This is a genomic window from Saccharothrix luteola (assembly GCF_020859565.1).
Classification (GTDB): domain Bacteria; phylum Actinomycetota; class Actinomycetes; order Mycobacteriales; family Pseudonocardiaceae; genus Actinosynnema; species Actinosynnema luteola.
This window is the reverse complement of record NZ_JAJHUO010000023.1, coordinates 56,325-113,163: the sequence shown is the minus strand read 5'-3', so window position 1 is coordinate 113,163 and position 56,839 is coordinate 56,325. Positions and strand designations below refer to the sequence as shown.

The 56,839-nt window shown below is 71.8% G+C and carries 57 protein-coding genes (2 of these 57 only partly in view); 41 read left to right on the top strand and 16 right to left on the bottom strand.

Going from position 1 to position 56,839, the window contains the following annotated elements:
* The 4 genes from LNK82_RS30180 to fxsT all read left to right on the top strand — a co-directional run.
* Positions 1-783, top strand: partial view of a winged helix-turn-helix domain-containing protein gene (locus LNK82_RS30180; RefSeq protein WP_230570268.1) — the 3' portion only. Its footprint begins 429 nt before the window's first position; 783 of the gene's 1,212 nt are visible here — the last part of the coding sequence; its start codon lies off the left edge, out of view; the stop codon is at positions 781-783.
* A 63-nt stretch (positions 784-846) separates the two neighbouring features.
* On the top strand, positions 847-1,860 hold the full coding sequence (locus LNK82_RS30175) for an aldo/keto reductase (RefSeq protein WP_230570267.1): 1,014 nt from the start codon (positions 847-849) through the stop codon (positions 1,858-1,860).
* A 70-nt stretch (positions 1,861-1,930) separates the two neighbouring features.
* Positions 1,931-2,518: a TetR/AcrR family transcriptional regulator gene (locus LNK82_RS30170; RefSeq protein WP_230570266.1), complete on the top strand. Its 588-nt coding sequence runs from the start codon at positions 1,931-1,933 to the stop codon at positions 2,516-2,518.
* On the top strand, positions 2,515-3,795 hold the full coding sequence (fxsT, locus tag LNK82_RS30165; protein WP_230570265.1) for an FxSxx-COOH system tetratricopeptide repeat protein: 1,281 nt from the start codon (positions 2,515-2,517) through the stop codon (positions 3,793-3,795). The genes LNK82_RS30170 and fxsT overlap by 4 nt, the downstream gene beginning before the upstream one ends.
* 58 nt (positions 3,796-3,853) lie before the next feature.
* Here fxsT and LNK82_RS30160 read toward each other — a convergent pair whose 3' ends face one another.
* On the bottom strand, positions 3,854-4,747 hold the full coding sequence (locus LNK82_RS30160) for a DUF4097 family beta strand repeat-containing protein (protein WP_230570264.1): 894 nt from the start codon (positions 4,745-4,747) through the stop codon (positions 3,854-3,856).
* 9 nt (positions 4,748-4,756) lie between these two features.
* Positions 4,757-5,275 (bottom strand): toxin-antitoxin system HicB family antitoxin, encoded by a 519-nt coding sequence (locus LNK82_RS30155; protein WP_230570263.1) that lies wholly within the window; start codon positions 5,273-5,275, stop codon positions 4,757-4,759.
* Positions 5,276-5,440: 165 nt separating this feature from the next.
* On the opposite strand from LNK82_RS30155, the gene thyX reads away from it, so the two are divergent.
* The 7 genes from thyX to LNK82_RS30120 all read left to right on the top strand — a co-directional run bounded on the left by thyX (position 5,441) and on the right by LNK82_RS30120 (position 11,945).
* Complete coding sequence (thyX, locus tag LNK82_RS30150) at positions 5,441-6,190, top strand: FAD-dependent thymidylate synthase (protein ID WP_230570262.1); 750 nt, start codon at positions 5,441-5,443, stop codon at positions 6,188-6,190.
* 6 nt (positions 6,191-6,196) lie between these two features.
* The gene (locus tag LNK82_RS30145; RefSeq protein WP_230570261.1) at positions 6,197-6,586 is read left to right on the top strand and encodes an ACT domain-containing protein; all 390 of its coding nucleotides are present in this window, start codon (positions 6,197-6,199) and stop codon (positions 6,584-6,586) included.
* A gap of 88 nt (positions 6,587-6,674) precedes the next feature.
* Positions 6,675-8,105, top strand: a complete 1,431-nt coding sequence (locus tag LNK82_RS30140; RefSeq protein WP_230570260.1) for a serine/threonine-protein kinase — start codon at positions 6,675-6,677, stop codon at positions 8,103-8,105.
* 9 nt (positions 8,106-8,114) lie between these two features.
* Positions 8,115-8,735 carry a TIGR03085 family metal-binding protein gene (locus LNK82_RS30135; RefSeq protein ID WP_230570259.1) on the top strand — a complete coding sequence of 207 codons (621 nt, stop codon included), beginning with the start codon at positions 8,115-8,117 and terminating at the stop codon, positions 8,733-8,735.
* A gap of 38 nt (positions 8,736-8,773) precedes the next feature.
* On the top strand, positions 8,774-9,670 hold the full coding sequence (gene dapA, locus LNK82_RS30130) for a 4-hydroxy-tetrahydrodipicolinate synthase (RefSeq protein WP_230570258.1): 897 nt from the start codon (positions 8,774-8,776) through the stop codon (positions 9,668-9,670).
* Complete coding sequence (locus LNK82_RS30125) at positions 9,667-11,349, top strand: ribonuclease J (protein WP_308257319.1); 1,683 nt, start codon at positions 9,667-9,669, stop codon at positions 11,347-11,349. Before dapA ends, LNK82_RS30125 begins: the two co-directional genes overlap by 4 nt.
* Positions 11,350-11,375: 26 nt before the next feature.
* Complete coding sequence (locus tag LNK82_RS30120; RefSeq protein ID WP_230570257.1) at positions 11,376-11,945, top strand: dienelactone hydrolase family protein; 570 nt, start codon at positions 11,376-11,378, stop codon at positions 11,943-11,945.
* A 43-nt stretch (positions 11,946-11,988) separates the two neighbouring features.
* Here the strand turns inward: LNK82_RS30120 and LNK82_RS30115 are convergent, their stop codons facing one another.
* A complete protein-coding gene (locus LNK82_RS30115; RefSeq protein ID WP_230570256.1) occupies positions 11,989-12,426 on the bottom strand; it encodes a hypothetical protein in 438 nt (145 codons plus the stop codon).
* A gap of 9 nt (positions 12,427-12,435) precedes the next feature.
* Here LNK82_RS30115 and LNK82_RS30110 point away from each other — a divergent pair, with 9 nt between their 5' ends.
* Complete coding sequence (locus LNK82_RS30110) at positions 12,436-12,744, top strand: MFS transporter (protein WP_230570255.1); 309 nt, start codon at positions 12,436-12,438, stop codon at positions 12,742-12,744.
* A gap of 19 nt (positions 12,745-12,763) precedes the next feature.
* On the opposite strand, the gene LNK82_RS30105 is transcribed toward LNK82_RS30110, so the two are convergent.
* Positions 12,764-13,543: a lysophospholipid acyltransferase family protein gene (locus LNK82_RS30105; RefSeq protein ID WP_230570254.1), complete on the bottom strand. Its 780-nt coding sequence runs from the start codon at positions 13,541-13,543 to the stop codon at positions 12,764-12,766.
* Positions 13,544-13,735: 192 nt separating this feature from the next.
* Between LNK82_RS30105 and LNK82_RS30100 the strand changes: the two genes are divergently transcribed.
* On the top strand, positions 13,736-16,195 hold the full coding sequence (locus tag LNK82_RS30100; protein WP_230570253.1) for an FtsK/SpoIIIE family DNA translocase: 2,460 nt from the start codon (positions 13,736-13,738) through the stop codon (positions 16,193-16,195).
* 256 nt (positions 16,196-16,451) lie between these two features.
* The gene (locus LNK82_RS30095) at positions 16,452-17,138 is read left to right on the top strand and encodes a glycoside hydrolase family 12 protein (protein ID WP_230570252.1); all 687 of its coding nucleotides are present in this window, start codon (positions 16,452-16,454) and stop codon (positions 17,136-17,138) included.
* 367 nt (positions 17,139-17,505) lie between these two features.
* On the opposite strand, the gene LNK82_RS30090 is transcribed toward LNK82_RS30095, so the two are convergent.
* From LNK82_RS30090 to LNK82_RS30075, 4 genes are all read right to left on the bottom strand, one after another.
* Positions 17,506-17,943, bottom strand: coding sequence for a phospholipase (locus LNK82_RS30090; RefSeq protein WP_372470686.1), 438 nt, complete (start codon positions 17,941-17,943; stop codon positions 17,506-17,508).
* Between the two features lie 250 nt (positions 17,944-18,193).
* The gene (locus LNK82_RS30085; RefSeq protein WP_230570251.1) at positions 18,194-18,451 is read right to left on the bottom strand and encodes a hypothetical protein; all 258 of its coding nucleotides are present in this window, start codon (positions 18,449-18,451) and stop codon (positions 18,194-18,196) included.
* 337 nt (positions 18,452-18,788) lie between these two features.
* Positions 18,789-19,667 (bottom strand): MerR family transcriptional regulator, encoded by an 879-nt coding sequence (locus tag LNK82_RS30080; RefSeq protein WP_230570250.1) that lies wholly within the window; start codon positions 19,665-19,667, stop codon positions 18,789-18,791.
* Between the two features lie 38 nt (positions 19,668-19,705).
* Positions 19,706-20,206, bottom strand: coding sequence for an amino-acid N-acetyltransferase (locus tag LNK82_RS30075; protein WP_308257318.1), 501 nt, complete (start codon positions 20,204-20,206; stop codon positions 19,706-19,708).
* A 159-nt stretch (positions 20,207-20,365) separates the two neighbouring features.
* Between LNK82_RS30075 and LNK82_RS30070 the strand changes: the two genes are divergently transcribed.
* From LNK82_RS30070 to LNK82_RS30030, 9 genes are all read left to right on the top strand, one after another.
* Positions 20,366-21,679 carry an AAA family ATPase gene (locus tag LNK82_RS30070; protein WP_230570249.1) on the top strand — a complete coding sequence of 438 codons (1,314 nt, stop codon included), beginning with the start codon at positions 20,366-20,368 and terminating at the stop codon, positions 21,677-21,679.
* A complete protein-coding gene (locus tag LNK82_RS30065; RefSeq protein WP_230570248.1) occupies positions 21,666-22,094 on the top strand; it encodes an RloB family protein in 429 nt (142 codons plus the stop codon). Before LNK82_RS30070 ends, LNK82_RS30065 begins: the two co-directional genes overlap by 14 nt.
* 217 nt (positions 22,095-22,311) lie before the next feature.
* On the top strand, positions 22,312-23,688 hold the full coding sequence (gene rimO, locus LNK82_RS30060) for a 30S ribosomal protein S12 methylthiotransferase RimO (RefSeq protein WP_230570353.1): 1,377 nt from the start codon (positions 22,312-22,314) through the stop codon (positions 23,686-23,688).
* A gap of 47 nt (positions 23,689-23,735) precedes the next feature.
* Positions 23,736-24,269 carry a CDP-diacylglycerol--glycerol-3-phosphate 3-phosphatidyltransferase gene (gene pgsA / locus LNK82_RS30055; RefSeq protein ID WP_230570352.1) on the top strand — a complete coding sequence of 178 codons (534 nt, stop codon included), beginning with the start codon at positions 23,736-23,738 and terminating at the stop codon, positions 24,267-24,269.
* Positions 24,266-24,739, top strand: a complete 474-nt coding sequence (locus tag LNK82_RS30050) for a CinA family protein (protein ID WP_230570247.1) — start codon at positions 24,266-24,268, stop codon at positions 24,737-24,739. Before pgsA ends, LNK82_RS30050 begins: the two co-directional genes overlap by 4 nt.
* Before the next feature lie 156 nt (positions 24,740-24,895).
* Positions 24,896-25,321: a helix-turn-helix domain-containing protein gene (locus LNK82_RS30045; RefSeq protein WP_230570246.1), complete on the top strand. Its 426-nt coding sequence runs from the start codon at positions 24,896-24,898 to the stop codon at positions 25,319-25,321.
* Positions 25,322-25,605: 284 nt separating this feature from the next.
* Positions 25,606-26,469 (top strand): PspA/IM30 family protein, encoded by an 864-nt coding sequence (locus LNK82_RS30040; protein ID WP_230570245.1) that lies wholly within the window; start codon positions 25,606-25,608, stop codon positions 26,467-26,469.
* 16 nt (positions 26,470-26,485) lie between these two features.
* Positions 26,486-27,265, top strand: coding sequence for a phage shock envelope stress response protein PspM (pspM, locus tag LNK82_RS30035; protein WP_230570244.1), 780 nt, complete (start codon positions 26,486-26,488; stop codon positions 27,263-27,265).
* Between the two features lie 219 nt (positions 27,266-27,484).
* Positions 27,485-28,729: a uracil-xanthine permease family protein gene (locus tag LNK82_RS30030; protein WP_230570243.1), complete on the top strand. Its 1,245-nt coding sequence runs from the start codon at positions 27,485-27,487 to the stop codon at positions 28,727-28,729.
* Between the two features lies 1 nt (position 28,730).
* On the opposite strand, the gene LNK82_RS30025 is transcribed toward LNK82_RS30030, so the two are convergent.
* From LNK82_RS30025 to LNK82_RS30010, 4 genes are read right to left on the bottom strand one after another with little or no spacing between them, the layout of a single operon-like run.
* Positions 28,731-29,753 (bottom strand): quinone-dependent dihydroorotate dehydrogenase, encoded by a 1,023-nt coding sequence (locus LNK82_RS30025; RefSeq protein ID WP_230570242.1) that lies wholly within the window; start codon positions 29,751-29,753, stop codon positions 28,731-28,733.
* Positions 29,754-29,763: 10 nt separating this feature from the next.
* A complete protein-coding gene (locus LNK82_RS30020; protein WP_230570241.1) occupies positions 29,764-30,558 on the bottom strand; it encodes a DNA-formamidopyrimidine glycosylase family protein in 795 nt (264 codons plus the stop codon).
* The gene (locus LNK82_RS30015) at positions 30,545-31,180 is read right to left on the bottom strand and encodes a LysE family translocator (protein WP_230570240.1); all 636 of its coding nucleotides are present in this window, start codon (positions 31,178-31,180) and stop codon (positions 30,545-30,547) included. The genes LNK82_RS30020 and LNK82_RS30015 overlap by 14 nt, the downstream gene beginning before the upstream one ends.
* A complete protein-coding gene (locus LNK82_RS30010; protein WP_230570239.1) occupies positions 31,177-32,013 on the bottom strand; it encodes a ParA family protein in 837 nt (278 codons plus the stop codon). Before LNK82_RS30010 ends, LNK82_RS30015 begins: the two co-directional genes overlap by 4 nt.
* 34 nt (positions 32,014-32,047) lie before the next feature.
* Here LNK82_RS30010 and LNK82_RS30005 point away from each other — a divergent pair, with 34 nt between their 5' ends.
* From LNK82_RS30005 to LNK82_RS29995, 3 genes are all read left to right on the top strand, one after another.
* Complete coding sequence (locus LNK82_RS30005) at positions 32,048-32,770, top strand: class I SAM-dependent methyltransferase (RefSeq protein WP_230570238.1); 723 nt, start codon at positions 32,048-32,050, stop codon at positions 32,768-32,770.
* Between the two features lie 78 nt (positions 32,771-32,848).
* Positions 32,849-33,439, top strand: coding sequence for a sigma-70 family RNA polymerase sigma factor (locus tag LNK82_RS30000; protein ID WP_230570237.1), 591 nt, complete (start codon positions 32,849-32,851; stop codon positions 33,437-33,439).
* Between the two features lie 195 nt (positions 33,440-33,634).
* The gene (locus LNK82_RS29995; protein ID WP_230570236.1) at positions 33,635-34,246 is read left to right on the top strand and encodes a sigma-70 family RNA polymerase sigma factor; all 612 of its coding nucleotides are present in this window, start codon (positions 33,635-33,637) and stop codon (positions 34,244-34,246) included.
* A 6-nt stretch (positions 34,247-34,252) separates the two neighbouring features.
* On the opposite strand, the gene LNK82_RS29990 is transcribed toward LNK82_RS29995, so the two are convergent.
* A complete protein-coding gene (locus LNK82_RS29990; protein WP_308257314.1) occupies positions 34,253-35,584 on the bottom strand; it encodes a glutamine synthetase family protein in 1,332 nt (443 codons plus the stop codon).
* Between the two features lie 36 nt (positions 35,585-35,620).
* On the opposite strand from LNK82_RS29990, the gene LNK82_RS29985 reads away from it, so the two are divergent.
* The 6 genes from LNK82_RS29985 (at position 35,621) to LNK82_RS29960 (ending at position 41,888) form a co-directional block, all read left to right on the top strand.
* The gene (locus LNK82_RS29985) at positions 35,621-36,721 is read left to right on the top strand and encodes an amidohydrolase family protein (RefSeq protein ID WP_230570235.1); all 1,101 of its coding nucleotides are present in this window, start codon (positions 35,621-35,623) and stop codon (positions 36,719-36,721) included.
* A gap of 38 nt (positions 36,722-36,759) precedes the next feature.
* Positions 36,760-38,043 (top strand): DNA polymerase IV, encoded by a 1,284-nt coding sequence (locus LNK82_RS29980; RefSeq protein WP_230570234.1) that lies wholly within the window; start codon positions 36,760-36,762, stop codon positions 38,041-38,043.
* A 97-nt stretch (positions 38,044-38,140) separates the two neighbouring features.
* The gene (locus LNK82_RS29975; RefSeq protein ID WP_230570233.1) at positions 38,141-38,782 is read left to right on the top strand and encodes a Crp/Fnr family transcriptional regulator; all 642 of its coding nucleotides are present in this window, start codon (positions 38,141-38,143) and stop codon (positions 38,780-38,782) included.
* A gap of 84 nt (positions 38,783-38,866) precedes the next feature.
* Positions 38,867-39,124, top strand: coding sequence for a hypothetical protein (locus tag LNK82_RS29970; RefSeq protein WP_230570232.1), 258 nt, complete (start codon positions 38,867-38,869; stop codon positions 39,122-39,124).
* Between the two features lie 180 nt (positions 39,125-39,304).
* Positions 39,305-40,234 (top strand): hypothetical protein, encoded by a 930-nt coding sequence (locus LNK82_RS29965; RefSeq protein ID WP_230570231.1) that lies wholly within the window; start codon positions 39,305-39,307, stop codon positions 40,232-40,234.
* A gap of 1,270 nt (positions 40,235-41,504) precedes the next feature.
* Positions 41,505-41,888, top strand: coding sequence for an SCO2097 family morphological protein (locus LNK82_RS29960; RefSeq protein WP_033437744.1), 384 nt, complete (start codon positions 41,505-41,507; stop codon positions 41,886-41,888).
* A gap of 203 nt (positions 41,889-42,091) precedes the next feature.
* On the opposite strand, the gene LNK82_RS29955 is transcribed toward LNK82_RS29960, so the two are convergent.
* Genes LNK82_RS29955 through LNK82_RS29945 form a run of 3 tightly spaced genes read right to left on the bottom strand, consistent with a single transcriptional unit; the run spans position 42,092 to position 46,961 of the window.
* Positions 42,092-44,554 carry a transglutaminase TgpA family protein gene (locus LNK82_RS29955; RefSeq protein ID WP_230570230.1) on the bottom strand — a complete coding sequence of 821 codons (2,463 nt, stop codon included), beginning with the start codon at positions 44,552-44,554 and terminating at the stop codon, positions 42,092-42,094.
* Positions 44,555-45,820: a DUF58 domain-containing protein gene (locus tag LNK82_RS29950; protein ID WP_230570229.1), complete on the bottom strand. Its 1,266-nt coding sequence runs from the start codon at positions 45,818-45,820 to the stop codon at positions 44,555-44,557.
* Between the two features lies 1 nt (position 45,821).
* Positions 45,822-46,961, bottom strand: coding sequence for an AAA family ATPase (locus tag LNK82_RS29945; protein WP_230570228.1), 1,140 nt, complete (start codon positions 46,959-46,961; stop codon positions 45,822-45,824).
* Positions 46,962-47,421: 460 nt separating this feature from the next.
* On the opposite strand from LNK82_RS29945, the gene mraZ reads away from it, so the two are divergent.
* From mraZ to murD, 9 genes are all read left to right on the top strand, one after another.
* Positions 47,422-47,853 (top strand): division/cell wall cluster transcriptional repressor MraZ, encoded by a 432-nt coding sequence (gene mraZ, locus LNK82_RS29940; RefSeq protein WP_053715381.1) that lies wholly within the window; start codon positions 47,422-47,424, stop codon positions 47,851-47,853.
* Positions 47,854-48,022: 169 nt separating this feature from the next.
* Positions 48,023-48,970 carry a 16S rRNA (cytosine(1402)-N(4))-methyltransferase RsmH gene (gene rsmH / locus LNK82_RS29935; protein WP_230570227.1) on the top strand — a complete coding sequence of 316 codons (948 nt, stop codon included), beginning with the start codon at positions 48,023-48,025 and terminating at the stop codon, positions 48,968-48,970.
* Positions 48,967-49,605, top strand: coding sequence for a cell division protein FtsL (gene ftsL, locus LNK82_RS29930; protein WP_230570226.1), 639 nt, complete (start codon positions 48,967-48,969; stop codon positions 49,603-49,605). The genes rsmH and ftsL overlap by 4 nt, the downstream gene beginning before the upstream one ends.
* A gap of 63 nt (positions 49,606-49,668) precedes the next feature.
* Positions 49,669-51,579, top strand: a complete 1,911-nt coding sequence (locus LNK82_RS29925) for a peptidoglycan D,D-transpeptidase FtsI family protein (RefSeq protein WP_268997261.1) — start codon at positions 49,669-49,671, stop codon at positions 51,577-51,579.
* Between the two features lie 57 nt (positions 51,580-51,636).
* Positions 51,637-52,134, top strand: a complete 498-nt coding sequence (locus LNK82_RS29920) for a hypothetical protein (protein WP_230570224.1) — start codon at positions 51,637-51,639, stop codon at positions 52,132-52,134.
* A gap of 147 nt (positions 52,135-52,281) precedes the next feature.
* On the top strand, positions 52,282-53,811 hold the full coding sequence (locus LNK82_RS29915; RefSeq protein ID WP_230570223.1) for a UDP-N-acetylmuramoyl-L-alanyl-D-glutamate--2,6-diaminopimelate ligase: 1,530 nt from the start codon (positions 52,282-52,284) through the stop codon (positions 53,809-53,811).
* Positions 53,808-55,268: a UDP-N-acetylmuramoyl-tripeptide--D-alanyl-D-alanine ligase gene (locus LNK82_RS29910; protein WP_230570222.1), complete on the top strand. Its 1,461-nt coding sequence runs from the start codon at positions 53,808-53,810 to the stop codon at positions 55,266-55,268. Before LNK82_RS29915 ends, LNK82_RS29910 begins: the two co-directional genes overlap by 4 nt.
* The gene (gene mraY, locus LNK82_RS29905) at positions 55,265-56,353 is read left to right on the top strand and encodes a phospho-N-acetylmuramoyl-pentapeptide-transferase (protein WP_230570221.1); all 1,089 of its coding nucleotides are present in this window, start codon (positions 55,265-55,267) and stop codon (positions 56,351-56,353) included. The genes LNK82_RS29910 and mraY overlap by 4 nt, the downstream gene beginning before the upstream one ends.
* A gap of 2 nt (positions 56,354-56,355) precedes the next feature.
* Positions 56,356-56,839, top strand: the 5' end (the start) of a protein-coding gene (gene murD / locus LNK82_RS29900; RefSeq protein ID WP_230570220.1) for a UDP-N-acetylmuramoyl-L-alanine--D-glutamate ligase. 896 nt of this gene lie beyond the right edge of the window; only the first 484 of its 1,380 coding nucleotides appear in the window; its start codon is at positions 56,356-56,358; the stop codon falls past the right edge of the window.

Here is a 56,839-nt window from a genome sequence, read left to right as displayed (position 1 = left end):
ATCGAGAAGGCGTTGGCCGGTGGCGGGCCGCGGGCCAAGGACCACTGGGGCTGGAACTGGTCCGAGGTCAAGAAGGTGTGCGAGTACCTGTTCGGCGAGGGCGTGCTGACGACCGGGACGCGGCGCGGTTTCGAGCGGCTGTACGACCTGAGCGAACGCGTGCTGCCGCCGGAGGTGCTGGCGCGGCGGCTGTCGGTATCGGCGGAGGAGGGCGCGCGGGAGCTGGTGACGCGTGCGGCGACGGCGATGGGCGTGGCGACGGAGCCCGACCTGCGTGACTACTACCGGTTGCAGCCCGCGCGCAGTCGCCAGGCCGTGGCGGAGCTGGTGGAGGTGGGGGTGCTGGAGCCCGTCGAGGTGCGGGGGTGGGGCGTGCCCGCGTACCGGCACGTCGAGGCGCGCGTGCCGCGGCGGATCACCGGGCGGGCGTTGCTGTGCCCGTTCGACCCGCTGATCTGGGAGCGGGCCCGGACCGAGCGCATCTTCGACTTCTTCTACCGGATCGAGATCTACGTGCCCGCGCCGAAGCGGGTGCACGGCTACTACGTGTTCCCGTTCCTGCTGGACGGCGAGCTGGTGGGGCGGGTCGACCTGAAGGCGGACCGGGCGGCGGGCGTGCTGCGGGTGCAGGCGGCGTACGCCGAGCCGGGCGCGGACGTGGGCCGGGTCGCGGTCGAGCTGGCCGCCGAGCTGCGGCACATGGCGGACTGGCTGGAGTTGGACGACGTCGAGGTGGTCCTCAAGGGCGACCTCGCACCCGTCCTCAGAGCGGTGGCGCGGTGAGGCCCGCCACTCGATGGACTGACAGAAGTTGAAATCTGTCAGTCCAAGTCGCATAGTGGAGCCATGACGAACTCCACCCACCGCGTGACCCGGCGTCGGGTCCTGGGCACGACCGGTCCCGAGGTGTCCGCGCTCGGCCTCGGCTGCATGGGCATGTCGGACCTGTACGGCCCGGCCGACGAGGCGGAGAGCGTGGCCACCATCCACGCCGCCGTCGACGCGGGCGTGACGCTGCTCGACACGGGCGACTTCTACGGCATGGGCCACAACGAGCTGCTGATCCGCCAGGCCCTGCGCGACCGCAACCGCGACGACGTGGCGATCAGCGTCAAGTTCGGCGCGCTGCGCGACGCGGACGGCGGCTGGCACGGCAACGACGGCAGGCCCGAGGCCGTGCGCAACTTCCTCGCCTACACGTTGCGCCGGCTCGGCACGGACCACGTCGACGTCTACCGCCCGGCCCGCCTCGACCCGGCCGTCCCGATCGAGGAGACCGTGGGCGCGATCAAGGAGGAGGTCGAGAAGGGCCACGTCCGCCACATCGGCCTGTCCGAGGTCGGCGCGGACACGCTGCGCCGGGCCGACGCCGTCCACCCGATCGTCGACCTCCAGATCGAGTACTCGCTGATCTCGCGGGGCATCGAGGCGGAGATCCTGCCCACCGCCCGCGAGCTGGGCATCGGCGTCACGGCGTACGGAGTGCTGTCGCGCGGCCTGATCTCGGGCCACTGGACGGCGTCCCGGCAGGCCGAGGACTTCCGCGCGGTCTCGCCGCGGTTCCAGGGCGACAACCTCGACCACAACCTGTCGCTGGTGGAGGCCCTGCGCGCGGTGGCCGCCGAGAAGGGCACGACGGTCGCGCAGCTGGCCATCGCCTGGGTCCTGGCCCAGAGCGAGGACATCGTCCCGCTGGTGGGCGCGCGCCGCCGCGACCGGCTGACCGAGGCGCTCGGCGCGCTGGACGTCACGCTCACCGAGTCGGACCTGACCCGGATCGAGGCGGCGGTCCCGGCCGACGCCGCGGCGGGCGAGCGCTACGCGCCTGCCCTCATGGCGCACCTGGACAGCGAGCGCTGACCGCGGCCGGGGCGGTCGGCCGGTGCGCGCACAATTGACCGGACCAGCCGGCGACACCAGGGAGCACCACGTGGCGGAAGGCGCACTGACCGCGGAGGACATCCTCAGCACCACGGAGGACGTCCTCCGCCGCTTCGGCCCGGCCAAGGCGACCGTGGTGGACGTGGCCCGCGCCCTCGGCGTGAGCCACGGCAGCGTCTACCGGCACTTCCCGACCAAGACGGCGCTGCGGGAGGCCGTCACCCAGCGCTGGCTCGACCGCGCGCACGCGGGCCTGGCGGAGCTGGCCGCCGCCGACACCCCCGCGTCGCAGCGCCTGCGCGACTGGCTGGCGGCGCTCTTCGAGTCCAAGCGCAAGAAGGCCCTCGGCGACCCGGAGCTGTTCGCCACGTACTCGGTGCTGGTGAACGAGAACAGCTCCGTCGTCGCCTCGCACATCGCGGCGATGGTCGAGGACCTGACCAGGATCGTCGCCGACGGCGTGGCCTCCGGCGACTTCACCACGGCGGACCCGGCCGTCAGCGCCAAAGCCGTCTTCGACGCCACCGCGCGCTTCCACGACCCGGCCCACGCCGGCGACTGGTCCGCCCCGGACGTCGACGCGGCGTTCGACGCGGTGGTTTCCCTTCTGGTGGCGGGACTACAGTCCGGACGGTGACCGAAGGGCAGCGGGCCGAGGCGAGCGACGGCAGCCGGGTCTACCAAGCCGGTCGCGACGTCATCGTCAACCAGCCCGCCCCCGCGCCGCCCGCTCCGCCCGTCTGGAACCTCCCGCCGCGCAACCCGAACTTCACCGGCCGTGAGGACGTGCTGGCCCGCATCCACGAGGGCTTGTCGACCAGCGTCGTCTCCGTGCACTCGCTGCACGGCTTGGGCGGGGTGGGCAAGTCCCAGACCGCGATCGAGTACGCCTACCGCCACCGGGCCGAGTACCAGTGGGCGTACTGGATCCCCGCCGAGCAGCCGGAGCTCATCCCGGACCACTTCGAGCGGCTCAAGGCGGCGCTCGGCCTGCCCGCGACGGCCGACCTGCGCTCGGTGCTGAGCGCCGAACCGGGGTGGTTGCTCATCTTCGACAACGCCGAGCGCCCTGGTGACGTCCACGAGCACCTCCCGGTCGGCGGCCATGTGCTGGTCACCACCCGCAACACCGGTTTCGGCGGCCTCGGCCGCACGGTCGAGCTCGACGCGTTGTCCCGCCCGGAGTCCGTGGACTTCCTGCGCGGACGAGTGCCCGCGACGACCGCTGAGCAGGCTGACCGGTTGGCGGACGTGCTGGGCGACCTCCCGCTCGGGCTGGCCCAAGCCGCCGCGTACCTGGAGGAGACGGCGCTGCCGGTCGAGGAGTACCTGACCCTGCTCGACACCCACGAGTCCGCCTTGCTGGCGGAGGGCGATGTGCCCGGCTATCCCCACACCGTCGCCACGGTGTGGGGGCTGTCGCTCCAGCGGGTGGCGCGACAGGAGCCCGTCGCCGTGGCGGGGGCCTTGATCAGCGCTTACCTCGCCCCGGACGACATACCGCTCGAACCGTTGAGGCAGGCCATCCGCCAGGACGACCCGCGGTTCGCCGACGCGACGGCCGATCCGGTCCGGTGGATGCGCGCCATCGGCCTGTTGGTCAAGTACGGACTGGTCCGGCGGACCGGTGACACGATCTCGATGCACCGCCTCCTGCAAGCCGCGCTCCGCAGCCTGCCCGAACGGATGGGCCGAGACCGACACGCGTTCGCCAAGTCGGCTCTGCTCGTGTCGTTCTACAACCTGACCGACACCACGTTGCCACCGATGTCGCACCTGCTGGCGGCGCTCTCGTACACCAGGTTTGCCGGTGGCCAAGCCGTCGAGGTGTACCGCAAGAGCGCGGAACACGCCGCCAAGCTGTACGGGCCCGACCACGCCCTCACGAGGCGGCTCCGGCGGTTGACCGAGTGAAGCCGCGGCGCGCGCATCGGGGGTGCGCACGCCGCGGCGTCGGCTCGGTGACCGGTGGTCAGGCCGTAGTCGCCGTGGTCACCAGGGCGGTGCCGCTGCCGGTCCGGCCGGTGATGAACAGGGACGGCTCGTCGGCCGGCGGCGTGTCGGAGACGTCCAGGTCGCTGCGCGCCGAGCCCGAGGTGGACGCCAGGTCGACCTGCGCGGCCACGCCGGGCCGCACGCCGACGCGGACGTCGCCCGAGCCGGTGCCCAGCTGGACCTTGCCGGACGCGGCGTCGGCGATGGTGACGTCACCGCCGCCCGTCCGCACCTGCACGTCGCTCTGCACGGCGCCCAGCCAGACGTCGCCGGTGCCCGTGTAGATCACGGTGTTCCCGCCGATCGACGACACCTCGACGTCGCCGCTGCCGGTCTTCGCCCGCAGCCCGCCGAGCATCGGCCCGAGCCTCAGCTTGCCCGAACCCGAGTTGACCTGCGACGACGCGTCCGCGCGATCCGCGGTCACGTCACCGGTGCCGGTCTGGACCTCCAGCCGACCCGCCGCGCCGGTCACGGTCACCTCCGCCGAACCGGCCTTGGTGATCACGTGGGAGCCGGCCGGCGCGCGCACCGTCACGCTCAGCGGCACGGCGCGCAGCGGCAGCGCCTTGGACGAGTGCACCGTCACCCGCCCGCCGGACAGCTCGAGCCGGGCGTCGCGCACCGCCTCCGCCGGTCCCGCCGGCTGCCCGCCGCGGCCGTTGCCGAACTGGTCGTTCACCCAGCTCAGCAGCCCGGACAGGCCCGCGGCCCACGACTCGCCCGGCGACGGGTCGTGCTTGACCTCGACGTGCACGCCCGGCTCGTCGACCAGGTGCACCCGCACCCGGCCGGCGAGCAGCGCCACGTCGACCTCCACGGCCCCGTCGACCTCGAAGCTCTGCTGCCGAACGACGACATCCGATTCCATGATCCCCCCTCAGCCCTGCACCCAGCCGCGCACGCGGGAGGACGACGACGATTCGCCGCCCGACTGGTCCTTCGGCGGCCCCCAGTGCTTGTGGCCACCACGCCGCCCGCCGACCGCGCCCTGCACGGCCTGCGCGACGAACGTGTTCAGCGACATCCCCTGGGCCGCGGCGGCTTGCTCGGCCTTCGACTTCAGCTCGTCCAGCAGCCGCAGGGTGACGCGCGTGGCGTCACCGGCGGAGGGCCGGGGAACTTCCTGCGGCTCGGGTTCGTGTTCCTCCCGAGCGGCCGTGCCGGTGACGACCACCTGCACGTCCCGTCCGTCCAACCGCACGTCGACGACAGGGCCGTCGAGGGCCGCGGTGACCTCCGCGGCCAGGTCGGACAGCGCGTTCATGAGCGCGAGCCGCGCGGCGGGCTCCAAAGCTGCGGACAGCAGGGCCGCGGTGCGCCGGGTGTTGTCGTCCCCGGCGGACGCGGCCGTCGCGAGGTCCTCGCGCAGTGCTGCGATGTACGGCGACAGATCCATGACACCACCATGACGTCAAACCTGACATCAGTCAAGGAAGTCGGTGATGTCGTTCATGACGTCACGGTGCGCGTCGCGAACGGACGCCGCGCCGTGGGCCGAACGGCGGCGGCCGAGCACCGGTGTCGGGCAACGGCGCGGACGGCTTCGGTTAGGGTTCGAGCCATGGAGACGGTGGCGCCGAAGGTGCAGTTGATCGCGAAGACGGAGTTCTTCCCCCCGGACGGCGTCCCGTGGTCCACCGACGCCGACGGCGGCGAGGCGCTGGCGGAGTTCGCCGGCCGCGCCTGCTACCAGTCGTGGACCAAGCCGAACCCGGCCACCGCCACGAACGCCGGCTACATCAAGCACATCATCGAGGTCGGCCACCTGTCCGTGCTGGAGCACGGCTCGGTCAGCTTCTACCTGACCGGCATCTCCCGCTCGCTCACGCACGAGCTGATCCGGCACCGCCACTTCTCGTACTCGCAGCTGTCCCAGCGGTACGTCCCCGAGCGCAACGCCGCCATGGTCGAGCCGGACGTCATCGCGAACGACCCGGAGCTGCACGAGAAGTTCCTCGCCGCCGCGCAGGCGAGCGTCGACGCCTACAACGAGCTGCTCAAGGGCTTGGAGGAGAAGTTCTCCGACGTGCCCAGCGCCACCTTGCGCCGCAAGCAGGCGCGCCAGGCCGCCAGGGCGATCCTGCCCAACGCCACCGAGACCCGCATCGTGGTGACCGGGAACTACCGCGCGTGGCGGCACTTCATCGCCATGCGCGCCACCGAGCACGCCGACGTGGAGATCCGCGCCCTGGCCGTGGAGTGCCTGCGCGAGCTGCAGAAGGCGGCGGCCAACGTGTTCGCCGACTTCACCATCTCCACCCTGGCCGACGGCACCGAGGTCGCCTCCAGCCCGCTGGTCACCGAAGGCTGACGGCCGGTGAAGCGGCTGATCGTCGACGTCCAGCCGGGCGAGTACACCGTCGCGCGGCTGCCCGCCGACGCGCCCGTCCCGGCCGGGCTGCTCGACGCGACCGGCCTGGTCTCGGTGACCAGGACACCAGACGAGCTGTCGATTGTGTGCCCGGCCGAGCACGCGCCGGAGGCTGGCACCGCGCAGCCCGGCTGGCGGTTGCTGACCGTGCGCGGTCCGCTGGAGTTCACCCTCACCGGCATCATGGCCGCCCTGTCGGGTGAACTGGCCGCGGCGGGCGTGAGCCTGTTCGCGCTGTCCACCTACGACACCGACCACCTGCTGGTGAAGTCGGGCGACCTGGCCCGCGCCGTGCAGGCGCTGCGGTCGTCCGGGCACGAAGTCACGAAACCGTGAAACCGGATCGGGTGAAGCGCGGTCTGAAGTAGCGTTCCGCCCGGTCCGCGGGTTTCGAGGAGTGACGGTGACTGGTCCGACGCAAGGTGTGAGCGCTCGACCCCGCGTGATCGCGGGCAGGTACACCCTGCTCGCCGAGCTGGGGCGCGGCGGCATGGGCGTCGTCTGGCGCGCCCAGGACAACGTGATCGGCCGCCAGGTCGCCATCAAGGAGCTGCACCTGCCCGACGGCATCGCGCTGGAAGAGCGCCGGGTGCTGGAGGAGCGGGTGATGCGCGAGGCGCGCACCGCGGGCCGGCTGAACGACCCCGGCGTGGTCACCGTGTACGACGTGGTCGCCGAGCACGGCATGAACTACATCGTGATGGAGCTGGTCGAGGCCGCCACGCTGTCCACTTTGATCAGCGCGCACGGCCCGATGCCGCAGGAGCGGGTCATCTCGATGGCCATCCAGGCGCTGTCCGCCCTGGACTCCGCGCACCAGGCCGGGATCGTGCACCGCGACGTCAAGCCCGGCAACCTCATGGTCACGCCCAACGGGCGGGTGAAGCTCACCGACTTCGGCATCGCCCAGGCCGTGGACGACCCGCGGCTGACCACCAGCGGCAGCCTCATCGGCTCGCCCGCCTACATGTCGCCGGAACGCATCCACGGCAACGAGGCCTCGCCCGCCTCCGACCTGTGGGCGCTCGGCGCGACGCTCTGCTACGCCGTCGAGGGCGCAAACCCCTACGACCGGCCGACCACCGCGTCCACCCTGCACGCGATCATGAACGAGATGCCCCGCCTGACCAGGGCGCACGGCGTGCTCGGCGCGGTGATCACCGGCCTGATGATGCCCGACCCGAACGCCCGGCTGACCGGCCCGCAGGCGCGCGCCATGCTGGAACGCGCGGCGGCCCAGCCGACGCCGCCGACCGGGTTCGGCGCGCCGAACCCGACCATGCACTACACCCCGCCCACCGCCGTGCGGAAGCCGTGGCTCAAGGGCCTGCTGATCACCGGCACGGCGTTGGCGGCGGTGGCGCTGCTGGTCGGCGGCGTGTTCCTCGGCCGGTGGCTGTTCACCGAGCAGCCGCCCGCCGCGATGGCCGAGACGGTCACCTACGGGCCGGGCGGCACGATCGAGCCCGCCCAGTTCAAGGCGGGCGCCGGGCAGTGCGGCGACAACCTGGTCGACCCCAACACCACGGTCAACTACACCGACTGCGACGAGCCGCACCGGGTCGAGGTGTACGCGGCGGCGGAGCCGTTCGGGTCGGACAAGATGCCCTACCCGGGCGACGAGTGGCTGCGCGGGTACGCGGAGAACTACTGCACGCTGCACTTCATGTCCGAGCGGGTGCCCGTGGAGGACAAGGAGTCCAAGCTCCGCTACGTCGCCGTCGTGCCCACCTCGGGCGTGTGGGCGGAGGACCCGTCCAACTCCTCGTCCTCGGACAAACGCTACCGCGACGTGGCCTGCGTGCTGTGGAACAAGGACGGCACCGCGCTGAAGGACCAGCTGTACGCCAAGTAACGTGGGTCCATGGGCGTCGCGCAGGACGAACGCAGGCTGCTGACCGAGCTGTTCGCCGAGGTGGGGCCGGACGCGCCCACGTTGTGCGACCCGTGGCGCACCCGGGACCTCGCCGCGCACCTCGTGCTGCGGGAACGCCGACCGGACGCGGCGGCGGGCATCCTGGTCAAGCCGCTGGCCGCGCACACGCAGCGCGTCCAGGACGCGTACGCGGCCAGGCCGTGGGACGAGCTGGTCGAGCTGGTCCGCGTCGGACCGCCCGCCTTCTCGCCCTACGCGCTCGTCGACGAGCTGGTGAACTCCGTCGAGTACTTCGTGCACCACGAGGACGTGCGCCGGGCGCGGGACGACTGGGAACCGCGTTCACCCGATCCGGTACGAGACGCGGTGCTGTGGCAGCGGCTCGCGCCGGCCGCCCGGCTGATGTACCGCAAGAGCCCGGTCGGGGTGGTGCTGCGCCGCCCGGACGGCGAGGCGGTCGTGGCCAAGCGCGGGGCGAACCCCGTGGTGCTGACCGGGCAGGTCTCGGAACTGCTGGTGCACGTGTTCGGCCGGGCCGCCGCACGCGTCGAGTACGACGGCGCGGACGACGCCGTGCGGCTGGTGCGCGCCCTCGACCGGAGCATGTAGTCGCAGCTTGCCGAGGGTGACGCGGTAGATTTCCGCATATGACCGGATGTCCTACCGCCTCGCCCGGCCGCCCGTTCGGCCGCGTGCTCACCGCCATGGTCACCCCGTTCGACGCGGAGGGGGCGGTGGACCTGGACCGGGCGCAGCGGCTCGCCGAGCACCTGGTCGAGCTGGGCAACGACGGTCTCGTGGTCAACGGCACCACCGGTGAGAGCCCGACCACCACCGACGCGGAGAAGGCGGACCTGGTCCGCGCCGTGGTCGAGGCGGTCGGCGACCGCGCCACCGTGGTCGCCGGCGCGGGCACGTACGACACCGCGCACAGCGTGCACCTCGCCAAGCAGGCGGAGGCGGCGGGCGCGCACGGCCTGCTGCTGGTCACCCCGTACTACTCGCGGCCCACCCAGGAGGGTGTGTTCGCGCACTTCACCACCGTGGCCGACCAGGTCGGCGTGCCCGTGATGCTGTACGACATCCCGCCGCGCACCGTGATCCCCATCGAGGTGCCGACCCTGCTGCGGCTAGCCGAGCACCCGCGGATCGTCGCGGTGAAGGATGCCAAGGGCGACCTGCACGCGGGCAGCAAGGTCATCGCGGCCACCGACCTGGCCTACTACTCCGGTGACGACCCGCTGAACCTGCCGTGGCTGTCGGTCGGCGCGGTCGGCTACGTCAGCGTGATCGCGCACTTCGCCGCGGACCGGCTGCGCGACCTGCTCGACGCGTTCGAGTCCGGTGACGTCGCCGGCGCGACCGCGATCCACCAGTCGCTGCTGCCGCTGCTGCGTCCCTTCGGCAAGATGCCCGGCGTCACCTACGCCAAGACCGCCCTGCGCCTGCGCGGCCTCGACGTCGGCGACCCGAGGCTGCCGCTGGTACCCGCTTCAACCGAGGACATCGAGGCCGTCGAGGCCGAATTGGGAGTCAACGCGTGATCAACCCGAACTCACCCCCGCCCGCACTGCCCGACGGAGGTCTGCGCGTCGTCGCACTGGGTGGAATTGGCGAGATCGGCCGCAACATGACGGTGTTCGAGCACGCCGGCCGGCTGCTCGTCGTGGACTGCGGCGTGCTCTTCCCCGAGGACGACCAGCCTGGCGTCGACCTGATCCTCCCGGACTTCCGGGCCATCGAGGACCGGTTGGACGACATCGACGCGCTGGTGCTCACCCACGGGCACGAGGACCACATCGGCGCGGTGCCGTTCCTGCTGAAGCTGCGCCCCGACCTGCCGGTGGTCGGCTCGCGGTTCACCCTGGCGCTGCTCGCGGCCAAGTGCAAGGAGCACCGCCAGACGCCGAGGCTGATCGAGATCACCGACGGCGACCGACGCGCGTTCGGGCCGTACGAGCTGGAGTTCTTCGCGGTCAACCACTCCATCCCGGACGCGGTCGCGGTCGCCGTCCGCACGTCCGCCGGGCTGGTGCTGCACACCGGTGACATCAAGCTCGACCAGCTGCCGCTCGACGGCAGGCTCACCGACCTGGCCGGGTTCTCCCGGCTCGGCGACGAGGGCGTCGACCTGTTCCTGGTCGACTCGACCAACGCGGAGGTGCCGGGGTTCGTCGCGCCGGAGCGCGAGATCGGGCCGGTGCTGGAGAACGTGGTCCGCAAGGCCAACCAGCGGGTGATCGTGGCGTGCTTCGCCTCCCACGTGCACCGGGTGCAGCAGGTGCTGGACGTGGCCGTGCAGTACGAGCGGCGGGTCGCGCTGGTCGGCCGGTCGATGGTGCGCAACATGGGCATCGCGGCCGAGCTCGGCTACCTCAACGTGCCGGACGGGTTGTTCGTCGACCTCAACGAGGCGATGGAGCTGCCCGAGGACGAGGTGATGTTCGTGTCGACCGGCTCGCAGGGCGAGCCGCTGTCGGCGTTGTCGCGGATGGCGCGCGGCGAGCACCGGCAGATCTCGATCCGGGCGGGTGACACGATCGTGCTGGCGTCGTCGTTGATCCCGGGCAACGAGAACGCGGTGTTCGGCGTGGTCAACGGCCTGGCGCGGCTCGGCGCGACGGTCGTGCACCAGGGCAACGCCAAGGTGCACGTGTCCGGGCACTCGCCGGCGGGGGAGCTGCTGTTCCTCTACAACGCCGTGCGGCCGTCGAACGTCATGCCGGTGCACGGCGAGTGGCGGCACCTGCGGGCGAACGCGGCGCTGGCCGTGGCGACGGGGGTGGACGCGGAGCGGGTCGTCATCGCCGAGGACGGCGTGGTGGTCGACCTGGTCGACGGCAAGGCGGCGATCAGCGGCAAGGTCGAGGTGGGCCACGTCTACGTGGACGGCCTGTCGGTCGGCGACGTCGGCGAGTCGACCCTGTCCGACCGGCTCGTGCTCGGCGAGGGCGGGTTCATCGCGATCACCGTGGCCGTGGACTCCAGCACCGGTCGCGCGGTCGCGCCGCCGACCGTGTCCGGCCGGGGTTTCTCCGACGACCCGAAGGCGTTGGACCAGGCGGTGTCCCTGGTGGAGATGGAACTGTCCCGCACGGAGGCCGAGGGCATCACCGACTCGCACCGCATCGCGCAGGCCGTGCGCCGCGTGGTGGGCCGCTGGGTCGCCGAGACCTACCGCCGTCGACCGATGATCGTGCCGACCATCATCCCGGTGAACTGACCGCCTGCGCGCGGGGAGGACTTGTCGTGGCTGAAGTGCTGCTGTTCCACCACGCGCACGGGTTGACGCCCGGTGTCGCGGCCTTCGCCGAGCAGTTGGCGGAGGCCGGGCACACCGTCCACTTGCCGGACCTGTTCGAGGGACGGGTCTTCGTCGACAACGGTGACGGCATGGACTACGTGCAGGCGGTCGGGTTCGGCACGATCGCCGAACGCGGCCGGGCCGCCGCCGAGGGCCTGCCCGCCGACGTCGTCTACCTGGGGTTCTCGCTCGGGGTGCTGCCGGCGCAGCTGCTGGCCCAGACCAAGCCGGGCGCCGCGGGCGCGCTGCTGGTCAGCGCCTGCGTGCCGGTGACGGAGTTCGGCGAAGCGTGGCCCGCGAGCGTGCCGGTGCAGGTCCACGCGATGGCTGCCGACCAGGTGTTCGTGGAGGACGGCGACCTCGACGCGGCGCGTGCCCTCGTGGCGGGCGCGGCGGACGGGGAGCTGTTCCTGTACCCCGGCGACAAGCACCTGTTCGCCGACCGGAGCCTGTCGTCGTACGACGAGGTGGCCGCCGTGCTGCTGACGGAGCGCGTGCTCGCGTTCCTGAACTGACCGCCACCCCGTGACGCCTCCGTCACGACCGTGCGGCCGGCAGCTACCGGACAGCGGTCCGGCACCACGCCGGGCCGTCGGCGTGGCTGGTCGGCTGGTACGTCGTGCCCGAGGCGTTGGCCGCCCCGTACGCCGATCGGCTCGGCACCGGACCGGCGGTGGTGGGCGTGCTCATGGCGGCCGACCCGCTCGGCAGCGTGCTGGGCGCCTGGCTGTTCATCCGGTACGTGCCCGCGCACCACCGTGCCCGGCTCGTCGGCGTGCTCGCGGTCGGCGCGGGGATTCCCTTGGTGCTGTGCGCTTTCCAGCTCGGCCTCGTGGTCACCTTCGCGTTGTGGAGCCTGTCCGGCGCGGCGTCCACGGCGTACCTGTTGCAGGCGCAGACCGGTTTCGTCCGGGCGACGCCCGACGCCGAACGGGGCCGTGCCATCGGGGTGGCGGCGTCCGGGATCGTCGCCGCGCAGGGCCTCGCGGTCTTCATCGGCGGCTGGTGGGCCGACCACTGGGATACCCGTGGCTCGCGGGCGCGGTCATGGCCGTGTTCGGCGTCCACGCCATCGTGTGGGGCTCGGTGTCGACCACCGTGCGGCAGCGCAGCACCCCGGTCGAACTGCTCGGCCGGGTCGGCGGCGTGTACCAGCTCGCCTCGATCGGCGGCGCCGCGCTGGGCGCGCTGCTCGGCGGCGTGCTGGCGCGGTGGACCGGGCTGCTGACGCCGTTCTGGGTGGCCGGCGGCGCGGTCGCGTTGACGACCGCGCCGGCCTGGCGTCGGCTGAGCGAGGTGACGCGGGTCGGGTGAGCCGCGGGCCCGTGGGCGCTCAGTCCCGTTCCGGGCGCCACGGGCTCTTGCCCGTCGTCGGCCGCGTGGGGTCGTGGAACTTCGGCAGGTCCGGCTCGTCGGGCCGCAACGGCACCAGGCCCGCGGTGATCGCGCGCATGATCCGCTCGTGCGCCCGCCGCGCGTCGCCCGGCTTGCCGTCCTCCAACCCGGACAGGTCCACCGGCTTGCCGAAGTGCACCTTGAACGTCGGCCGCTTCCGCAGGCCGCGCAAGTAGGACGTGAGGTAGGGCTTGGCATCGGCCCACCCGCCGACGTGCGTGTTGCCCCAGTAGACGGCCTCGTGCGCGCCCCACTGGCTCACCGGCACGACCGGGATCCCACCGCTGAGCGCCAACCTCGCCGCACCCGTCTTGCCCCGTTCCGGCCACAGCCCCGGGTCGAGGCTGATCCGGCCCTCCGGGTACATCGCGATCGGGTCGCCGCCGCGCCGCAGCACCTCGACCGTGCGGTGGTAGGCGTCGCCGACGTCCGCGGCCGAGCGGTCGACCCGCACGTGGCCGGACGCCTTCAGCAGGGGCCCGAGGACCGGTGCGTCGAGCAACCCTCCCGCGAGCAGGAACCGCGGCGCGACACCGATCCGGCGGCACGCCGCGATGAGCACGAAGGGGTCGAGGTTGCCGATGTGGTTGGACGCGAGCAGCAGGGGACGGCCCCTGAGGTCCGCCGGGACGTCGCCGGTGACTTCGAGTCGTCCGCTGAGACCGACGACCCCTTGGTCGACGGCGGTCAGCACGCGCCACAGCAGTGGTGTGGACACGACGGGCAGGCTACGGCGTGTCGAGGTGTCGGCGCACCGGGTTCCGGGCAACCATGGGCGGTGTCGGTGGCCGCTGCTCCGCAGACGGCGGCTCGGTCGCCCGGAAATGAGTCGCGGACGACCGACGCGACCTCGCGGCGAGGCGGGCCGACAACTGAGGCTCTTGGGGCTTGAGGGACTACGGTGTACGCCATGGCCGGCCGACCTGGAACCTCGCGCAAGGGCACGACCCGCAGCACCGGCTCCGGGTCGAAAGCCCGCGCGAGCGCGTCCCGTTCCGGCGGGTCCCGACCGGCCTCGAAGCGGTCACCCGCCAAGCGCGCGCCCGCGAAGAAGTCGTCGGGCTCCGTCGGCAGGGTCTGGGGACTGCTCGGCCGCGGCGTCGGCTCGGTGGTCCGCGCGGTCGGCCGCGGCAAGGAACTCGATCCCGCCCACCGCCGGGATGGCTTGGCGCTGGTGCTGATCGCGGTGGCCGTGATCACCGCCGCGGGCGTGTGGTGGCAGGCGGGCGGACCGGTCGGCCAGTGGGTCGACGTCGCCGTGCGCAGCTCCGTCGGCGGCCCGGCCGTGATCTTCCCCGTGGTGCTGCTGGTGATCGGCGTGACGCTCATGCGCACCGACCCGAACCCCGAGGCGCGGCCACGCCTGGTGATCGGCTCGATCCTGGTGGCGGTCGGGTTCCTCGGCATGTTCCACCTCGCCGGCGGCCTGCCGATGGACCCGGTCGCCCGTCGCGACGCCGGTGGCGCGTTGGGCTACCTCTCCGGCGGTTTCCTCGCGCAGGGCCTCACGTCGTGGGTCGCCGGACCGCTGCTCGTGCTGATCTTCGCCTACGGCGTGCTGCTGCTCGCGCACCTGCCGATCCGCGACGTGCCCGGGAAGCTCGGCGGCCTCCTGCACCGCAAGTCCGACCAGCTCGACGGTTTCGGCGCCGAGGAGGCGGAGGTCGAACCCGAGCCGGAGGAGAAGCCGGCCAAGCTGCGCCGCCCGTCCCGCAGCCGCCGCCAGGCCGTCGCCGCCACCGTCACCGACGAGCAGCCCGAGCTGCCGCTGGACGAGGAAACGCCGCCACCACCGCCGGCGGCCAAGCCGACGCCCAAGCCGAAGGCGACCCCGGAGACCCCGAAACCCGCCGCGATCGCCGTGCGCGCGGTCGAGGGCGACTACCGGCTGCCGCCGCCGACCATCCTCAAGGACGGCGACGCGCCGAAGGCCCGCAGCAAGGCCAACGACGTGATGATCGAGGCCATCTCCGGCGTGCTCGACCAGTTCTCCATCGACGCGCAGGTCACCGGCTTCACCCGCGGCCCGACGGTCACCCGGTACGAGGTGGAGCTCGGTCCGGGCGTGAAGGTCGAGAAGATCACCGCGCTGACCAAGAACATCGCCTACGCGGTCGCCACGGACAACGTGCGGCTGCTGGCGCCGATCCCCGGCAAGTCCGCGGTCGGCATCGAGGTGCCCAACAGCGACCGCGAGATGGTGCGGCTGGGCGACGTGCTGCGCTCGCCGTCCACGGTCAAGGACAACCACCCGATGGTCATCGGGCTGGGCAAGGACATCGAGGGCCACTTCGTCACCGCGAACCTGACCAAGATGCCGCACCTGCTGGTCGCGGGCTCGACGGGTTCGGGCAAGTCGAGCTTCGTGAACTCGATGCTGGTGTCCCTGCTGGCGCGCGCCACCCCGGACGAGGTCCGGATGATCCTCATCGACCCGAAGATGGTCGAGCTGACGCCGTACGAGGGCATCCCGCACCTGATCACGCCCATCATCACCCAGCCGAAGAAGGCCGCCGCCGCGCTGGCCTGGCTGGTCGAGGAGATGGAGCAGCGCTACCAGGACATGCAGGTCAACCGGGTGCGGCACATCGACGACTTCAACCGGAAGGTCAAGTCGGGCGAGATCACCGCGCCGCCGGGCAGCGAACGCGTCTACCGGCCGTACCCGTACATCATGGCGATCGTGGACGAGCTGGCCGACCTGATGATGACCGCGCCGCGCGACGTCGAGGACGCGATCGTCCGGATCACGCAGAAGGCGCGTGCGGCGGGCATCCACCTGGTGCTGGCGACGCAGCGGCCGTCGGTGGACGTGGTGACCGGCCTGATCAAGACGAACGTGCCGTCGCGGCTCGCGTTCGCCACGTCGTCCTTGACCGACTCGCGGGTCATCCTGGACCAGCCGGGCGCGGAGAAGCTGATCGGCATGGGCGACGGCCTGTACCTGCCGATGGGCGCCTCGAAGCCGGTGCGGATCCAGGGCGCGTACGTCGGGGACGACGAGATCTCCGAGATCGTCAACTTCGCCAAGGACCAGGCGCAGCCCGAGTACACCGACGGCGTCACGGCGGCGAAGGCGGGCGAGAAGAAGGAGATCGACGACGACATCGGCGACGACCTGGAGGTGCTGATCCAGGCGGCCGAGCTGATCGTCACGTCGCAGTTCGGCTCGACGTCGATGCTCCAGCGCAAGCTGCGGGTCGGCTTCGCCAAGGCCGGTCGGCTCATGGACCTGCTGGAGACGCGCGGCGTCGTCGGGCCGTCGGAGGGTTCGAAGGCCCGTGAGGTGCTGATCAAGCCGGACGAGTTGGACTCGGTCGTCCACCTGATCCGCGGTGGTTCCGGCGCGGGCGACGACGGGGACGATTGACCTCTCATTCCGCGCATTGCGCCGGATCATCACGTCCTGGCGCGTCTTGGCAGGTCGTCGAATTCGGTCGAACGAGTGGGTCGAACCAGTCGAATGCGCCGGAATCGTCCTGCGCGCGTGCACCCCGGCGTTGACCCGAGGACCATTGGGGTGCAATAGTTCGTCCACTCCGCCGCCTCGCCAGGTATTCCGCGCCTCTTGAATCGAAGCGATTCGACAGGCGACGAGTGGGCAATGGTGCCCGGGAAGAAGCGTCATGAACAGGATGCGCTCGGCCGCGGTCGCGGTCGCTTTGGTGGGGTCCCTGCTCGGTGCGAGCGGCGTCGCGCACGCCGCGACCTGGTCGTCCAGCGACAAGTGGGGCACGTGGTCGAACGGCGGCTATACCGTCCGCAACAACATCTGGGGCTCCGGCGCCGGGTTCCAGTCGATCTGGGCGAACTCCTACAGCAACTGGGGTGTGTGGGCGAACCACCCGAACACCGGCGGCGTCAAGTCCTACCCCCACTCGGCGAAGATGATCAACCAGCGGCTCAGCTCCCTGAGCAGGCTTTCCAGTTCCTTCAACGTGTCCCGGCCGAGCGCGGGCGCCTACGCGACGACCTACGACATCTGGGCCGACAACCACGCCTACGAGATCATGATCTGGATGAACAAGCAGGGCGCGGTCGGGCCGATCGGGTCGAGGCAGACCACGGCCACCGTCGGCGGCCACACCTGGGACGTGTACCGGGGTTCCAACGGCTCCAACGCGGTGTTCTCGTTCATCCGCACGAGCAACACCAACTCCGGCACGGTCGACGTGCTCGCGGTGCTGAAGTGGATCCAGGCGCGCGGCTGGTACGGCGACGTCACGGTCGGCGACGCGCAGTTCGGTTTCGAGATCACGTCGTCGTCGGGCGGGATGAACTTCGCCTCGAACAGCTTCTCGATCACCACCTGACCCCGGCCCGTCCGAAATTGTCAGGCTCTGCCTGCAGAATGAACGCAGGGTCCCTGGGCGCGCCGCTCCCCGGAAGGTGGACTGGGAATCCGGTTCCGGCTCTCCGGGGGAGTGGTGTGCCGGGCTGATGCGTTGTCCGAGCGAGTCCGTGGCCGCTACGGGCGTCGGCGGGTGCACGCGATGCCGGCCGTGGTGGCCTCTTCGCGCGGTCCGTCCCCGACGCGGGAGTTGACGAATTCCTCATCGTGCGAGGCCATCACCACCTGACCCCGGCCCGGCCGCCCGAAATTGTCGGACCGTGCCGGCAGAATGAAAGCAGGGGTCCCCTGGGCGGGGACCCCTGCGCAGCATCACGGCGATCGGAACGTCAGCTCGCGCCGAACTCGCGCACGGCCTTGTAGTACAGGTCCGCCGTGCGGTTGCAGGACCAGTTGCCCGCGCACTGGTGGTACAGGTCGGTCTTGAAGTTGTTGTCGATCCTCAGCCGGGTCGTCTCGTTGAACCGCCCCTGCCGCTTGTAGTTGCGGTAGCCGAAGTCGTGCCGGTGGCAGGCCGGCAGGAACTTGAACCCGAACGGGTTGTCCGGCGACCACGAACAACCGTCCGACGACCAGTCGAGCTGGTCGCTGTACGGCCGCTGCGCGCGCAGGGAGCTGAACTGCGACAAGGACTTGCTGAAGAGGTAGTCGTCGGTCACGGCGGGCGCGTTGATGGCCGCCTGGCCGACACCGGTGCCGACGCCGACCAGCAGGGCGAGCGAGGCGAGCACGACGGTGAAAGCATTGCGCAGGGATTTCGCGAGCACGGTTTCTTCCCCTCGGTTTTCGGGCTTGAGGGGTTCTTACCGGCAGAGATCAACGCGCAACAGCCCCGATCGGCTCATACCGCGTCAACGTCGGGTGAACGTTCGCCCGCACGTGATCACCGGGTCAACAGGCCGCTGGGCCGTCCGGGGGCAGACCTGTTGGGCCGTCACGCCCTTTCGCGCGAGCCGAACCGCCTACCGCGCTGCCGGTACCCGGCCGATGCCGGTTGGTCCACTGGTACGGGCGCGATCACGTCGCACGCCTGCGGTAGTACTCCGACACCCAAGGCCCGGCCAGCCCCGCCGCCATGACGTACCCGAACGCCACCAACCACACCACCGGACCCACCGCGGCGGCCACCGGCGGCACCACGAGGCACTCGGCGACGAACACCAGCACCCAGAACACCAACCGCTTCACCCCCGACCGCAACGGGTGCCTGCCGATCGAGCGGTCGTACCGGTATCCCGCGCGCAGGCCCACCAACGCGCCGATCAGTGCGATCACGCCACCCTCCGTGTGCAGAAGCCGGTCGGCGACGCGACCGCGGCCGAGGCAAGCGCTTGCGGCCGCCCGGCAACGTCACCGTCCGTTCGCGGGACATGTCCGCCGCGCCCGGCGGGCTCCGCACCGACGACGCGCACGCCCACGTGCGGCGGCGCGTCGGGCACGGGCGGGCCCGCCGGGCGGGGCGCGCCCAGCGACCTCGGGTGCGCCCGGACCGGCACGGGTGGCCGGTCCGGGCCGAGTGGGCGAGCCGAACCCCTCCGCACCGGCTCGACCAGCACCCGTGCTCCATCGCTGGGCACGTAAGGGAGTTCGCACCGCGCTCGCCTCAGCGCGGTCATCTGCCCGGCTCGTCGTGGTCGTCGCCCCGGTCGAGGAACCGCTGGATCGTCGGCTCGTCGGGGAACTCGTCGTCCTCATCGGTCTGGATGAGACGTTCCGCGATGGGCACCGGTTCCTCGACCCACGCGGGCTGGAAGTCGTCGCTCGGCAGCAGTTGGTGGCGGCGGGCGAACTGCTCGGCGGCCTCGCGGATGGACTCGCGCAGCGTGCCGACGACCACCGTCTCGGCGGTGTAGGTCAGCTCGACGAGCAGCGCGCGCATCCGGTCGAGCTGGTCGTCCTGGTCCGCGTTCTCCGCCAGCTGCGGCCACAGCCGGCGCTCGAAGACCTCCACGAAGTCGGCCGCCATGCCGTCGGTGGCCGTGCGCAGGTTCGCGAACTTGTCCAGCACGTCCTCGCTCGGGACGGTCAGCGCGGCGAGCCGGTTGCCCGCCTCCAGCGCCCAGCGGCGGACGTGCGGCCACCCGTGGCGCCAGCGGACCAGGCCGAGCTGCACGGCGCGGCGCAGGATGCGCGGCCGGACGTCGCCGAGCGGGACCAGGCGGCTGATGTCGCGGACCTTGATCCGGACCCAGTCGTCCGGGCCCTCCGCCTCGCCGACGCCCAGCACCGCCGCGACGCTCGCGCCCTTCTCCCGCGCCTTCACCAGTTCGGCGATGGCGGGCAGGGAGAAGCCGCGGGACTGGAGGCGTTGGACGAGGGTGAGGCGTTCCAGGTGGGAGGCGTCGTAGTAGGCGACGCGGCCCTGCCTGCGGGGTGGGTGCAGCACGCCCTTGGTCTGGTACATCCGGATCGTGCTGCCCGGCAGGCCGACCCGGACCGCCAGCTCGTCGACCGTCAACTGCTCCACGTCGCCGATCTTGGAGGACCGCATCCGTGGAGTCAAGACTGTTCGAGTGAACACTCGAATAGTTACAGGTGCAGCAGCATGCGCGAGTTGCCCAGGGTGTTCGGCTTCACGTACGAGAGGTCGAGGAACTCCGCCACGCCCTCGTCGGCCGACCGCATGATCTCCTCGTACACCTCGGGGGAGACGGGCGTGCCGTCGATCTCCACGAAGCCGTGCCTGCCGAAGAACCCGGTCTCGAACGTCAGCACGAACAACCGCTGCAACTGCAGCTCGCGGGCGGTCTCGATCAACCGGTGCACGATCCGGTGGCCGATCCCGCGACCCAACGCGTGCGGCGACACCGCGACCGTGCGGATCTCGGCCAGGTCCTCCCACAGCACGTGCAGCGCGCCACACCCGAGGACCACGCCGTCCTCCTCGGCGACCCAGAACTCCTGGATGTCCTCGAACAGCGTGACGAGCGGTTTGGACAGCAGCACCTTGCCGGCGTACGCGTCGATGAGGGCCTTCATCGCCCGAACGTCGCCGGTGCGGGCGCGACGCACGTTGATCGAGTCGTTCACGCGCTCAACGTAACCCTCCGTCGTGACCGTGTCTTATCCGGCAGGCGACCCGCTGAAACCTGCCCGCGTGGGACGCCAGAGCCACTTCTGTGCGGTTCACTGGCACGGAACGGGTCGAAACTTCGCTGCCGGAGGTGTCAGATGCTCCGGAGCTTCAGGATGGGCAACCACCGGTCGTTCCGCGACGAGCAGGAGTTGCTGCTCATGCCGGTCTACGCCAAGGACCGCGAGGTGCTGCCCGTCGCGGCCGTCTACGGCGCCGACGCCTCCGGCAAGTCGAACCTGCTCGACGGCCTGAAGTTCATGGCCGACGCGGTGCGCGAGTCGTTCGCCCAGTGGCGTCCGGGCGGCGGCGTCCCCCGCCGACCGTTCAAGCTCGACCCGGCGGCGCGGGAGCGGCCCTCGGTCTTCGTGGCGGAGTTCGTCGAGGCCGGGGTCCGCTACACCTACGGCTTCGAGGTGGATGACGAACGAGTGCTCTCCGAGTGGCTCTACAGCTATCCGGAGAAGCGCAAACGCGTCCTGTTCGACCGGTCGGGCGGTGACGTCGCGTTCGGCAAGACGGTCGCCGAGGCGGGTGCCAAGGGGGAGGTGCTGAGGGAACTCCTCCGGCCGAACGCGTTGTTCTTGAGCCTTGCCGCGCAGTCCAACGTGACGGCCCTTCTGTCGCCCTGCCGGTGGTTCACCGAGAGGTTGTGCTTCCGCTCGGGCGACGCAACCTCCGATCAAACGACGAAGGTTGCCGAGTTCCTCCATGAGAACCCCGATATGCACGAACGGCTGGTGGAACTCGTCCAGGCGGCGGACTTCGGCATCGTGGACATCACGGTCAACCGACCGCCTGGTCTCGATATGACACCGGCTCAATTCCTCGCCATCGCCGAAAAGATGGAAGAGTTGCCTCGATCGGGCAAGGCCGAGTTGCGGTCGGATCCGACGGCGCTCGCCGATCTGATGAGTCGGGTCGAGGCGTCCCTGACGCGCCTGGCCCGGCATCGGATCCGGTTGGAGCACGGAGCGGGTGAGCTCTTCGAGTTGGACGAGGAGTCGGCCGGGACCCGGTCGTGGCTCGGGCTGTTGCCGGACGTGCTCAGGATCCTGAGGGACGGGGGCGTCCTGACCGTCGACGAGATCGACGAGAGCCTGCACTCCCTCCTCACCGCTCGACTGATCGCCCTCTTCAACGACCCGCAAGCCAATTCAGGTAATGGCCAGCTCCTCTTCACCACGCACGACGCGACCTTGCTGCACCCGCCGCTGGCCGATGAGGTGTTGGACCGCGACGAAGTGTGGTTCGTGGAGAAGGGCGAGACCGGCGCGAGCACCCTCTACCCGCTGTCCGACTTCAAGCCACGTCGGGAGGACAACCTGGAGCGGCGTTACCTGGCCGGGCAGTACGGTGCTGTTCCGCGCCTGTACGAAGAGCACTTCGTGAATGCCGTGCGGGATGGCGTAGCCGATGATCAGGCGTGAGAATTCGCAGCGCAGATCCAGGCAAGCGGTCCCCCCGCGGCGGAACAACGTGTTGGTGGTCAGCGGCGGCCAGAAGACCGAAAGCCAGTACTTCTCCGGATTGCGGCCGGCCCGGCGGGCGCCGATAACGGTGAAGTGCAAAGTCGACTCCCCGCTCAACCTGGTCGAGTACGCCGCCGAGCTGCGCGACCAGTACCGCGAGGAGTTCCAGGCGGTGTGGTGCGTGGTCGACGTGGACAACTTCGACATCGCCGCCGCCGTCAAGGAAGCAGGCACAGCCGAAGTGGACCTCGCGGTGTCCAACCCGTGCTTCGAACTGTGGCTCCTCCTGCACTTCGCGGACCACCGGGCGCACATCGCCGACTACCGGGCCGCCCGCGACCTGCTCGCCCGCCACGTCCCCGGCTACGACTAGAAGCTCGACTACGCCTCGTTCGACCCGGGCGTCGAACGAGCCGTGGCCCGTGCGGCCCGACTCGGACCGGACAACCCGGCCACCGACGTCGGTCGCCTCGTCCAGGCGGTGCTGCGCACCTGACCTGGACCGCACACCCCACGGGCGGACGGGGAGGGGGCGAGCGCCGGTTACGCTGAGCACCGTGTCTTCCCCCACCACGTCCAAGCGCGTCGCCATGCTGACCCTCGGGTGCGCCCGCAACGAAGTCGACTCCGAAGAGCTGGCCGGCCGCCTCACCGCCGGCGGCTGGGAGTTGGTCGACGACGAAGCCGACGTGGTCGTGGTCAACACGTGCGGCTTCGTGGAGTCCGCCAAGAAGGACTCCGTGGACACCCTCCTCGCCGCCGCCGACAGCGGCGCGAAGGTGGTCGCGGTCGGGTGCATGGCCGAGCGCTACGGCGCCGAGCTGGCCGACAGCCTGCCCGAGGCGAACGCCGTGCTCGGGTTCGACCACTACACCGACCTCGCCGACCGGCTGGACGACGTCCTGGCCGGTCAGGCCATCGAGTCCCACAAGCCGGTCGACCGCCGCACGCTCCTGCCGCTCACGCCCGTGCAGCGCCCGAAGGCCGCCGAAGAAGTGCAGGTCCCGGGGCACGGCTGGGGCCCGCGCGTCCTTCGCACCCGCCTCACCGACACGCCCGTGGCGCCGCTGAAGATCGCCTCCGGCTGCGACCGCCGCTGCTCGTTCTGCGCGATCCCGTCCTTCCGCGGCGCGTTCGTCTCCCGCCACCCGGACGAGGTGGTGGCCGAGGCGATGTGGCTGGCCGAGCAGGGCGTCCGCGAGGTGTTCCTGGTCTCCGAGAACTCCACCTCCTACGCCAAGGACCTGCCCCGCGAGCTGGGCGGCCTGGAACTGCTTCTCCAGCGGCTGGCCAAGGTGCCCGGCATCGACCGCGTCCGCGTGTCCTACCTGCAGCCCGCCGAGACCAAGCCCACGCTGGTCAAGGCCATCGCCACGACCGACGGCGTGGCCGACTACTTCGACATGTCCTTCCAGCACTCCAGCGAGCCCGTGCTCCGCCGGATGCGCCGGTTCGGCTCCACCGAGTCGTTCCTCGGCCTGGTCGAGCAGATCCGCTCCCTCGCGCCGCGTGCGGGCATCCGCAGCAACGTCATCGTCGGCTTCCCCGGTGAGACCGAGGAGGACGTGGCCGAGCTGGAGCGCTTCCTCACCGCCGCCCGGCTGGACGCGGTCGGCGTGTTCGGCTACTCCGACGAGGACGGCACCGAGGCCGAGAACCTGCCGGACAAGCTGGACGCCGACACGATCGCCGAGCGCGTCGCCCGCATCTCCAACCTGGTCGAGGAGCTCACGTCCCAGCGCGCCGAGGACCGCGTCGGCGAGGAGGTCGTCGTCCTGGTCGAGACCGAGGAGGACGACGACAACGACTGCGTCGGCCGCGCCGCCCACCAGGCGCCCGAGGTCGACGGCGAGTGCGTCATCACCAACGCCGACGGCCTCAACGTCGGCGACCTGGTGCGCTGCCGCGTCGATTCCTCCGAGGGCGTCGACCTGGTCGTGACAGCGATCGAGGTGCTGCCGAGGTGACCGAACCCGCGCGCGTGCCGGTGCTGAACATCGCCAACGTGCTGACGATGTCCCGGCTGGTGCTCGTGCCGGTGTTCCTCTACTTCCTGTTCGCCGAGGACGGCCACCAGCCGTGGTGGCGACTGGCCGCGTTCGGGGTGTTCGCCGTGGCGTCGGTCACCGACCACGTGGACGGCAACCTGGCCCGCAAGCACGGCCTGATCACCGACTTCGGCAAGATCGCCGACCCGATCGCGGACAAGGCGCTGACCGGCGCCGCGCTGGTGGGCCTGAGCCTGCTCGGCGAGCTGCCGTGGTGGGTGACGGTGGTCATCGCGGTCCGCGAGCTCGGCGTGACGCTGCTGCGCTTCTGGGTCATCCGGCACGGCGTGATCCCGGCCAGCCGCGGCGGCAAGGCCAAGACGCTCGTGCAGATCGTCGCCATCGGCCTCTACGTGCTGCCGCTGCCGTCCTGGTTGGACGCTGTCTCCGTGACCACGATGGGCGCGGCCGTGGTGCTGACCGTCGTCACGGGCGTCGACTACGTCATCCGCGCGTTCCGCCTGCGGGCCAGGGGCAAGCGGGCGGTGGCCGGGGCGTGAGCGCCGCCGACGTCGTCCGGATCCTCAAGGCGCGCGGTGAGACGGTCGCCACCGCCGAGTCGCTGACCGCGGGCCTGGTGACCGCCGAGCTCGCCTCCGTGCCCGGCGCCAGCGCCGTGGTGCGCGGCGGGCTCGTGGTCTACGCGACGGACCTCAAGCACACGCTCGCGGGCGTGGACGCGGCGTTGCTGGCCGAGCACGGCGCCGTGCACGCCGAGGTGGCCCGGCAGCTCGCCGAGGGCGCACGGGAGCGCTGCGGCGCGACGTGGGGCCTCGGGCTGACCGGCGTGGCCGGTCCCGACCCGCAGGACGGTGTCGGGCCGGGCACCGTCCACATCGGTTTGTCCGGTCCGTCCGGAACGCTCGTCCGAACGCTCACTCTGGGTGGTGGTCGTCACGAAGTCCGCAAGAGTTCGACAACGGCGGCGCTGAACCTCCTGCTCGACCACCTCAAGATCCCCGTCGAGTGACGTGAGCAGCGCGTTCCCCGTCACACCGGGACACCCACGCGGGAACTTACCGACGAGTTCACTCGTTCGCCCTTGGCGGACGTGTCGGGAAGTCACTGCCCGTCGACGGGACGGGTCGGTAACGTGGTGGCACGGCCGGCCGGAAGGAGGCGCGCGATGACCGTGCTGCTACGCGAGGCGATCGGTGATCGGCTCCGCCATGCCCGCACCACCCAACGCCGCACGCTGCGCGAGGTCTCCAGGACCGCCCGCGTCAGCCTGGGGTACCTCTCCGAGGTGGAGCGTGGCCGCAAGGAGGCGTCCAGCGAGCTGTTGGCCGCGATCTGCGAAGCGTTGGACCTGCCCCTGTGGGAGCTGCTGCACCTGGTCGCCTCGGACATCGGCGCCGTCCAGCGCCCCGTGCCGACGCCCGCCGAGCTCACCGAACGGGCGCCCGCGTCCGCGTCGTCGGGTCTGGAGGGCGGCACGATGGTGCCCGCGGTGATCGGCAACGACCTGTCCGACCTGCGGTTGCAGCCCGTGCTGACGCATCGGCTGTCCACGTCCATCAGCAAGCCGCGCAACGCGGTGGTGGCGGCGTAACACCAGTTGACACCTGCCTGAGCCGAGCCGGTCCGACCGGCTCGGCTTTCGGCGCTTGCAACGAGTTGGCAACCCCGCACGGGGTCGCCGCGTCGCCCGCGAGGCGGACGGGCAGGATGACCATGCCGACGAAAGTCGGGGGGTGACTCAGGGTGATCCCGGATATCTCCCCAGGTCGGTGGAAGCAGCGCGGGACACCTGACACGATGGAACCAACACCGGCACCGGGTCGTTGCCAATCACGAGCGCGAGCCAGGGAAGTGCGGAGAAGGCAGGCGTAGGAGATGGCCAACCCTTTCGTGAAGGCATGGAAGTACTTCATGGCGGCTTTTTCGTCCAAGATCGACGAGCACGCCGACCCGAAGGTGCAGATCCAGCAGGCCATCGAGGAGGCGCAGCGGCAGCACCAGGCGCTCTCCCAGCAGGCCGCCGCGGTGATCGGCAACCAGCGCCAGCTCGAGATGAAGCTCAACCGCCAGCTCGGCGAAGTGGAGAAGCTCCAGGCATCCGCACGCCAGGCGCTCGTGCTCGCCGACGAGGCGAGGGCGAAGGGTGACGAGACGCGCGCGACGCAGTTCGAGACCGCGGCGCAGGGCTTCGCCACCCAGCTGGTGACCGCGGAGCAGAGCATCGAGGACCTGAAGACGCTGCACGACCAGGCGTTGCAGGCGGCCACGCAGGCGAAGCAGGCGGTCGAGCGCAACGCGATGGTCCTGCAGACCAAGCTCGCCGAGCGCACCAAGCTGCTCAGCCAGCTGGAGCAGGCGAAGATGCAGGAGCAGGTCTCGCACTCGCTGCGCCAGATGACCGAGCTGGCGGCGCCGGGCAACACGCCGTCGCTGGAAGAGGTCCGCGACAAGATCGAGAAGCGGTACACCACCGCGCTCGGTTCCGCGGAGTTGGCGCAGAACTCGGTGCAGGGCCGGATGCTGGAGGTCCAGCAGTCGACCACCGAGATGGCGGGCCACTCGCGGCTGGAGCAGATCCGCGCGTCGATGGCGGGCGGCAAGGTCGCCGGCGAGGTGACGAGCGGTCAGCCCGCGAGCGCGAGCGCGAGCATCCAGCAGGAGATCCAGCAGCGGGTCCAGCAGACGCAGGCGCAGCCCACGCAGCAGGTCCAGCAGAACCCGCCGGCGAGCCAGAGCTGAGAGGGTGGTGTCCGCGATGGAACCCCGGCGGAAGGTGGCTGGCGAGATCGCACAGGTCATCGGCGGCCAGCTCCAAGGGCAGATCGCGGACCAGGTGAAGCGGCGGTACGCCGCCTGGAACGACCCGCGCGCGAAGCTCGATCGGCGGTACCGCCGATCGAGCCGCGTGCTCACCTTCTGGCTGATCGTGCTGGCCCTGCTCGCGGTGGTCGGCACGCTCACGCTGGTCGGGGCGCTCGGCGCGGCCCCCGGCGTGGTGGCGGCCCTCGGGTTCGCCGGCACGTCCGTGCTGGCCGTGCGCACCAACTTGAAGATGAGGGGCATCGACGCCGAGCGCCGGCAGCTGGAGGCCGCGCCGACGCCCGAGCCGCTGCCCGCCCGGTCCTCGGCGGCGCGTCAGCCGATGGAACGGCTGGAGGACGCCCAGGACACGTTGCGGGAGCTGCTGCGCCAGCTCGACTCCGCGGCGCTGACGTCCATCCCCACCGACTCGGTCGAGCAGGCCCGCGCCACCGGCGCCGAGGCCGCGTCCGCGATCCGGGCCGTCTCCCGCCAGTTGCAGGCCGTGGAACGGGCGCGCGACACCGCCCCGCCGCTGGACCGCGCCCCGCTGGTCGAAGGCGTGCGAAGACTGCGGGCCCAGCTCGACGAGGGTGTCGACGGCTACTGCGGCCTCGTCGCCGCCGCCGGTCGGGTGCTCGCCGAGAGCACCGCCTCGAACCCGCGGCAGGTCCTCGGCGACGCGACGGACCACCTTGCGGGCCTCGCCTCGGCGTTGCGCGAGCTGTCGCGCTGACCTCGTCGCGGATCTCCGCACCTCTCGCACGGCCATCTGCACGAACGACGATTGCGTCACGTTGCGTAGCGGAGTTGCGCTAACCTCCGGGCTGCGGTGGCGTACGCTGCTGCGATCGTGTGATTATCAGACCGTTATATAGCCGCGGCCACTACTTGGCGTGGCAGGATCCCTGGGTCGGACAGCGTGGTCCGTCCTGGTCGCCGGGGAGGTCATTGAGTGGCGTTGTGGACCGTGCGCGGTGATGGCCGCCCCATCGACGGTGACGCCGTCGCGCCGCAGGAGCGGCTGACCTGGCCGCGCACCATCGGGTTCGGCGCCCAGCACCTGGTCGCGATGGCAGGCGCCACGATCCTCGTACCCGCCACCACCGGTCTCCCGGTCAGCACCACCCTGCTGTTCTCCGGTCTCGGCACGCTGCTGTTCCTGCTGATCACCCGCAACCGCGTGCCCAGCTACCTCGGCGCGTCGTTCGCGTTCATCGCGCCGCTGTCCGCCGCCCGTGACGAGGGCATCGCCGCGCAGCTCGGCGGCGTGCTCGCGGCGGGCCTGCTGGTGATCATCATCGGGGTCGCGGTCAAGGCGCTCGGCGTGCGGCTGCTGGAGGCCGTGATGCCGCCGGTGGTGACCGGCGCGGTGGTCGTGCTGATCGGGCTCAACCTGTCCCATCGGGCCACCGACTCGTTCGCCCAGCAGCCGCTGCCCGCCGTGGTCACGATGGGGATCATCCTGCTGTGCGGCGTGCTCGGCCGCGGCTCGTCGTTCCGCTTCTCCGTGCTCATCGGGGTGGTCGTCGGGTGGGCGCTCGGCTTCTGGCTCGGCCTGGTCGACACGGCCGCGGTGGGTCGGGCCGCCTGGTTCGGGCTGCCCGAGTTCCACGCGCCGGAGCTGCGGCCGTCGGTCACCCTGCTCGTGCTGCCGGTGGTGATCGTGCTGGTCGCGGAGAACGTCGGCCACGTCAAGGCGATCGGCGCCCTGACCGGCCGCAACCTCGACGGCAACGTCGGCGACTCGATCATCGCCAACGGCGTGTCCACCGCGCTGGCCGGTGTCGGCGGCGGGTCGGGCACCACCACGTACTCCGAGAACATCGGCGTGATGGGCGTGACCAAGGTCTTCTCCACCGCCGCCTACGCCGTGACGGGGGTGGCCGCGGTGCTGATGGCGTTCTCGCCGAAGATCACCGCCGTGCTGTCGACCATCCCGGCGGGCGTGGTCGGTGGCGCGACGCTGGTGCTGCTCGGCCTGATCAGCCTGGTCGGCGTGCGGGTGTGGATGGAGAACCGGGTCGACCTGACCAACCCGGGCAACGCCCTGGTCGGCGGCGCGGCCCTGGTCGCCGGGGTCGGCGACCTGACGCTGGAGCTCGGCGACATGGAACTCGGCGGCCTGGTCTGGGGCTCGCTGCTCGTGGTGATCCTGCACCCGATCCTGCGCTGGCTCCGGACCGCCCGGAAGGCCTAGTTCACCTCACCACCCGGTTGATGCGGTGCACCAGCCCGGGGCCCTCGTAGATGAACGCGGTGTAGAGCTGGATCAGGCTGGCGCCCGCGTCCAGCATCCGCTTCGCGTCGTCCGGGCTCGCGATGCCGCCGACACCGATGATCGGCAGCTTGCCGTCGGTCTCCCGGCTCACGAACCGCACCACCTCGCGGGCGCGTTCGGTCAACGGCCTGCCGCTCAGCCCGCCCGCCTCGTCCGCCAGGCGCCGGTCGGCGGGCGCGAGGCCGTCGCGCGACAACGTGGTGTTGGTCGCGATCAGGCCGCTGACCTCGTGCGCGGCGCACACCTCCAGCAGTTCGGCGATCGCCTCCTCGGTCAGGTCGGGCGCGATCTTGACCAGGATCGGCTTGCGCGGCTTGGACCCCGCCAGGTCGTGGGCGGTGGCGTTGAGCGCGGACAGCAGCTCGGTCAACGCGCCGCGGTCCTGGAGGCTGCGCAGACCCGGCGTGTTGGGCGAGCTGATATTGATCGCGAAGTAGTCGCCGTGCCGGTAGAGCGCGCGCAGGGACGTCCGGTAGTCCTCCACGGCGTCCTCGACCGGCGTGATCTTGGACTTGCCCAGGCTGATCCCGAGCGGCACGGACAGCGGGCCGAGCCGGTCGAGCCGGTTGGCCAGCTCCAGCGCGCCGTCGTTGTTGAAGCCCATCCGGTTGATGATCGCCTCGCTGTCGCGCAGCCGGAACAGGCGCGGCTTCGGGTTGCCCGGCTGCGCGTGCCGGGTGACCGTGCCGACCTCGACGAACCCGAACCCGAGCGCGGCCCACGCGGGCAGCGCCCGGCCGTTCTTGTCCAGTCCGGCGGCGAGGCCGACCGGGTTGGGGAACCGCACGCCGAAGACCGTGCGCGGCGAGGCGGGCTTGCGCTTCACGAGTTTCGCCGCCGGGCTCAGCTTCGCCATCACGCCGAGCGTGGTCTCGTGGACCCGCTCCGCGTCCCCGCCGTGCATCCGGAACAACGCCTTGCGCACCACGCTCTTGTAGACCACGGCGGTAACCCTAAGCGATCGGCCCTGGCTGGCAGCGCGGGCACCAGTACGCGGGACGCTCCAGCACGCCCGCGCCCTGCCCGCCGACGCGCACCTTGGTCCCGCAGCGCAGGCACGGCTTACCGCCCCGCTCGAACACCCAGTGCTGCCGCCCGCGTCCCATCAGGCCGGTCGTGCTCTGCTCCGGGCGCCACGCGTTGGCCAGCAGCAGCTTGCGCGAAAGCCGCACCGCCTCCGCCGGGTCCACCGCCGACACCGGGCTCCACGGCGAGACCCCGAGCAGGAAGCACACCTCGGCCTTGTAGAGGTTCCCCACGCCCGCCACCACCCGCTGGTCGAGCAGGGCGAGCCCCAGTTCGCGGTCCGGGTCCGCGGCCAGCCTGGCGACCGCCTCGGCCGCACGTCCGTCGTCCCAGTCACCCAGCAGGTCCGGACCCAGGTGGGCCACCAGCCGCGACTCCTGGTCGGTCGGCAGCAGCTCCAGGTCGTGCAGCGCGAACCCCACCGCGACCCGGTCGGGCACCTCCAGCAGCGCCCGCACCTGGTGGCCGGGACGCTTCCACCGCTCGCCGGGCCGGTACAGGTGCCACGCGCCGTCCATCCGGAAGTGGCTGTGCAGGCTCAGGTCGCCGGAGAACCGGGTGAACAGGTGCTTGCCGACCGAACGCACCTCCAGCACGTCACGCCCGGCCAGGTCGGCGGTGGCCCACTTCGGGTGGCGGATCTCCCCGCGCAGGAGCCGGCGGCCGGCCAGCGCCTCGTTCAGGCGATGCCCGGCCAGGAAGACCGTGTCACCCTCGGGCACCGCTGTCGAACGCCATCTTGAGGCCGAACCCGACCAGCACGGACGCGGTCAGCCGCTCGGTCCACCGCCGCACCGCGGGCTTCGTCAGCACGACCACCGCACGCCCGGCGAGCCACACCACGACGATCTGCCACACCTGACCGATGGCCACGTGCACGCCGACGAGCAGCGCGCCCCACCCGGCCGACGCCTGGTCGGACGGCAGGAACTGGGGGAGCAGGCTCAGGTAGAACACGCCGATCTTGGGGTTGAGCAGGTTCGTGGTGAACCCGATCCGCAACGCCTGCGCGGGCGTGATCGCCAGGACGTCGGCCGGCCGGTCGACCGTGCCGCCGCGCCACGACTTCCACAGCGCCGATCCGCCGAGCCACAGCAGGTACGCCGCACCCGCGTAGCGCACGACGTCGTAGGCGAATTGAGACGCCACCAGCAGCGCGGTCAGCCCGGCGATGCTCGCCGCGCCCCACACCAGGCAGCCGAGCGTGGTGCCGAACCCGCCGACCAGTCCGGCCTTGCGCCCGCCGCCGAGCACCATGCGCAACAGCATCATGGTGTCCAGGCCCGGCGTGATCGTGAGCAGGACGGCGGCGACGGTGAACGCCAGGAGTGCGGTCGTGCTCACGCGTCCACCGCTTCCTCGATCTCCTCGTCGTTGAAGTCGTGGTGCACGGCCCTGCGTCTGCTCCGGCTGATCCGCAGTATCCGGGCCAGCAGCAGGTTGAACGCCAGCGCCACCTCACGCGCGCCCGGCGTGCCCCACTCGTGGATCGGCATGCACGCGCCCTGCGCCTGCTGCACGGCGAGCCGGTCCGGCAGCGCCACCGGCATCACCAGCGGCCCGAAGATGTCCCGCAGCTCGTCGATGCGGAACTGGTGCTCGTGCGACCTCGGCCGCACCCGGTTCACCACCACGCCCAGCGGCTGCAGGTCCTCGTTGTGCTCACGTTCTGCCTGCACCGCCTCGAACGCCCGCTGCACGCCCGCCACCGCGAACATCGTGGGCTCCGTCACCAGCAGCGCGCGGTCCGCCGCGACCAGCGCCGACCGGGTCAGCTGACCGAGCGACGGCGGGCAGTCCAGCAGCACCAGCTGGTAGGGGTCCTCGTCGTCCTGCAACAGCCGCAGCGCCTCGCGCAGCCTGCCGAGCCGCGTCTCGCCCGGGTCCGGGTGGTTCAGCGACTCCGCGTCCTCCGAACCGGCGAGCACGTCGACGCCGTCGCCCCACGCGCTGGGCGCGATCGCCTTGTCCACCGTGTCGCGGCTCGGGTCCTGGAGGACGTCGTAGACGCTGGCCTCCGTGTCATCCGGTTCCAGCGTCGAGGTGGCGTTGCACTGTGGATCCAGGTCGATGACGAGCGTGCGGACGCCACGCCGAAGCGCCGCCGACGCGAGACCGAGCGCGACCGTCGTCTTCCCAACGCCACCCTTGAGGCTGAGCACCGCCACCGTATGCACGTAGTGCAGCCTACGGCCCTTACGCTCTACGTCCATGCGACCGGACGCCGTACACAGGGTGCTCGACGCCGAGCTGACCGCCGCGCGGGACCGCAGGGGCGGTGAACCGCCGCGCGTGCTCGACGTCGGCGGTGGCAGCGGCGTGTGGGCCGTGCCGCTGGCCGTGGCCGGGTGCACGGTGACGGTGATCGACCCGAGCCCCGACGCGCTGGCGACGTTGCACCGCCGTGCGGCCGACGAAGGCGTGCTGGACCGCGTCACGGCGGTCCAGGGCGACACCGACGCGTTGGACCGGGACGCCTCGGCGGACCTGGTGCTGGCGCACGGCCTGCTGGAGGTCGTGGACGACGTCGGCGCCGCGCTGGCCGCGCTGGCCGCCGCCGTGACCCCGGGCGGCGCGGTGTCGTTGCTGGTGGCGAACCGGTACGCGGCCGTGCTGCACCGGGCCATCGCGGGCCGGCTGGTGGACGCGCGGCGACTGCTGGACGACGAGGCCGGTCAGCTCGTCGGCACGCGCGACCCGCTGCTGCGCCGGTTCGACGTGGCCGGGCTCGAGGCGTTGGTGGTGGCCGCGGGGCTGAAGGTGGAGCTGGTCCAGGGCCACGGCGTGGTGTCCGACCTGGTGCCGGGGTCCGTGCTGGAGGCCAACCCGGGCGCCGCGGAGGCGTTGGCCGAGCTGGAACTGGCCGCGTCGACCCGCCCGCCGCTGCGCGACGTGGCCGCCCGGTTGCACGTCATGGGCCGAAAGCCGGCCTGAGTGGGGTAGAACGGAGTCCTCCGCCGCCTACCGCAGAGGACCCGCCATGGGAGACCCGCACTTAGCCGGGGCCGGCTGATGGCCGCCACCGCGCCCGAGGACCTGGAAGACGAGGTGCGCGCCGCCGTCGCCGGCGACCGCCGGGCGGTCGCGTCGCTGCTGGCCGCCGTCCGCCCGCTGGTGGTGCGGTACTGCCGCGCCCGCGTCGGTGGGCAGGAGCGCTCGTCCACGTCGGCCGACGACGTGGCCCAAGAGGTGTGCCTGGCGCTGTTGACCGCGTTGCCGACCTACAAGGACCACGGCCGGCCGTTCCTGGCGTTCGTGTACGGCATCGCGGCGCACAAGGTCGCGGACGCGCACCGCGCGGCGCTGCGCAACCGGGCCGAGCCCGTGCCGGAGGTGCCCGACGGCCCGGACGACGAGCGCGCGGGCCCGGAGCAGTCGGCGTTGCGGGCGGAGCTGGCGCAGCGGATGGGCGAGTTGCTGCGCCTGCTGCCGGACAAGCAGCGGGAGATCCTCGTGCTGCGGGTGGTGGTCGGGCTCACGGCCGATCAGACCGCCGCCGCCGTCGACGCCACGCCGGGCGCGGTCCGGGTCGCGCAGCACCGGGCGCTGACCCGGCTGCGAAGAGAGTTCGAACGGCCCTTGATCACGCAGCGCATCCGATAGCGGGTTGCTACTAGTCCGATCGGGGACCAAACGCGGCCATTCGGGGTAACTTCTTGTGAGTCGCGTCATCCCCGTGTGCGGCCGGCGTCGCGTTCGCATGTGCCCCCGAGGGGCGTCCAGCGCGCGGACGCCAAGGAGCTCGCGATGGCGGCGATGGTGGTTGGTTTGTCGGTTGTTCCGGGACTCAGGTCGGTGATGTCGGTGCAGTGCGAGGACGTCGCGTCCTCCTCACCGGCACGGGTGGAAGGGGGACCGGAGGCGTACGTCGAAGGGGCGGTTCGCGGCGAACGGCGGGCGGTCGACGCGTTGCTGGCCGCGATCAGGCCCGTGATCGTGAAGTACTGCCGGGCCAGGGTCGGGCACGGGCAGCGGGCGTCGGCGTCGGCGGAGGACGTGGCCCAGGAGGTCTGCCTCGCCGTCCTGAAGGCGTTGCCCAACTACCGCGAGCAGGGCCGGCCGTTCATGGCGTTCGTGTACGGGATCGCGGCGCACAAGGTCGCCGACGCGCACCGCGCGTCGGCGCGCAACCGCGCCGAGTCCGTGCCGGAGCTGCCCGACAGCGCGGGCGTCGAGCCGGGGCCCGAGCAGCGGGCGTTGCAGGGCGAGCTGTCCGAGCGGATGGGTCAGCTGCTCGGCGTCCTGCCTGCCCGGCAGCGGGAGATCCTGGTGCTGCGGGTGGTCCTCGGCATGTCCGCCGAGGAGACCGCCGAGGCGGTCGGCTCGACGCCCGGCGCCGTGCGGGTGGCCCAGCACCGGGCCCTGACGCGGTTGCGCAAGGCGTTGGACGAGGCCAGGCACGACGCTTGACGGCGGTCAGTGCCGCCAGCGGGTCAGCGCGGCGACCTCCTCCGGTGGGCAGTCGGCCAACCGGGCGATCTCGCCGCGCCGCACGTCGGCGATCGTCGCGGCGAACTCCGCGCCGAACGCCTCGGTCAGCGCCTCGTCCGCCTCGAACGCCGCCACGGCGTCCTCCAGGCACGTCGGCAGGCGCTCGGCCTCCGGCAGCGCGGCCGGGTCGACCCCGACCGGCTCGGGCAGCCGCGCCTGCTCCACGATCCCGGCCAGGCCCGCCGCCATCGTGGCCGCCACCACGAGGTACGGGTTCGCCGACAGGTCGTAGCACTTGACCTCCAGGTCGCGACCCGCGACCAGGCGCAGCGCCGCCTCCCGGTTCTCCAGGCCCCACACGGCGAACGCGCCCGCCCAGTGCCGCGGCACCAGCCGCAGGTAGCTGGCCACCGACGGCGCGCCGATCGCGCACAGCGCCGGCAGCCGGCGCAGCACACCCGCGGCGAACGCGTCGGCGTCCTCGGTCAGCCCGAACCAGCTGTCGCCGTCCGCGAACAGGCTGCGGCCGTCGCGCCACAGGCTCAGGTGCAGGTGGCCGCCGTTGCCGACGCCGTCGGCGGTGACCTTCGGCGAGAACGACGCCCGCAGGCCGTGCCGCAGCGTGATGGCCCGGATCGTCTCCCGCACCAGCACCGACGTGTCCGCCGCGTGCACCGGGTCCTCGGGCGTGGTGGACAGCTCGAACTGGCCCGGCGCGTACTCGGGGTGGAACTGGAGCACCTCGACGTCCTGCTCGGCCAACGCCGACAGCAGGTCCGCGGCGTAGTCGGACAGCTCGACCTGGCGGGCGTGGCCGTAGGCGGGGCCGGTGGTGGCGGGCCGGAACTCGTCGGTGTCGCCCTGCCCGACGACCCACTCCACCTCGAAACCCGCCTGGACCTCGTAGCCGTGCACGGTGAGCCGGTCGGCCACCGCCCGGGCCAGGCCGCGTTCGTCCTGCGGGTGCGGCTCGCCCTGCTGGTCGAGGCGGTCGGCCGGCGCCCACGCCCAGCCCGGCTGGCCCGCGAGCACGGTGAGCCGGTCCAGGTCCGGGTGCAGCCGCAGGTCGCCGACGGGCCCGCCCGCGTGCCGCCCGGCGACGATCGTGTCGTCCAGCAGGAACGCGTCGAACACCGGCGACGCGCCGACACCGTCCGCGGCGGCTCTGGGCAGCCCCGCGAGCGGCACGGACTTCACCCGCGTGATGCCGCTGTGGTCGACCCAGGTCAACGCGACCGCCACGACGTCCTGCTCCAGCAGGTCGTCCACCATCTCGGCGGCCAGCGCACGTCGGTGTTCCCGCTCCGCGGTGTCCATCGTGCGTGGTTACACCAGGTCACTACTGTTCAACAAGTGGACCATCTGCTGCCATGCGTGGCGTCGTTGCGCCTCGTGGACCACCACTGCCACGGGGTGCTGGGCGTCGACCTCGACCGGGACGGCTTCGAGTCCAACCTGACCGAGGCCGAGTCCGCGTCGCCGTTGGGCACGTCGTTGTTCGACTCGTCGGTGGGGCTCGCGGTGCGGCGCTGGTGTGCGCCTTTGCTGGACCTGCCGGTCCTCGCGCCCGCCGACGAGTACGTGGCGCGGCGGCGGTCGTTGGGCGCCGCCGAGGTGAACCGGGCGCTGGTGTCGGCGGCGGAGATCTCGACGTTCCTGGTGGACGACGGGGTGTGGCCTGAGGGCTTCGTGGGGCCGGCCTCGTTCACCGGTTCGCGTGAACATCGCGTGCTGCGGCTGGAGCGGGTGGCGGAGGACGTCGTGCCCGAGGGCGCCTCGGGGTTCCCGGCGCGGGTGCGGGAGGTGCTGGACTCGTCATCCGCGGTCGCGGCCAAGTCGATCGCGGCGTACCGGGTGGGGCTGGACCTCGACCCGGCACGGCCGGCGGACGCCGAGGTGGTGGCGGCGGCCGACCGGTGGCTCGGATCCGGCTCGGCGCGGTGCGCGGACGAGGTGATCAGCCGGTTCCTGGTGTGGGAGGCGCTGGACCGGGGGCTGCCCGTGCAGTTCCACGTCGGCTTCGGGGACGCGGACCTGTCGTTGCACGAGTGCGACCCGGCGCTGCTCACGGGCCTGCTGAGGGCGACGGCGCCGATGGGCGTGCCGATCATGCTGCTGCACAACTACCCGTTCCACCGCAACGCCGGTTACCTGGCGCAGGTGTTCCCGCACGTGTTCGTGGACCTGGGGTTGGCCACGCACTCGGTGGCGCACCGGGCGAGCCGGGTGCTGGCGGAGGCGTTGGAGATCGTGCCGTTCGGCAAGTTCCTGTTCTCCACCGACGCGTTCGCGCTGGCCGAGCTGTACTACCTCGGCGCGTTGTTCTTCCGCCGCGCGTTGTCGGACTTCCTCTCGGCCGGTCTGCGGGACCATGCTTTCGCCCTGGCGGACGCGGAACGGATCGCTCACCTGATCGGGTGGGAGAACGCGCAGCGGGCCTACCGCTTGGAGTAGAGTCTCGAACGGGTGTTCGGGTCAGGACGGGGGTGGTCGTGGGCCGCAGCGCGAACCTGCCGCGCGGTCTGGTCGATCGCTTCCTCGCCCGCGGCGACGTCTGGCCGGACGACACCGGCTGCTCGATGCTGCACGTGGACATGGACGCCTTCTACGCGTCGGTCGAGATCCGCGACCGGCCGGAGCTGGCGCGCAAGCCGGTGGTCGTGGGTGGCACGGCGAACCGGGGCGTGGTCGCGTCGGCGAACTACATCGCCCGCGAGTTCGGCGTGCGCTCCGCCATGCCGACCTCGCACGCGCGCAGGCTCGCGCCGCACGCGGTGTTCGTGCCGCCGAACTTCGCCCGGTACCAGGAGGTCTCGCGCGGGGTGATGGCGATCTTCCGCGACATCACGCCGCTGGTGGAGCCGCTGAGCCTGGACGAGGCGTTCCTCGACGTGAGCGGGGCGTTGAAGCGGATGCGCGCCACCCCCGGCCGGGTCGCGAAGCTGATCCGCGAGCAGGTCGAGGAGGCGTACGGGATCACCTGCTCGGTGGGCGTGGCGCCGACGAAGTTCCTGGCCAAGCTCGCGTCGGGGATGTGCAAACCGGACGGGTTCATGGTCGTGCCGCGCGACGAGGTGCTGTCGTTCCTGCACCCGTTGCCGGTGTCGGCGCTGTGGGGCGTCGGCAAGCGGACGGCCGAGAACCTGGACCGGGTGGGGTTGGAGACGGTGGCGGACGTGGCCGCGACTCCGTTGCCGCGCCTGCGCAGGTTGATCGGCGTGGCGTTGGCCGAGCACCTTCACGCGCTGGCGCAGGGGCACGACGACCGGCCGGTGGTGCCGTCCACGCGGGAGAAGTCGATCGGCGCGGAGGAGACTTTCGAGGTCGACCACTTCGACCGGGGGTTGCTGCGCCGGGAGCTGCTGCGGCTGTCGGAGCGTTCGGCGGCGACGTTGCGGTCGAGGGGGCTGCGCGGGCGCACGGTGTCGATCAAGGTGCGGTTCTCCGACTTCACCACGATCACCCGGTCGAAGACGTTGCGGGTGGCGACGGACGTGACCCAGGAGGTCTACAAGACGGCGTCGACCCTGCTGGACGAGCAGGTGCCGCCGGGCGCGGTGCGGTTGATCGGCGTGCGGATCGAGCAGCTGGTCGAGGGTGACGACGGCGAGCAGTTGATGTTCGACGCGCCGGAGCGCGGCTGGCGCGAGGCGGAGCAGGCGGCCGACCAGGCGCGGTCGCGGTTCGGCACGGCGGCGATCCGACCGGCCTCGCTGCTGGGCCAGGGGCCGACCAGGTCGGGGCACGACGAGCCCAAACCGGAGCGCGGCGACTGATCGCGCGTTCGGCTTCCCGACCCCGTTGCCCGCGCCGTTCGGGTGGTCGCGGGCCTGATCGAGGGCTCGCGCGTCGATCACCCGGCACAGTGGGGGCGTGGATCGGTTCTGGGGTCTGCTCACGCCCTCCGAGCACGAGGTGCTCCTGGCGACGGGTGTCGAGCGCGACTACCCGTCCGGCGCCGTGGTCTGCTACGAGGGCGAGGTGACCCGGCACGTGCTGGTCGTGCGCCGAGGTCTGCTGCGGGTGACCGCGACCACGGCGAACGGCAGCGAGAAGGTGCTGGCCGTGCGTGGGGCGGGTGACATCGTCGGTGAGCGTTCGGCGGTGGACGGGCGGCCGCGTTCGGCGACCGTGCGGGCTCTGGGCGAGGTGCGGGCGCTGGTGCTGTCGGCCGCTTCGTTCGCCGGGCTGTGCCAGCGGTACCCGCGCATCGCGTGGTCCGTGCTGATCGTCGTGGTGTCGCGGCAACGTGACACGGACCGACAGCGGGTGCAGATCAGCGGCACGGCCACGCAGCGCGTCGCCGCCGTGCTCATCGACGTGGCGTTGCAGCGGGGGATCGCCGACCAGGGCGCGATCGCGTTGAGCCAGGAGGAACTCGCGGGCATCGCGGGCACGTCGCGGGAATCGCTCGTGCGGGTGCTGCGCGGGCTGCGCGAGGAGGGCATCATCAGCACCGGGCGGAGGAAGATCGACATCCACCACGTGAGCCGGCTCTACGACTTCACCAACTGATTTCCCCTTGTGCGTCATCTGACGCAGAACTCGGGCGGCGGAACTCGTACAAATGAGTCATCAGCCGAGTTCAGAGGGGGAGTCATGAACCACATCGAGGAGCCTGCCAGGTCCCGCCGGCGGTTCACCGAACGCCTCGCGAGCACTCTCGTCTTCACCGCCGTCATGGTGTGGGCGGCCGTGGTTGTCGTCGTCAAGTCCGAGCTCGACGGCGTGGTCGCGCTCGCCGTCTCGTTCGTGCTCGCGGGTGGCCTGGTCGCGGTCTACGACGCCTGGCGCGAGGTCCGCTCCGTCCGCCGCGAGCTGGACGTGGAGATCCACGAGGACCTCGTCCGCCTTTGAGACCACGCGGTGGCCAACGAGGGGTGGCCGCCGTTCGCTGAGGCCTTCCGCAGACGGTCGGGTCTGCGGAAGGCCTCCTTTTCGTCCGGTTCGCCGTCGAGTTGTCCACAGCCCGTCGAGTTGTCCACAGTTCGCGATCTCCCCATCGACCACCCCACCCGAACCGCCGATGGTGGACACATGCGAACCACCATCGACCTGGACGCCCTGGGCGGTCTCTTCCCCCACCGCGTCGCCACCGCGTCCGAGCTCCTGAGCCTGGGCCTGCCGAGCGGGGAGCTGGCTGTCCGCTGCCGGCCGCGCGGCCCGTGGCAGCACGTCCTGCCGGGAATCCTGCTCCTGGCTGGGACACCGCCGACGCGTGCGCAACTGGTCCGCGCGGCGCTGCGCTACGGCGGCCCGCACACCCTGCTCACCGGCGTGGACGCGCTGCAACTGCACGGCCTGCGAGCCCTGCCCGCCACCGGCCCGGTCCAGATCCTCGTCAACCGCGCCCTCGAACCGGCCGCGAAGGTCCGCATCACCCGAGTCCGCCGTTCACCCGACCCGGTCCTGCGCCGAGGCTTCCTGACCGCACCACTGGCCAGGGCCGCCATCGACACCGCGAAGGCGCTGAACCAGCGTGACGACATCCGGGCCGTGCTGACCGAGGTGGTGCGCCACGGCGGAGTCCCCGTGGCCGAGCTCAAGGCGGGACTCGCCAGGTCCTCGGAACAAGCCAGACAAGTCCTCTCCGAACTGGCCGACGGCGTGCGGTCGGTCCCCCAGGCCTGGGCCAAGGCGGTCCTGGACGACCTCCCCCTGCCACCACCGACCTGGGGCGTCCCCCTGGCCACCGCGGAAGGTCGTCCGCTGGGCATCGCCGACGCCTGGTGGAACGACCGCGCCCTCGCCTGGCAGTTCAACACCCCGACCCCCAGGACCGACCTCCTCAAAGCCGCCGGCGTCGTCGTCCTCCACACCACCCCCACCCGCCTGCGCCAATCACCGACCGCCGTGGCCCAGGACCTGCTACGCGCCTCCACCCAAGCCACCACCCGCCCAAGGCCCTTGATCACCGCAACCCACCTCCCAACCCCAAGGAGGCCCCAACCCCCACCCCACCTCTAACCCCAACCGCCCACACCCACTCCGCACCCCACGACGACCAACCCACACCACCCATCCATCGGCCACTCATCCGCCAGCCGCGCCTCCGAACCGGCGGCCACCCAACCTCCCAACCGCCGCTGCCGCCCCGACCACCAAGGGCCGACCAACCATCTGCGGCAATCCGATCACGCGCGGCCAACCCCGACCGACCGCAGCCCAACCGAGCCGCCGCCCCAACCGCCCAACACTCCAGCCGCCTGGGGCCGACCCAGCCGCCTGCGGCCGACCCAGCCGGCCCAGCCGCCTGCAGCCGCCCCCGACCGCCTGCAGGAACCCGGACCGATCGCAGCGACCCCGCTCGCCTCAACCCGCCGCCGTACACCTCGACTGGCCACGGCCGACCACCGATCGCCCGGCTGCCGCCAGCCCTTGACCGCCAGCCCCGACCGCCAGCCCCGACCGCCAGCCCCGACCGCCAGCCCCGACCGCCAGCCCCGACCGCCAGCCCCGACCGCCAGCCCCGACCACCGACCCCGACCACTGACCCCGACCCCTGACCCAGATCCACCCGGCGCGCGCCCGGCCCGTTCTCATCCTCGGCCTGCCGACCCGACCCCCACCCCATGCCGACCCCGAACGAAAGGAGAGCAGCGTCCAGCCAACATGACCCCGCGCCCGTGACCCCGCGCCCGCCCGCCCCCAATTGGCCTCGACGCCCCAGCCAACGCCTACCCGCCGAACACGCAACGCAAGGTGGCGAACACCTAGAGCTAGCAAGGAGGTTCATGGGCCCCGGGGGTCGGTTCGTGGTTCCGTACCCGGCCTGCACAACCGCCCGCTGTCAGGTGTGGGGGAGGCGGACGCCGGTGACGGCTTGTGATCTTGGTCTCTACCGGCTAGGGCAAGAGGGTGCCAGGTCGGTTACAGAGCGTGCGCAGAAGGTTCGATTGTGGGGTGCGAGGAAGGGTGATGGGGTGCTGGCGCCCGCTCCGGGGCCGCAGTTGGGTAGTCGTAGGCCCTCGATCACCCTCGCAGGGGAGTGAACATCGGAGCTTTCTCAGGCCTTGACAGCTGACGCCGAGACGCCTTGTGCGACCTCACGGTGGTCTGACCGTTGACCCGTGAGGATGATGGTGACAGAACGAACCGCTTAGGGGCACGGACTGGGTAGTCGCCAAGCCTCGCGAATCGTATCCTGGTTGTGACGCCCCCCGGGCGGGGCGTCCGCCGGGACCGGCGGCAACCGTGATTACCCGGCGCCCGCGACCGCTGTGCCGGAGGAGGAGCCATGCCACTCTCCGAGCACGAGCAGCGACTGCTCGACCAGATCGAGCGCGCGCTCTACGCCGAGGACCCGAAGTTCGCATCCACTGTGCGCGGTGCCAAGCTGCGCAAGCCGTCCCGACGGCGTCGCATCCAAGGCATCGCGTTGTTCGCCGTGGGTGTGGCACTGCTGGTGACGGGTGTGATGTTGCCGAAGCTCGCTGGTATCCCGGTGGTGAGCGTGGTCGGCTTCCTGCTGATGTTCTTCGGCGTACTGCTCACCGTGACGACGTTGCGTCGTGGTGACCAGGGTGCCGAAGAGCCCAGCGAAGAGGGAAGCCGGCCCAGCCGCAGCTCGTTCTCACAGAAGATGGAAGAACGTTTCCGTCGCCGTTTCGAGGACGAGTAGTCCACGCGACAGCCCGATTGAACGACTGAACAACGCAGACGGCCCGCCCCGGGAACCTCCGGGGCGGGCCGTCTGCGTGCCTGCCCGACCAGGGGACCAGACCGAGACCCCCGGGCGTGGGGCCCGGTGCAAGTGACAGGCCGAGGGCCGGGGGAAGTTCCCCCGGCCCTCGGCCTGTCACACCATCGCTCAGCTTCCCCTGATCACTCGTCGGGGTCCTGCTCCACCGGCGGCTTCGGCTGGAGCACCGACCGGGGCAGGACCTTGGCCTTCAGCGCCAACGGCGCGTTGCGGCTCAGGCTCTGGCGCACGTTGTCCACCGCACCGGGCAGCGACGGGTCCGCCGCCGCCTGCGCGCTGTACCAGGAGCGCTCCACCGCGCCCACCACCGCACGCAGCCCGTCGCGCCCCTGCTCGTCCAGGTTGTGCGCCCGCACCAACCGCCGCGCCGCCACCCGCACGGTCTCCGTGCGCGGCACCCGCGTACCCCGGTCGACGGACTCCGCGACCAACTCCTGCCAAGCCGCACTCGCCGCATCCGGCCCCAACCCGGCCACCGCGCGCAACCGCTGCTGCCGCCGCCAAGTCCGCACGGCCGCGGGCGTCGCCACCGCCAACGCCACCACCAACACGACCGCCAACCACCACGACAGCAGCGCCACCGCCAACGCCAGCACGACCGCCCAACCCACCAACGCCGTCACCAACGCCGCCGGACGCAACCACCCCGCCGAACCCAGCCACCCCGCCGAACGCGACCCCGACCGCGCCACGCCGGACCACACCGCCACCGTCGCCAGCAACGCGAGCAGCCCCGCCACCCCGAGCGTCACGAAGTGCCACGTCGGCGTCGACTCCTCCGCCGACGTCGTCCCGTCCTGACCCAACGCGTCCGGCACGGCCGACGCGGACGCCGACGTGCCCGGAGCCACCGTCGTGGTCGTGGTCGCCGCCGCGCTCGCGCTGGGGTTGTCCTCCTCGTCGTCCGGGTTCAGACCGGAGATGTACGGCGGGGTCGCGCCCCGGCCGTCCACCAGGGGCGTCGGGTCGAACGTCATCCAGCCGTAGCCGGGGAAGTAGATCTCCACCCACGCGTGCGCGTCCTGCGAGGTGATCGTCTGCACGTCACCGGTCGCGTACCCGGCCGTGAAGCCGAGCGCCACCCGCGCCGGGATGCCGACCGACCGCGCCATGATCGCCATCGCCGACGCGTACTGCTCGCAGAACCCCTCCTTGCCGTTGAACACGAAGTCTTCCAACGCGTCGACCGACGTGCGCGTGTTCGCGGTCTGCACCTTGTACTCGAAGCCCTGCGTGCCGTCGGTGAAGTACCGGTACAACGCCGTCGCCCGGTCGAACTGGTTGTCGTGCCCGGCCACGATCCGCCGCGCCAACTCCGCCACCCGGCCCTCGACGCCCGGCGCCTCCAGGTACGCCGGGTCGACGTCCACCTGGCCGTCGACCTTCCGCAGCGTGTCCGCCGACGGCGTGTCGAACACCGTCTCCAGCGTGTACTCCCCGGACTTGCGCGGCCGGACGCTGTAGACCATCCCGCGCTCCGGGTCGAACCTCCAGTTGTCGTCGACCTCCTGGAGGCCGCGGGGTCGCCCGTACACCGGCAGCCAGTTGTCCACCCAGTTCACCGGCTCGATCCGGACCTCGGCGGCCGTGCCACCGCCCGGATCGCCGGGCTGCTCGGGCAGCGGGCCGTTCGCGGGCACGCCCTCCGGCATGTTCCCGCCCAGCTCCCAGCCCTTGTCCGGCACGTACTGGCGCAACGTCATCGCCCGCAGGTACGCCGAGGTGCCCGGCATGTCCCGCACCCGGAACAGCTCGCGCGGCGCGCCCTGGTTGAGCATGCCGCGCAGCTGCGTCATCGGGTCGATGCCCAGCCCGCCGTTGCCGCCGCCGACCTCACCGCCGGTGCCCGGCAGCCGACCGACCGTGCCGACCAGGGTCAGGCCCGCGCCGGCCAGCAGCGCGACCACCACGGCCAACCCGGCCACCGCCGTCGCCGCCGGTCCCGACCCGCTCTGCCCGCCACCGGGCAACCTGCCGCGCCAAGCCTCGTGCCGGTGCTGCCCGTCCACGGCCAGCAGCAGCGCGAACGCCCCCGCGCCGAACACGAACGTCCACAGGGGCAGCATCTCGTCGGCCAGCGACGCGGGCACGGCGAACACGCACAGCAGCACCAGCCCCGACGCCGCGGGCGCCGCCAGACCGACCGCCAGCGTGTCCACCAGGATCGCGACCAGCCCGATCGCCACCATCACCAGGCACCGCATGGCCGGGCTGTCCGGCACGGGCGGCACACCGGTCTGCACCTCGGTCATCGCGTCGCCGAGCACCGCCAGCAGGTCCTGCAAGGACTGCGGACCGGGCAGCACGACGAGCACGCCGCTGCGGGTGAAGATCGTCACCAGCAGGCACGTCAGCGCCAGCACCTGCCCGAGGGCGACCAGCGGCGCGGCGGCCCGCGTCGCGCGCAGCAGCACGCCCGTGCCGCCGACCACCGCGATCGCCACGGCCAGGTACACCAGCCACAGCACACCGTCGAGCACGCTGGACAACGCCGTCGCGGCGCACAGCGTGGCCAGCCCGGCGACCGCGGGTGTCGCGTTCACCACCCAGTTGTCGTTGCCCACCGCGCTCGTCCTGCCGGTCACCTAGCCCACCTCCGTGCGCACCACGGGGCCGCGGTTGCCCGCGCTGTGGCACAGCTCCTGCCAGACCTGGCCCATCGGCGTCGACGGCCGCGCCACGACCACGCCCCACCCCGCGCCGCCCAGCAACCGCTGCGCGTCGGCAGGGTCGGGCGCCGGCTCCTCGGACGCGGAACCCCACGCGGCGACGTCCATCACCACCGCCAGGCTGCGCATCCCGCGCGGCCGGTTGCGGACCAGCGCGTCCACCACGGCGGGCGTGCTGCCGCCGAGGATCGCGATCACTTCCTGACCCGCGCCGGGGTCCAACCCCGCGGCGGGCTCACGGCGGTGCGACGGCGTCAGCGCGGCCAACGCGTCCAGCACCACCGAGTCGCTGTACCCGCTGTTGCCCGGACCGCCCGCCAGCACCCGGCCGTCGTCGCCGACCAGGCGCACCTGGTGGCCGTACCGGTGCAGGTGCAGGCAGATCGACGCGGCCAGCGAGACCGCCCACTCCAGGCTCGCGCCGGGACCGCTGCCCCGGTGCGCGACCAGCCGGTGGTCCAGCAGCACGGTCGTGCCGCCGCGCCAGGGCCGTTCCTCGACCCGCACCATCAGCTCGTCCCGCCGCGCGGTCGAGCGCCAGTGCACCTTCCGCAGGTCGTCGCCGTGCCGGTAGGGCCGGACCACCGCGTCGTCCTCGCCCTGACCGGCGCGCAGCCGGATCGAGCCGTCGTCGCCGGAGCCCATGCCCGAGCCGGTGGGCAGGCCGGTCAGCCCGACCACCCGCGGCACCACGACCAGCCGGCTGCGACCCGCCATCTCGCGGTCGAACTCGGCGAGGCCGAACGGGTCGGTGATCCGCGCCATCAGCGGGCCCACCTGCTGGACGCCGCGCATCACCGGCTTGAGCGGGTACCGCAGCACGGTCACGACGTTGCGCGGCAGCCGTTCCACCACGAACCGCGGGCGCGCGCCCAGCGCGTACGGCACCGCGTCCTCCAGTAGCAGCCCGCCGGTCGGCAGCCGTCCGGCGCTGCGCAGCTCCACGCGAACGTCCGTCGCCGTGCCCACCTGGACGCGGCTGGGGTGCAGCAGCCGGGTCGCGTGCAGGCCGACCCTGGCCCGCTGCGCCAGCCAGGCCGCCAGCAGCGGCAGGGCCACCACGAACGCCGCCACGCGCAGCAGGTCGCGCTCGTTGAGCACGATCGCGCACAACCCGGCCGCGAACCCCGCGGCCAACAGGCACCGGCCCCGGGTGGTCAGCCCGGACAGGGCTCCGCGCATGTCAGCGGTGGTTGTTCGGGTTGACGTGGTGCAGGAACTGCCCGGTCGGGTCCAGCGCCGCCTGCGGCACCGGCACCCGTTGCAGCAGGTTGCGGACCAGGTCGGCCGACGACCGGCGGGCCGCCTGCGCCTCCGCGGTCAGCACCAGGCGGTGCGCCAGCACCGGCACGGCCACCGCGTGGATGTCGTCGGGCACCACGAAGTCGCGACCGGCCAGCGCGGCCTGCGCCCGTGCCGCCCGCACCAGCTGCAACGTCGAGCGCGGCGACGCGCCCAGCCGCAGCTCGGGCAGCCGCCGGGTGGCGCCGACCAGCTCCACCGCGTACCGGCGGATCTCCGGCGACAGGTGCACCCGCCGCACGACGTTGACCAGCCGCAGCACCTGCTCGGCGTCGGACACCGGCCGCAGGTCGGCCATCGGGTCGTGGCCCGCGTGCTCGTCCACCATCGCCAGCTCGGCCTGCGGGTCCGGGTACCCGATGGAGACCCGTGCGGTGAACCGGTCGCGCTGCGCCTCGGGCAGGGCGTAGGTGCCCTCCATCTCGATCGGGTTCTGCGTGGCGATCACCATGAACGGCGCGCCGAGCGGGTAGGTCTGCCCGTCGACCGTGACCTGGCGCTCCTCCATGCACTCCAGCAGCGCGGACTGGGTCTTCGGCGAGGCGCGGTTGATCTCGTCGCCCACCACGATGTTCGCGAACACCGGGCCGGGGCGGAACTCGAAGTCGTTGTCCTGCCGGTTGTAGATCGACACGCCGGTGATGTCGCTGGGCAGCAGGTCCGGGGTGAACTGGATGCGGCTCACGGTGCAGTCGATGGACCGGGCCAGCGCCTTGGCCAGCGAGGTCTTGCCGACGCCCGGCACGTCCTCGACCAGCAGGTGGCCCTCGGCCAGCAGGGTGACCAGCGCGACCCGGACGACGTCCGGCTTGCCGACGATGACCTTCTCCACGTTGGCGGCGATCCGCCCGACCGTGGCGTGCAGCTCCGCGAGCGCTTCTTCCCGGACCGGCGGCACGTGGTTGGTGTGCGCGGCGCGGTTGTCGGCCCCGCCGACGGGGTTCACCTGGTTGCCCGCCGGCGCGCCGCTGCCCCCGTAGGAGTGTTCTGGCAGCGCGGCTGGCTGTGTACTCGGAGTCACTCGACCTCCTGGAGCAGGGCGCGGCCCTACCGCGACCGGTTCGCGGTGGCGGTGAGCGTTTCACGCAGTGTGTCAAACCAGGGCGAAGCGCCCTACACCGATTGAACAGTTTCGTGCTCGTGGGTTCCACGGCCGGCCGAGCCGACCGGTTCACCGCACCCCACCACCATTCCCCACCAGGGTCGCCGGCGAACCGGTTTTGCCCGATTTCACTGGGCCATCCGGGTGGAGTTCGGGCCGGTTCGGCTCACCCGCAGAGGTGGTCGCGCTCGGCGTCCCCCACCACCCTCCACGGTGGACATCTTCGCTCTACCTGCGTAAACGCTTCGCCACGGGCCGTGCAACCACCCGTTTCAGCGTTGACTGTGGTGAAAAGTGGGGTACTGTGGCGGCCGGTGGGGCAGACGGGGGCTCCACTGCCGGTCGGAAGTGAATCTTCCGGCGTCGGGAGGTGGGCGCCGTGTTCCTGGGCACGCACTACCCGAGGCTGGACGACAAGGGCCGACTGACGCTGCCTGCGAAGTTCCGGGACGCGCTAGCGGGGGGTCTCATGGTCACCAAGGGCCAGGACCACTGCCTCTACGTGTTCCCCCGGGCGGAGTTCGAGCAGATGGCGCGCAAGGTCGCGGACGCTCCTTTCACCAACGAGGCCGTCCGCGCCTACCAGCGCTACCTGTTCGCGGGGACGGACGAGCAGCGGCCGGACGGCCAGGGCCGGGTGTCGATCGCACCGGAGCTGCGGCGGTACGCGGGGTTGACCAAGGAGTGCGTGGTCATCGGCGCGATCAACCGCCTGGAGATCTGGGACGCGCAGGCGTGGCAGCGCTACCTCGAGGAACACGAGGACAGCTACGCCACGGCGCGCGAGGAGGTGCTGCCCGGCGTCTTCTAGATCGGCTGGAACGGCCGTTTGCTTCGAGGTTTCGGGTGCCGTGAGGCCTCGGTCCGCTCGGCTTTCGGCCCTGGCGCACCTTCCCCGGCGCCAGGTCCGACGGGCGGGCGGGGACCTGACGACACCCGAATTTCTTGTTCTGTGAGGGGGGACCATCGAGGGAGGGGACATGGTGGAGCAGGCGCGTCACGTGCCGGTGCTGCTCGACCGCGTCCTGGACCTCCTGGCCCCCGCGCTGGCCGACCGGGACGCCGTGTTCGTCGACTGCACGCTCGGCCTGGGCGGTCACTCCGAAGCGGTGCTGCGGGCGCACCCGCGCGTGCGGCTGGTCGGGCTGGACCGCGACCCGCAGGCCATCGAGCTGTCCCGGCGCAGGCTGGCGCCGTTCGCCGATCGCGTGGAGTTCGTGCAGACCACCTACGACGGGATCGCCGAGGCGGTCGGCGGCGCGAAGGTCGACGGGATCCTGATGGACCTCGGGGTGTCCTCGCTGCAGCTGGACGCCGAGGAGCGCGGGTTCGCCTACTCCAAGGACGCGCCGCTGGACATGCGGATGAGCGCGGGCACCGGCATGACGGCGGCCGACGTGCTGAACACGTACTCGGTGGACGACCTGACCCGGATCCTGCGCGACTACGGCGAGGAGCGGTTCGCCCGCAAGATCGCCGGCGCCGTGGCGCGGGAGCGCGAGCGCGAGCCGTTCACCACCAGCGGTCGGCTGGTCGAGCTGCTCTACGACGTGGTGCCCGCGGCGACCCGCCGGACGGGCGGCCACCCGGCGAAGCGGACGTTCCAGGCGTTGCGCATCGAGGTGAACGAGGAGCTGGAGTCGCTGCGCCTGGCGCTGCCCGCCGCGCTGTCGGTGCTGGCGGTGGGCGGGCGGATCGTCGTGGAGTCCTACCAGTCGTTGGAAGACCGGATGGTCAAGCGGGCGTTCACGGCCCTGGCCACGTCGACGTCACCGCAGGACCTGCCGGTCGAGCTGCCCGGGCACGGTCCCCAGCTGCGGATGGTGACCAGGGGCGCGGAGCAGGCGAACGAGCAGGAGATCGAGGAGAACCCCAGGGCCGCGTCCGTGCGGCTGCGGGCGGCGGAACGCATCCGGGAGGCGACATGACGGCGCCGGCGAGGTCCGGCGGCGGTGTGCCGTCCACGGCCAGGTCGTCCAAGCCCCGCGAGCGCGCGCTGAAGGCCGTGCCGGCGGAGCGCCGCCGTTCGGCCGCGGCGGAGCGGGCTTACGCGCGGCGTGCGCAGCGCACGTCGTCGAAGCGCCGCCCTTCGGTGACCCGTCAGCCGACGGTGGCGCCCAAGGCGCCCTTCGTGGTGATGGTGATGGTCGTGCTGGGCGTCGGCATCGCGGCGATCATGTGGCTGGCGACCGCGGCGACCGCGGACTCGTACCGGTTGCAGGACGCGCGGGCCGAGGAGACCAGGCTCGCCCGGCAGGTCGAGCAGCTGCGGCGGGAGGTCGCGCTGGCCGAGTCGCCGCCGGGCCTCGCCGACGCCGCGACGAAGCTCGGCCTGGTCCCGGCGGGCGATCCGGCGCGGTTGCGGCAGCTGCCGGACGGTTCGGTCGAGGTGTACGGCAAGCCGTCCGCGGTGCAGCCGCCGCCACCGCCCACGTCGTCCACCACACCGTCCACCACGCCGCCCGCGCAGGACCCGGCCGCGCAGGACCAAGCCGGGCAGCAACCGCCCGCCGGCGACCAGACCGGACAGCAGGCGGGCGGTCAACAGCCACCGCAAGGCTGACCGCGGGCTCGCGAACCACAGGCGTGAACGACCAGTGCGACAGCCGGTACCAGGAGGTCAGTGATGCCGGGGCCCAGCCGGGGCAGACCCGTGCGACGCCCGTTGTCCGTCCGGGGACCCGCTCCTCGTGCGCGGCGCGGGGGCAACAGTCGCGTCCGGATCGCCGTGGGCCGGCTGCTGCTGGTCGGTGCGCTCCTGCTGGCCGGGATCAAGCTGGTCCAGGTCCAGGGCTTCCAGGCGGAGGCGTTGTCCGCGCAGGCCGAGCAGCAGCGCGCGACGAAGATCGACATCCTGGCGCCGCGCGGCTCGATCCTGGACCGCAACGGCAACCAGTTGGCGTTCAGCGTCGAGGCGCGCGCGCTCTACGTCGTGCCGCAGCGGATGCGCCAGGAGTGGGCGAAGGCGCTGGAGGACGACCCGGACATCGGCAGCTTCGAGGACCGGATCGCCGACATCGCCGCGTTCATCGAGCAGACGCTGGGCAAGGAGGTCGCCGGGCAGAAGACGGACCGCGACACCATGCTCGCGAAGCTGTCCCAGGACACCACGTACGTGGAGCTGGTGGACAACGTCGACCCAGGCAAGGCCGCCGTCATCACGGAGAAGTACTACAACGTCGGCTCCGAGGCGCGGGCCGTGCGCGTGTACCCGAACGGCGAGCTGGCGTCGAACATCATCGGCGCGGCGAACTGGCGCAAGGACACGGAGCCGCCCGCCACGCACGGCCTGCTGGGGCTCGAGATCGCGCAGGACAACCTGCTCGCCGGGCGCAACGGGCTGCGCGTCGTGGACACCATGCAGGGCAACGACGACGTGGTCATCCCGGGACCGGGCCGGTCGCAGGAGCTGGCCGCCGCCACGCCCGGCAAGAGCCTCGAGCTGACGCTGGACCTGGACACGCAGTACGCGTTGCAGCGCATGGTCACCGACTACACGGCCAGGACGGCGGCGCGCAGCGGTTCGGTGGTGGTGCTCGACAGCCGGACCGGCGAGATCCTGGCGATGGCCAACGACAAGACGTTCGACCCGAACGACTTCGGCAAGGCCTCCGACGACCAGAAGCGCAACGTCGCGGTCACCTCGGTGTTCGAGCCGGGGTCGGTGAACAAGGTCGTGACCGCCGCGACGGCCATCGAGGACGGCATCTACCAGCCCGACAGCGTGCTGCGGGTCGACGGCGACATCGAGGTCGCCGACCGGGTGATCGGCGACTGGTGGGACCACGGCCCGCTGGACATGACGTTCACCGGCGTGTTCGCGAAGTCCTCCAACGTGGGCACGTTGATGACGGCGCAGAAGATCGGCCAGGACCGCTACTCGGACATGCTGCGCAAGTTCGGGTTGGGCGAGCGGACCCAGTCCGGGCTGCCCGGCGAGGAGCCCGGGTACGTGCCGCCGTTGAAGCAGTGGTCCGGTTCGACGTTCGGCAACCTGCCGATCGGGCAGGGCCTGAACATGACGTTGTTGCAGATGACCGGGATGTACCAGGCGATCGCGAACGACGGGGTGCGCATCGCGCCGCGCATCGTGCGCGCCGAGGTGTCGGCCGACGGCAGCCGCAAGGAGATCGGCCCGGCGAAGAGCGAGCGGGTCGTGTCGCCGCAGACCGCCAGGACGGTCCGCGACATGTTCCGCGCCGTGGTGCAGAAGGCGCCGGGGTCGGACTCGGCGCTGCAGAGCGGCACGGGCACGCCGGCGGCGCTGCCGGGGTACCAGATCAGCGGCAAGACGGGCACGGCGCAGCAGATCGACCCGAAGTGCGGCTGTTACAGCAGTTCGCAGTACTGGATCACGTTCGCCGGCATCCTGCCCGCCGAGGACCCCCGGTTCGTGGTCGGCATCATGCTCGACAACCCGACCGGGAACCCGCAGTCGGCCGCGCCGCTGTTCCACGACGTCGCGTCGTACCTGTCGCAGCGCTACCAGATCCCGATGTCGGCCGAGCAGAGCCCGATCGTGCCGCTCGTGCGGTGACGTCCGGTTCCTGCCAACGCCGGTGGCGCCGGGTCGCCGCCGGCTAGCGTTCCCGGCATGGGAGAACTCGGCCGGCCGGCCTCGTTGGCAGTGGCGGGCGTCGTGGTGGTCGCCTTGGCGGCGTGCGGTTCCGATACCGGTTCCGGTTCCGGTGACGTGGCCGGTTCATCACCGGCGCCGGTCTCGTCCCCGTCGTCACCCGCGCCGTCGCCGACCGGGGGCAAGTCCGTCGTCGAGGTGTGCTCGGACCTGAACGCGTTCGCGACCGCCGCCGGTCCCGTGTTCGACCTGGCCATGATCGCGCTCGCCGACGGGGAGACCCCGGAGGAACGGCGCACGGTGAACGTCTACGTCAGCAGCATGGCGTTGCACGGCGTGCTGCTCGCGGACCACCCCGAGATGGGCCACCACTTCAGCGCGGTCGCCCTGGCGGCGGCCGACGCGAAGCGCAAGCTGGACGACGGCGTGCCCGCCGTGGACGCGCTCGCGGCCCTGAACGACGAACCGACGACCGCCGCCCGCGAAACCGCGGTCGCTTACCGGGGCGAGTGCTGATCCGAGTCGTCCCACCGCCTGCCACCCCGCCTGCACCGCCCCTAAAGTGCAAAAGAATTCAGGTTCAGCGGTGTGGCGGGGCGGGAAAACCGGTCCGGAGTGGACGTGCCGGCCGAACACTCTCCGTGCGCCGGTAGCCTTCCGCGCGTGCCTGCCAAGCTCGAGGGCAAGGTCGCGACCGCTCCGCCTCGCCCTTCCCGCACCCAGCCCGTTGCCGTGTCCGAGCTCGCCACGGCCGTCGACGCCCACCTGACCGCCCCGGACCGGGCGCACGTCCAGGTCAGCGGCGTGACGTTGCGTGCCCAACACGTGCGACCCGGCGACCTGTTCGCCGCGCTGCCGGGCACGCGGGTGCACGGCGCCGACTTCGCCGCCCAGGCCGTGGAGCACGGCGCGGTGGCCGTGCTGACCGACGAGGAAGGCGCGGCGAAGGTCCACGGCGTTCCCGTGCTGGTGCACCCGGACCCCCGCGCGGTCCTCGGGCAGCTGGCCTCCGGCGTCTATGGCGACCCGTCCACCAAGCTCGCCGTGTGGGGCGTCACCGGTACCTCCGGCAAGACCACCACCAGCTACATGATCGAGTCGGCCCTGGTCGCGGCCGGTCGCGCCACCGGGCTCATCGGCACGGTCGAGACGCGCGTCGCGGGCAACCGGCTCGACAGCGCCCTCACCACCCCCGAGGCGCCCGACCTGCAAGCCCTGCTGGCAGCGATGGCCGAGTGCGGCACCACGGACGTCGTCATGGAGGTCTCCAGCCACGCGCTGCGCCTCGGCCGGGTCGGCGGCGTGGGGTTCGCGGTCGGCGCGTTCACCAACCTCTCCCAGGACCACCTGGACTTCCACCCGGACATGGAGGACTACTTCCGGACCAAGGCCGAGCTGTTCGACGGCCGGGCCCGGACCGAGGTGGTCTGCGTGGACGGCGAGTGGGGCCCGCGCCTGGTCAAGGACGCCACGGTCACGGTCGCGACCACGAAGCCCGCCGACTGGACGGCCACGGACGTCACCGTCTCCGCCACGGGCGAGCAGGCGTTCACCGCGCACGGCCCGGACGGCGTCACGCTCGACGTCGAGCTCAGCCTCCCCGGCGACTTCAACGTCGCCAACGCCCTGCTGGCCATCGCCTGCCTGCACGTCCGGGGCATCCCGCTCGACGCCGTCCGCGAGGGCCTCAGGAACGTCCAGGTGCCCGGACGCATGCAGCGCGTCGACGAGGGCCAGGACTTCACCGCCGTCGTGGACTACTCCCACAAGCCGGCCGCCGTCGCCCTCGCGCTCGACGCGGTCCGCGCCCGCGCCACCGGCCGCGTCATCACGGTCCTGGGCTGCGGCGGCGACCGCGACACGGCCAAGCGCCCCCTCATGGGCGAGGAAGCCGCACGGCGCAGCGACGTCCTGATCGTCACCGACGACAACCCGCGCACGGAGGACCCGGCGCGGATCCGGGCCGCGATGCTGCACGGCGCGCTGTCCGTGCCGGAGGACGAGCGCGGCGAGGTCGTGGAGATCGGCGACCGCCGGCGCGCCATCGAGCACGCCGTGTCCCTCGCGCGCACCGGCGACGTCGTCGTGGTCGCGGGCAAGGGCCACGAGACCGGCCAGGAGGTCGGGGGCGTCGTGCAGCCGTTCTCCGACGTGGACGCACTGACCGGCGCGATCAGAGGAGCCACCCGGTGATCCAGCTCAGCCTCGCCGAGATCGCCGAGGTCGTCGGCGGCACGCTGCACCACGCCACCGGCGCCGAGGTGGTCACCGGCAGCGTCGAGTTCGACACCCGGAAGGTCACGCCCGGCGGCCTGTTCCTGGCGCTGCCCGGCGAACGGGTCGACGGCCACGACTTCGCCGCCCAGGCCGTGGCCCAGGGTGCGGTCGGCGTGCTGGCGGGCCGGGAGGTCGACGCGCCCGCCGTCATCGCGCCGCCCGTGGACCGGGCCGAGGGCAACGCCTACGTGCTGTCCGGCGACACCGACGGCTCGGGCGCGGCCGTGCTCAAGGCGCTGGCCAAGCTCGCCCGGCACGTCACGGACCGCTTGGCGGACCTGACCGTCGTCGGCGTGACGGGATCGTCCGGCAAGACGTCCACCAAGGACCTCATCGCCCAGGTCCTCGCACCGCTGGGCCCGACCATCGCGCCGCCGGGGTCGTTCAACAACGAACTGGGCCACCCCTGGACGGCGTTGCGCGTCGACGAGGACACCCGGTTCCTGGTCCTCGAGCTCAGCGCCCGGGGCATCGGCCACATCGCCGAGCTGTGCAAGGTCGCCGTGCCCCGCGTCGGCGCGGTCCTGAACGTCGGCAGCGCGCACGTCGGCGAGTTCGGCTCGCGGCAGAACATCGCCAAGGCCAAGGGCGAGCTGGTCGAGGCCCTGCCCGCGGACGGCATCGCGATCCTCAACGCCGACGACCCCCTCGTCGCGGGCATGGCCGACCGCACCGAGGCCAAGGTCGTCCTCGTCGGCGAGCACCCGTCCGCGCAGGTCCGCGCGAAGGACGTCGAGCTCGACGAGCAGGCCCGAGCCCGGTTCACCCTGGTCACGCCGCAGGGCGAGGCGGACGTCCGACTGGCCGTGCACGGGCCGCACCAGGTCGGCAACGCCCTCACCGCCGCCGCCATCGCCCTCGAGCTCGGCGCGACGCCGGAGGGGATCGCGCGGAGCCTCGGCACGGCGGCACGGGTGTCCGCGCATCGCATGGCGGTCTCCGAACGTCCTGACGGTGTGACCGTCATCAACGATGCGTACAACGCCAACCCGGAGTCGGTGCGCGCGGCGCTGAAGTCGCTCGCCACCATCTCCCGGGCCGCCACGCCCGCCCGCCGCAGCTGGGCGGTGCTGGGTCCGATGGCCGAACTGGGCGCGGACTCGATCCGCGCGCACGACGAGATCGGCCGGCTCGCGGTCCGCTTGGACATCAACAAGCTGGTCGTGGTCGGTCAGGACGCCCGCGCGATGCACCAAGGGGCGCACCTGGAAGGATCTTGGGGCGAAGAAGCGATTCTGGTGCCCGACGTGGCGGCGGCCGTCGAGCTGCTGCGCGACCAGGTGCGGCCGGGTGACGTCGTCCTGGTGAAGGCATCCAACTCATACGGCCTGTGGCGGGTTGCCGAGGCTCTCCTGGAGGCGGTCAGCAAGTGAAGAGCATCCTGATCGCGGCGGCCATCGCCCTGATCACGTCGATCATGCTGACGCCGTACCTGATCAAGATCTTCTCCCGGCAGGGTTTCGGCCAGGAGATCCGTGAAGAGGGGCCCCAGAGCCACAAGACCAAGCGCGGCACGCCCACCATGGGCGGCGTCGCGATCCTGGTCGCGATGTGGGCGGGCTACCTCGGCTCGCACCTGGTGAACTCCATGTCGGCGTCCGCGCAGGACCAGACGCCGAGCGCGTCCGGCCTGCTGGTGCTGATGCTGACCACGTCGCTGGGCGTCGTCGGCTTCCTGGACGACTTCATCAAGATCCGCAAGCAGCGCAACCTGGGCCTGAACAAGACCGCGAAGCTGGTCGGCCAGTTCGTGGCCACGATCATCTTCGCCGTGCTGGTCATCCAGTTCCCGAACAAGGACGGGATGACGCCCGCCTCGGTGAACCTGTCGTTCGTGCGCGACATCGCCGTGGTGTCGTTCGGCGTCGTCGGGTTCGTGGTGTTCTGCTACGCCGCGATCAGCGCCTGGTCCAACGCGGTGAACCTGACCGACGGCCTGGACGGCCTGGCCGGCGGCACGTCCGCGATGGTGCTCGGCACGTACGTGGTGATCAGCTTCTGGCAGTTCCGCTACAACTGCTCGAACCTGCTCGTGGCCGGCTGCTACGACGTGCGCGACCCGCTCGACCTGGCGCTGGTGGCCGCCGCCGCGATGGCCGGCTGCATCGGCTTCCTGTGGTGGAACGCCGCGCCGGCCAAGATCTTCATGGGCGACACGGGCTCGCTCGCGCTGGGCGGTCTGGTCGCCGGCCTGTCCATCGCCACGCGCACCGAGCTGCTGATGGTCGTCATCGGCGGTCTGTTCGTGGTCGAGGCGTTGTCGGTGGTGCTGCAGGTCGCGGTCTTCCGGACGTCACGACGGCGGTTGTTCCGCATGGCGCCGTTCCACCACCACTTCGAACTCGCCGGGTGGGCGGAAACCACGGTGATCATCAGGTTCTGGCTGCTCGCGGGCATGTGCTGCATGCTCGGGCTCGGCCTGTTCTACAGCGAGTGGCTGACCGCGGTCGAGAGCTGACGATGGGATTCCTCGCAGGTCGTCACGTCCTCGTGGCCGGCGCCGGGGTGACCGGCCGGTCGGCGGCGGAGGCGTTGCTGGCGGCGGACGCCGTCGTCACCGTGACCGACGGTTCGGCCGACCGCCTCGCCGCGCTGGAGCAGCTGCTGCCCGGCGTGGCGCTGACCCCCGGGTTGGTCGAGCCGCCGTCGGGGACGGACCTGGTCGTGACCAGCCCGGGGTGGCGCCCGTCCAGCCCGTTGCTGGAGTCGGCGACGGCGGCGGGCATCGAGGTGATCGGCGAGGTCGAGCTGGCCTGGCGGATGGGGCTGGAGCTGGCCGACCCGCCGACGTGGCTGGCCGTGACGGGGACGAACGGCAAGACCACGACGGTCGGGATGCTGGAGTCGATCCTGCGCGCGGCCGGGATCGACGCGGTGGCGTGCGGCAACGTCGGCCTGCCCGTGGTGGACGCCCTGCTGGCCGGGCGGCGGGTGCTGGCGGTGG

Coding starts and splice junctions, on each gene's coding strand:
- LNK82_RS30070 (WP_230570249.1), top strand. CDS start 20,366: ATGGGCAACCACCGGTCGTTCCGCGACGAGCAGGAGTTGCTGCTCATG.
- LNK82_RS30065 (WP_230570248.1), top strand. CDS start 21,666: ATGATCAGGCGTGAGAATTCGCAGCGCAGATCCAGGCAAGCGGTCCCC.
- ftsL (WP_230570226.1), top strand. CDS start 48,967: ATGACGGCGCCGGCGAGGTCCGGCGGCGGTGTGCCGTCCACGGCCAGG.
- pspM (WP_230570244.1), top strand. CDS start 26,486: ATGGAACCCCGGCGGAAGGTGGCTGGCGAGATCGCACAGGTCATCGGC.
- thyX (WP_230570262.1), top strand. CDS start 5,441: ATGGAGACGGTGGCGCCGAAGGTGCAGTTGATCGCGAAGACGGAGTTC.
- LNK82_RS30115 (WP_230570256.1), bottom strand. CDS start 12,426: ATGAAGACCGCGAGGCCCTGCGCGGCGACGATCCCGGACGCCGCCACC.
- LNK82_RS30175 (WP_230570267.1), top strand. CDS start 847: ATGACGAACTCCACCCACCGCGTGACCCGGCGTCGGGTCCTGGGCACG.
- LNK82_RS29995 (WP_230570236.1), top strand. CDS start 33,635: ATGTCGGTGCAGTGCGAGGACGTCGCGTCCTCCTCACCGGCACGGGTG.
- dapA (WP_230570258.1), top strand. CDS start 8,774: ATGACCGGATGTCCTACCGCCTCGCCCGGCCGCCCGTTCGGCCGCGTG.
- LNK82_RS30080 (WP_230570250.1), bottom strand. CDS start 19,667: ATGCGGTCCTCCAAGATCGGCGACGTGGAGCAGTTGACGGTCGACGAG.
- LNK82_RS30095 (WP_230570252.1), top strand. CDS start 16,452: ATGAACAGGATGCGCTCGGCCGCGGTCGCGGTCGCTTTGGTGGGGTCC.
- LNK82_RS30045 (WP_230570246.1), top strand. CDS start 24,896: ATGACCGTGCTGCTACGCGAGGCGATCGGTGATCGGCTCCGCCATGCC.
- LNK82_RS29970 (WP_230570232.1), top strand. CDS start 38,867: ATGAACCACATCGAGGAGCCTGCCAGGTCCCGCCGGCGGTTCACCGAA.
- LNK82_RS30005 (WP_230570238.1), top strand. CDS start 32,048: ATGCGACCGGACGCCGTACACAGGGTGCTCGACGCCGAGCTGACCGCC.
- LNK82_RS29920 (WP_230570224.1), top strand. CDS start 51,637: ATGGGAGAACTCGGCCGGCCGGCCTCGTTGGCAGTGGCGGGCGTCGTG.
- LNK82_RS29965 (WP_230570231.1), top strand. CDS start 39,305: ATGCGAACCACCATCGACCTGGACGCCCTGGGCGGTCTCTTCCCCCAC.
- rimO (WP_230570353.1), top strand. CDS start 22,312: ATGCTGACCCTCGGGTGCGCCCGCAACGAAGTCGACTCCGAAGAGCTG.
- LNK82_RS30040 (WP_230570245.1), top strand. CDS start 25,606: ATGGCCAACCCTTTCGTGAAGGCATGGAAGTACTTCATGGCGGCTTTT.
- rsmH (WP_230570227.1), top strand. CDS start 48,023: ATGGTGGAGCAGGCGCGTCACGTGCCGGTGCTGCTCGACCGCGTCCTG.
- pgsA (WP_230570352.1), top strand. CDS start 23,736: ATGTCCCGGCTGGTGCTCGTGCCGGTGTTCCTCTACTTCCTGTTCGCC.
- LNK82_RS29925 (WP_268997261.1), top strand. CDS start 49,669: ATGCCGGGGCCCAGCCGGGGCAGACCCGTGCGACGCCCGTTGTCCGTC.
- LNK82_RS30135 (WP_230570259.1), top strand. CDS start 8,115: ATGGGCGTCGCGCAGGACGAACGCAGGCTGCTGACCGAGCTGTTCGCC.
- LNK82_RS29990 (WP_308257314.1), bottom strand. CDS start 35,584: ATGGACACCGCGGAGCGGGAACACCGACGTGCGCTGGCCGCCGAGATG.
- LNK82_RS30155 (WP_230570263.1), bottom strand. CDS start 5,275: ATGGATCTGTCGCCGTACATCGCAGCACTGCGCGAGGACCTCGCGACG.
- LNK82_RS30100 (WP_230570253.1), top strand. CDS start 13,736: ATGGCCGGCCGACCTGGAACCTCGCGCAAGGGCACGACCCGCAGCACC.
- LNK82_RS29960 (WP_033437744.1), top strand. CDS start 41,505: ATGCCACTCTCCGAGCACGAGCAGCGACTGCTCGACCAGATCGAGCGC.
- LNK82_RS30160 (WP_230570264.1), bottom strand. CDS start 4,747: ATGGAATCGGATGTCGTCGTTCGGCAGCAGAGCTTCGAGGTCGACGGG.
- LNK82_RS29950 (WP_230570229.1), bottom strand. CDS start 45,820: ATGCGCGGAGCCCTGTCCGGGCTGACCACCCGGGGCCGGTGCCTGTTG.
- LNK82_RS30000 (WP_230570237.1), top strand. CDS start 32,849: ATGGCCGCCACCGCGCCCGAGGACCTGGAAGACGAGGTGCGCGCCGCC.